Source organism: Enterococcus mundtii, assembly GCF_002947535.1.
GTDB classification, from domain to species: domain Bacteria; phylum Bacillota; class Bacilli; order Lactobacillales; family Enterococcaceae; genus Enterococcus_B; species Enterococcus_B mundtii_B.
On the sequence record NZ_PUAP01000020.1, the window covers coordinates 1 to 57,671 of the forward strand.

A 57,671-nucleotide genomic window follows, 5' to 3' on the forward strand; every position below is an offset into this window, starting at 1 on the left:
TAAACTAATGGACTTGTTTTTTATTATATAAAGAGGCACATTAATTTTGAGGTAGGCATTGTTTCCTCTACTATGATAGGATAACTATGATTTTTTTGATAATAAATAAGCGGAATCGTTTGCTTCGTCGTAGAGTGACAGGTCATTGTAAGAAAATGTAAGGTAAAAGCCATACTGATCTCTAACAATCAATTTTTCGGAGGTTACTTCGACTAATAGTGTTCCTAAAGAACGGTCATCAAGCCAAAAAGAATAGTCAGAATGAATAGTTAATTCATGGTGCGTCTCGTTGGCATCCATAAATGACCAGGTCCCACAGTATTTGTTTAAATGATCGACCTGTGCTTCTTTCTTTTTATGATCGAGTACTTTCTTTCCAGCGAGTGTCGCGAGACCGGCAAGTAGGATATAGAGGATTCTTTTTTTCATTTTTTTCACTCCTTTGTCTTCATTTATGTTGAAAGCGTATTTTGCTTGTTATCCCTTTTCTTATAGTTTACTAAAGAAAGTGCATGATTTCTCTAAGACTTTCGACTGGTTTTTCAAGTGTTTTTAGTAAAAATATGGTAGGATACAGTAGTAGGGAGACAGGTGATGACTATTGGACTACCAAGATGTTGAAATTGCTTACTTCATTGAACGACCAAATCGCTTTATTGCTTTTTGTTTGAACAAAAAAGGAGAAGTAGTCAAAACTCATGTTAAAAATACAGGTAGAGGCAAAGAGTTATTGCTTCCTGGTGCAGAGGTGGCGTTAGTACACATTCCTGGAACAAAACGTAAAACAGCGTATGATCTGATTGCCGTTAAAAAAGAGCAGCACTGGTTCAATATCGATAGTCAGTTACCAAACCGACTGGCGATTGATGGAATTTTAGATCGGACGATCCAATTACCAAATTTAAATGGTGATATTGTGTCCTACAAACGTGAAGTGACCTTTGGAAAGTCTAAATTCGATATTTATTTAGAAACAAGTTGCGGTCAAAAAGCATTTGTAGAAGTCAAAGGGATGACCCTGGAAAACAAAGCAATAGGTGCTTTTCCGGATGCACCGACTATTCGTGGACTTAAACACGTCAATGAATTGATCCACGCCCATCAAGAAGGCTATGAGGCCTATATTCTTTTTATTGCACAATTCGAACACTTACATCAAGCAACGATCCATGAGCAGATGCAACCAGAATTAGTTACTGCTTTTCGTTTTGCTCAGCAAGCAGGTGTTCAAGTAATCGTATATAATTGTCAAGTAACAGAAAAACAAGTGGTATTGAAACAAGCAATCCCATTTGATCTAAATACAATTTTTGAAGATCCTAATTTATAGAAAGAAGGCGTAAAGATGATCCATTTAGGTATAATCGGCACAAATTGGATTACCCATCAATTTGTTCAAGCAGCATTAGCGACACGTAAGTATGAATTGACAGCTGTTTATTCAAGACATTTAGAAAAGGCGCAACAATTTGGCGCAGAATATGAAGGAGATATCGCATTTGCGACAGATTTAACTGTCTTTTTTGACTTAGAACATATGGATACGGTCTATATTGCTTCGCCAAATAGTTTGCATTTTCAGCATGCGAAGCAAGCGATTTTGGCAGGGAAAAATGTGATCGTAGAGAAACCGGCATTTAGTACGCCAAAAGAAATGGAAGAGATCATTCATTTAGCAAACCAAGAGAAAGTCTTTTTCTTTGAAGCCGCGCGAAATATCCATGAAGCTGGATTTAAAAAAATTGCAGAATTTTTACCTTTGAAAGATGAGATCATTGGCGCGAATTTCAGCTATATGAAATATTCTTCTCGTTATGATCAAGTGTTAGATGGGGAAGAACCGAATATTTTCTCTCCGCGTTTTTCAGGTGGAGCAATGATGGATCTCGGCGTTTACCTCGTTTATGCAGCTGTAGGTTGGTTTGGCAAGCCACAAGAAGTCCATTATTTCCCTAGAAAAATAGCTACCGGCGTTGATGGATTAGGTTGGGGGATTTTAAGATATGCTACTTTTGATGTGGCGATCCAACCGGGCAAGATCGGTGATTCATATCTACCTTCCGAGATTTATTTTGACAGTGGAACAGTGATCATGAATGGCGTCAATGCAATTGAGCAAGCAGAATACCATGATCGTAACCATGAACAAATTGAAAAATTAGAGATCGTTGCTTCTGAGAATCCAATGAGTGAAGAGGCAGAAGATTTTGCAAATGTGATCATGAATCCAAAAGACCCACAATGGGGATTACAGTATGAAGAATGGGTCGAACTTGCACGAAACGTGAATCAAGTCGTTTATGATTTGCGAATCAGTGGTGGGATCGAATTCGATGCAGATAAAGAGGGAACTGAGTAATGACTGATTTTGTAAAACATTTTCCAACTAATTGGCAAAGCAAATGGGAAGAAAAAGGGTTCACTGTCCCATCGTCTATCCAACAAGAAGTATTCACCGACTTAAAAGAAGGCAAAAGCTTGATTGCTGTTTCTCCAACCGGTTCTGGTAAGACCTTAGCTTATCTATGGCCTTTACTATTGAATGTGAAAAAAGGAGAGGCAAGTACCTTATTGATCCTTGCTTCTTCGCAAGAATTGGCGATCCAAGTAGCAGAAGTCACCCGAGAATGGGCAAAAGATTTAGCGATCTCTGTCCAATCTGTGGTTGGTGGCGCAAATGTCAAACGACAGATCGAAGGACTAAAAAAGAAACCGGAAGTTTTGGTAGGGACGCCAGGTCGTGTATTAGAGTTGATGAAACAAAAAAAAATAAAGGCGCATCAGATCAAAACAATCGTATTTGACGAAGCGGATCAGCTTTTTGATGAAGGAAATCGACCATTTATCGATCAAATCGTGCATCAAGCGCCGACGGACTATCAGTTAGCCTTCTTTTCAGCAACAGCGGATCGTTCGATCCAGCAAATCGAATCATTGACAAAACAATCACTGAAAGTAGTCGACGTTACTAAAATGGATGATTCAAGAAAAGGACTTAGCCACTACTTCATCCGTGTTCCAGCTCGAAAAACCGAGGACTACTTAAGAAGATTAGCTCATGTGGAAGGTTTTCAAGGTCTCGTTTTTTTCAATCAGTTGAGCGAGTTAGGTATGATGGAAGAAAAAATGAGTTATCGAGGCATTCTCGTGGCCAGTTTAGCATCTGACCAAAACAAGCTGTTACGAAAAGCGGCATTGAGTCAATTCAAAGAAGGCAAAATCAGCATGTTGTTATCAACGGATGTAGCTGCTCGTGGGCTAGATATCGCGGAACTTCCTTATGTTGTCAATGTCGACGTTCCAATGACAGAAGAAACATACTTGCATCGTGCAGGTAGAACTGGTCGAATGGGGCAACAAGGACAAGTCATTACCTTCGTGAATGAGCACACACTAAGAGACTTAAAAAAAATTGCCCGACAAACAGAAACAGAACTCACTGAATTATTTATTTATGGGGGAGGCTTACAGACAGAAGCCCCTGAAAAAGCTCCAACAAAAATGCTCCCGAAAAAGAAAGAATCAGGAAAAAAAGAAGCAAGTGAAATAGTAACAAAAAAAGCTGCTGCTTCTCCTAAAACTAAACGCAAAAACAAGCAGAAAAAAGATAAAAATAAAGGAGCAAGGCGCAAATAAGCGCCTTTTTGTGTTATTATATTGAAAATGGAAACAGGTCGTTTGGATAAAGGAGAGTTAGCATGAACGAAAGACAGGAAGAAATCTTGGATTTACTTACGGAAAATCATAAAGGATTGACAGCAACAGATGTTGCGAAGCAATTAGAGATTGATCGTAGTAATGCAAGTCGTTATCTAAGTGATTTATATAAAGCGCATTACATCGTGAAAAGCACTGGCAGACCTGTAGTTTATTCTATGCCTCCCAAAAAAACAGCTTCAGATAAAGTTCATGTGGACGCTTCTACACAAGTTACTTTTGAAACCTTAGTAGGGGAAAATGAATCACTGAAAGTAAGTATCCAACAGGCTAAAGCAGCGATTTTATATCCGCCAAGAGGGCTACATACGATTATTTTTGGGGAGACAGGAACAGGAAAATCGATGTTTGCTGAATGTATGTATCATTTTGCAATCGATTCGGAAATGCTTTCTCCAGATGCCCCATTTATTTCATTTAATTGTGCGGATTATGCGCAAAATCCACAGTTGCTGTTTGGGCATATTTTTGGCATAAAAAAAGGTGCTTATACAGGTGCAACACAAGATAGCCAAGGTTTGATGGCTAAAGCAGATGGGGGCATCTTATTTTTAGATGAGATCCATCGCTTACCTCCAGAAGGGCAAGAGATGCTTTTCACGTTTATCGACAAAGGCGTTTATCGTCCATTAGGTGAGAGCGCGCAAGTCCATGAGGCGTCGGTTCAGATCATCGGAGCAACGACAGAATCATCTGAAAGCTTTTTGACGACATTTAACCGCAGGATACCGATGGCGATCACTTTACCAAATCTAGCCTCACGTTCATTAGATGAGCGGTATGAAATCATTTCTTTATTTATCAAGCAAGAAGCCAATCGCTTGAATCAGCGGATCGATATTGAAAAAGAAGCGATTTTAGCTTTTATGCTATACGACGCCGAGGGAAATATCGGACAAGTAAAACGTGACTTAAAATTAGTCTGTGCGAAGTCTTTTCTTCATTATCGGATGCACCAAGAAGAAAAACTGGTCATTCGAAAAGAAGAGTTATCCCTACAAGTCCAAAAAGGATTATTACGAATCAAGGAAGTTCCTGAACGATTAGATCGCTTTATGGATAGTAAGAGTCAATATTTGACGTTTGAACCAGGATTTGCTGATGTCGTTTGGTCTCGAGATCCAGAAAGAAACATGCAAGTGTACAATGATATTGAAGAAAAGGTGATGTCACTTTCTGAATCGGGTAGCGAAAATATTGATCTTGAGGCGTTGATCTCGAAAGATGTTGATGCCTATTTTCAAACGTATGTCAAAGAATTGACGAAAAGTACGATCCCTAAAGATTTACTTCCAGAAGACATCTGGCGCCTGACAAATGAGCTATATGATCTCGCTGAGAAACGACTTGATCGGATCTATAACCAAAAAGCACGCTTTGCCTTTGCCTTACATTTGCAAAGTACATTGGATCGTGTCAAAGATGGGCATATGATCGTTCATCCAGACTTAAATAATATACGAAAGAAATTCAAAAAAGAATTTCAAGTTGCGATCGATTTTTCTACCATCATTGAAGAAGATCAACAAGTAGAGATCCCATTTGATGAAATTGGTTTTATCAGTATGTTTCTATCGATCAACTTAGGAGAAAGTGAACCAGTCAAAGAAAACAAAGTGGATGTGTTAGTCTTGATGCATGGTCGACAAACAGCTTCAAGTATGTTGGAAATGGCGCAAGCTTTACTCGGAACAACGATTGGTCAAGCGTTCAATATGCCACTAGAGATGGAAGTTCAAGCCATGTATGAAGAAGTATTGAAATATGTAAAGAATCGTCAAAGCAATTTAACAAATGGGTTGATCTTACTAACTGATATGGGTTCACTGAATACATTCAGCGATTTGATCTATGAAGAGACGGGGATACGCACAAAAGCAATCACGATGACGAGTACCATGATCGTTATCGAAGCCATCCGGATGGCGAATGTTGGTAGAAGCTTAGAAGATATCTATCAAAGTATCCAAATGTCTTTTGAATCGATCGTCAAGGATCAGTTTAAAATCGAAAACCAGGAATTGAACGAACGGAAAAAAGCAGTGATCGTGACTTGTTTTACTGGAGAAGGTGTGGCAGCAAAACTGTATCAACGAATTGTGCCGGTTATCAATCAAGATAAAGTTGAAGTGATCCAAATGCAGTTTTTGGAACGTGAATCATTTAAACGACACATTGATGCGTTATTGGAAGAATATGAGATCAAAGCGATTGCTGGAACTGTTGAAGTAGATTATCAAAATATTCCATTCTTCTCTGCCTATGACGTATTCGATGATGAAAAACTCAACACTTTGAAGCGCATTGCAGATGACGAAGTTCCGACAGCAAAAATCGTCGCTTCGTTAAAAGATTCATTGAATGCGATATCATCTGTTGAACGTTTGATCCAAGCTTTGCAAAAAGCGATCCAACAAATCCAAACAGATTTATCGATCATCGTTGAACCAGGAGTTGATACGGGAATCGTGATCCATGTCGCTTTTTTGATTGATGGTCTGATCAAACATGAAAAATTGCGTACATTTGATGATTTCCCCATTTTTGCAAAAATGTATCGCTTAGAAATGGATATTATTCGAACGAATTTGATAGGGATCGAACGTAAATATGGTGTAAAAATTCCGGAACATGAGATTGCTTTTATCACACAAATGTTTATAGAAAATAAAATAAAAAAATGAATCAAGTTGCACAGTGTGCACACTGAACGATAGTGTGTGCACTGTGTTTGTTTAATTAGTGTTATGAAAACGCTATTTTGACTATTTAGTGTTTGGCATGCTTCTTGCATTATAGTTATAGTGTAAAACCAAATTTAAAGGAGTGGAAAAAATGGAGAAAAAAACAATCATGTTAGTATGTTCTGCAGGAATGAGTACAAGTTTATTAGTGACAAAAATGCAAAAAGCAGCAGAAGAAAAAGGAATGGAAGCAGATATCTTCGCGGTTTCAGCTTCAGATGCTGACAATAACCTTGAATCAAAAAATGTAGATGTTCTATTATTAGGTCCACAAGTTCGCTTTATGAAAGCACAATTTGAACAAAAACTAGCACCAAAAGGAATTCCATTGGATGTTATCAACATGCAAGATTATGGCATGATGAACGGTGCGAAAGTGCTTGAGCAAGCTGAAAAATTAATGAAGTAAAACAATCGTGAAGCTGGAGGTAGAATAGTGGAAGATCAACAGAATCTAGAAGCCATCATGGGATTGATCATGTATGGTGGAAATGCAAAAAGCGATGCAATGGAAGCGATTTCTGCGGCAAAAAAAGGAGACTTTGATTTAGCGGAGCAAAAAATCCGTGATGCCGAAGCCTCTCTGGTAGAAGCACATCATTCACAAACTCAAATGCTCACACAAGAAGCACAAGGGAATCATATGCAAGTAACGCTGTTGACTGTGCATAGTCAAGATCACTTGATGACATCGATCGCATTTACAGACCTTGCAAAAGAGATCATTGATTTATATCGTAGAACTTACGTTGAATAACCGAAACACTTCTTTTTTGAACGGAAGAAGAAAAAAATTTTTGAACGGATTTTTTTAATTTGATATAAAGAGTCATTCTTTATATAAAAACTTATAGGAGGAAGTAATAATGAATGGATTAACAAGTTGGATGGAAAAATACATCCTTCCAGTTGCCGGCAGAATCGGCGCGCAAAAGCACTTAGTGGCATTGCGTGACGCTTTTATCGGTACGATGCCTGCAACAATGGCTGGATCAGTAGCTGTAATGATCAATGCAATTATTCGTGATTTACCACAGCAATTTATTAGTACGTATGCTGACAGCTTAGCAGCAGACAAAGGTTTTTTTGCCGTATTGAATGTGATCATCGGCATCAATGGGTTCGTCTGGAACGGTACATTAGCAATCGCCGGACTGATCTTTGCCTTTTCATGGGGATATAATTTAGCCCGTGCATATGGCGTAAATGACTTAGCAGGAGGGATCGTTGGTTTAGCAACGCTGATCCAAGGAATCGCTTTTGGCCCGTCATTATCAGCTGCATTGAATGTCAATGTTCCACAAAATGTGGCAGATGCGATCAATGGCTCGGAAATTGGGGCAACGATAGCTGATGGCACTCTATCAGTTGGTTTGTGGGGTTGGTTGAAACTTGATCATTTAAATGGTAACGCCTACTTTACAGTAATGATCATGGGTGCGATCTCTGTTATCATTTTCTGTAAATTGATGCTTGCTAATATCACGATCAAAATGCCTGATTCAGTACCACCGGCAGTTTCTAAAGCATTTGCAGCAATCCTGCCAGCAACGATTTCATTATATGTCATCGCTATCATTAATTATGTTGTTGGACGTGTGGCAGATGGTCAATTGATCATTGATTTAGTACAAAAATATATTGCAGAACCTTTCTTGGGTCTCTCCCAAGGTATCGGCGCCGTATTGATCGTTACGATCTTCGTTCAGATTTTCTGGTTCTTTGGTATCCATGGTCCGAACGTATTAGCACCAGTATTAGAAGGTATTTGGGGTCAAGCACAATTGATCAACATCGATATCTTCCAAAAAGGTTACAATGGTAAAACAGGAACACCTGCAGTATTAGATGCGATTGAAGATGGTAAAGCGTACATGTGGGTACGTGGCTCATTTGATGCTTTTGCATGGTTTGGTGGGTCAGGTGGAACAATCGTTCTATTGATTGCTATCTTACTATTATCAAAACGTGCTGACTACTTGACTGTAGCAAAACTATCGATTGGACCTGGTATCTTTAATATCAACGAACCAGTCATGTTTGGTTTACCAATCGTCTTGAATGCAATCATGTTTATTCCATTCTTAGTCGCACCAGTTGTTGCGACAACGATTGGCTGGGTGGCAACTTATCTAGGATTAGTCGCACCGGTATCTCAACAAGTGACATGGGTCGTTCCACCGTTCTTGCTATCGTTCCTTGCAACAGGAGCAGACTGGCGGGCACCGATCGTTACATTAGTATGTATGGTCGTGACCTTCCTGATTTGGGCACCATTTGTGATGTCAGCAAATAAAATGGACCCAGCAGCAGGCGAACCGAAATAATCAGTTGGAGTAGGGGCTATGGGCGATGACGATCCGTCAAATCCCTAGCCCTCGCTTCATTCGAGCAAATCCATTAAAAAATAAATAAATTAGGTGAACTAAAAGTTATCAATAGAAAAAGAAAAGAGGAAAACAAATGATTTCAATCGCTAGTGCTATGCAACAAGATGCAATCAAAGAATTATTAGAAGGATACAATGAAGAAGGCATGACCTTTACATTCAAAGAAAAACAAGGAATCAAATTATTCTTTGAAACAAGTGCAGAAGATAAAGAAGCAGCTGCTAAAACAGCAAAAGAATTGATCAAAGCCCAACCATGGGGTACGGTATTATATTTCCAAGCAGCAGCAGTCTAAGAAACAAGATAAGGGTGGTTCAAATGATAAAAAATGGATTGTTTTTGTGTAGTATTGGTTCACTGATCATACTATATAGTTTAAATCCGGGAACGCAACAATATGACATTTATAGTATGGTCACTGGATTGTTTTTTGCAGGACTAGGGATTTACTTCTTTTTAAAAGGTAAGAAAAAAGAAGAAGCAAAGGAGAAAAAGAACTAATGGAAATAATTAAAACACTAAATATTCCGGCATCGTTTTTCTATGATAAAGTGATGGATTCTGTTCTTTTCGATGTCCGCAAAGCCACTGGTAAATCAGTGACGCGCAAACAATTAAAGAATCTTGAATACGTCAAGCAGTTCTCTCAAAATAATCGTGCACGCATTATCATTGAGGAAGTCATTGATAACCAATCTTATAAATTTCGTACCTCAACGACTAAAAATGATTTTGTCGTTCATTATCAAATCAAACCAATTGATGAAAAATCCTGTGAAGTCCACTATACGGAACAGATGGAATCACATGGTATGTTGCAGAAAATGAATGATATGATCTTAGGAACGATGTTGATGTATTTTAAAAAGAGACGTTTTAAAAAGATGCTAGGAATGATTGAAGAATCCTATTAAAAGAGGATGGTCAATCAAACCGTCAATCCAAGAGGATAACTGATGATCAAAATGAGAATAAGTTGTGGAAACAACGTTTGGATCAAAAAAACGAAGCGCTAGAAACCAAAATCGTCTGTTCTATTTTGGCTTTTTAGCGCTATTTTTTTAAATCATTTTTGGAGGCACACTGCTTTGCGAAAGCAATGAAGGTCCGCTTGCTATTATTATATAGAAAAAAATAGTACAATTGGTATAGATATTTAAGGGGAGAAGGGGAAGTATGACGAATGTTATAAAAGAATTGGGGAACCAAGCGCTAGAAGAGATGTATGCTTTAGCAACCTATGCTTTTAATTCACAAGATACAGACGAACGACGTGAACGATTTAAAATGATTGTTGATAATTCATGGAACTACGGATTTTTAGATCCAGAGGGACATTTGACAAGTCAAGTAATGGCCACACCTTTTTCAGTGGATTTCTATGGACAAAACTACTTGATGGCTGGTATCGGCTACGTTGCTTCCTATCCTGAAGCACGAGGACAAGGTGGTATCAATCGGATCATGGAAAAAATCCTTGAAGACTGCCGAGAAAGAAATGTCACGCTGTCTTATCTAGCACCATTTTCTTATCCTTTTTATCGTCGCTATGGCTACGAACAATTATTTGATCGGATCAGCTATGAACTGGCTAGTCGTGATTTTCCAGCAGTAAAAAAAACAACTGGCTATATGAAACGGACAAGTTTTGAAGAATCGGTGGATGCCATACGATCCATTTATACAAATATGCCGGAGAGTACGCGAGGCGGTTTAGTACGAGAAGAATGGTGGTATTCTTACAAGTTCAAGCAACGAAAAGAGAATCATTATGCACTGTATTACGACCGTGAGGGAAATGCTACAGGATATGTCGTTTATAAATTAGCCGCACCTACATTTGTAGTCGTTGAAATGGGTTATCTGAACCATGAAGCTTTGAAAGGATTGATGCGTTTTATTGGTTCACATAGTGGTGCATTTGATTCGTTTGAATACACATGTGGTTTTTCAGGGTATAGTAAAAATTATTTATTGGATAATCCATTTGCTAAAACAACGATCACGCCTTATATGATGGGGAGAATCGTAGATATTGAGAAATTTATGCAGACTTATCCATTCCGCCATGCAATCAATTTTTCTATCCAAGTGACGGAAGATCCGTATGCAAAATGGAACGAAGGATTTTTTGATATTTCTTATGTCGATAGAGTACTTGAAGTAAAGAAAGTCCAACAGACGGAACTACCTGTGGTCAGCGGAACGATTCAAAGTATGACACAATTATTGTTAGGATATCAAACCGTTGAAGAACTTGATTTCCATGAAAAAATCAAAGTAGAAGCCGCATTGGTGGCTGAACTTAGTCAAGCATTGCCTAACCAACAACCAATTCTCAATGATTATTTCTGATTGAAGCTACTAGAGAGAGAGGAGGACTATAGAAATGGAAGCAATGACGTATTGTCAAAGTTGTGGTATGCCACTTGATTCAGTTGGGGTGTTAGGGACAAATAAAAACAACAGTAAGAATGAAGAGTATTGCATTTACTGCTTCAAAGAAGGAGCATTTTTAACTGATTGTACAATGGAAGAAATGATTGAAGAGAGTGTCAAACACATGAGTGAATCAGGCATGCTGAAAGAACAAGGCAAGACAAAAGAAGAAGCACGTGAATTCATGCATCAGTTTTTCCCAGATTTAAAAAGGTGGAAGCATCAATAAAGTTTATGCCAATAGCAAAAATACCTACCACCTCATTATCAAATAAATGATTTCGCAGAATGTATTCGGTGATAAGGTGAAAAATTAGATTTTACTTTTGTGATATTTTTTGCAAAAGAGCAGAAATATAATAGGAAATTGTGACCTGAATCATCTCATGATTTCTAAAACTGAATAATCAGTGTTCATAAGAAATAAGCCCGACCCACAAAATGTAAGAACAAATTTCTGGGGAGCGGGCTTATTTCTCGTAACTGAACATCTCTGTCATAATCTCTTGATAAGTTCTAGACGTTCCTGACTGGAATCGAACCAGCGACCTATCGCTTAGGAGGCGATCGCTCTATCCTACTGAGCTACAGGAACAAGCATCAATACTATTATTTTAGCGCTTTGAAGGCACACATGCAAGCTGATTTTTAGAGCAAAACGTTTCCAATAAAGGAATCTTGAGTGGTAGAATGAGGGTGTTAAAGGGGGTTTTGATTATGTCTGATAAACCAAAAGAAGAAGTAATTGCAGAACGTTTAGATGAAGCAAAAAAAGAACGTGAAGAAATTACGAAAGAGGCAATACAAAAACACGAAGAAGAAAAACCTGTAGAAAAAGAAAGTCGCAAATTTACGTTTACTAAAAAAGAAGATTTATTATAAGTATATCTGTGGAACATCAAAAAAGATCTGGGAATCCCAGATCTTTTTTGGTTTTTCATTACGCCCAATCGCCATTTCTGAAAATCGGCACGCGTGAGCCATCTTCGCGGATACCATCAATATCCATTTTATCTGAACCAACCATGAAATCCACATGCGTCTGGCTTCGATTCAAACCAGCAGCTGCCAATTCTTCGTCGGTCATTTCTGTACCGCCTTGTACACTAAACGCATAAGCAGAGCCAAGTGCTAAATGGTTTGAAGCATTTTCATCGAATAATGTGTTATAGAAGATGATACCAGATTGTGAAATCGGTGAAGGATCAGGAACTAGAGCAACTTCGCCTAAACGACGTGCACCTTCATCGGTATCTAATAGGTTTGCTAAGACTTCTTGTCCTTGTTCCGCTGAAAAATCAACGACTTTGCCTTCTTTAAATGTAAATTTCATTCCAGTAATAGTCGTTCCTGCATAACTTAAAGGTTTTGTACTTGAGATATACCCATCAACGCGATGACTATCAGGTGCGGTGAAGACTTCTTCGGTTGGCATGTTTGCCATGAATTTTTCATCACGAGCATTATAGCTTCCAGCACCTTCCCACAAGTGATTTTTCGGCAAGCCAATCACGATATCTGTCCCTGGGGCAGTGTAATGCAAAGCTGTAAATTGTTCCTTGTTCAATTCTGCTGCTTTTGTTGCTAGCTTTTCATCGTGATTTTTCCAAGCAATCACAGGGTCTGTTTCATAAATACGAGTCGTTTTGAAAATCTCATCCCATAACGCGTCGACTTGTTCTTCCTCTGGTAGATCAGGGAATACTTTTGCTGCCCACTGTTTTCCAGCAGCTGCGACAACTGTCCAACTTACTTTGTTTGATTGTGTCGCTTTTCGTAGATTCATCAATGCTTTTCCAACTGCTGATTGATAAGTGGCTACACGGTCATTATCGACTCCTGCGAATGCGTCAGGGTCAGAAGAAACAACACTGATTCTGCTCGCACCTTTTTCGATCCAATCATCTGCTTGATCGATTTTATATTGTGGAACTGTAGTAATTCGATCATCTGCTGCGTGAGTCAAGAATTCTTTTTGAATGATGTCATCTGTCCATTGAACGATCACCTCATTTGCTCCTAATTGGTAAGCCTCTTTTGTGATCAATCGGGCTAATTCCGCTTGTTCTACATTGATTTGTAAGACTACTGTGTGCCCTTTCGATACATTGACCCCTGTTTCTGCAATTAAACGGGCGTATTTTTTTAAATTAACATTAAAATCAGTTAACATAATTAAATTCCTCCTCATCATATTTTTTGTAATTCCTCATTGTATGATAACATTTTATTAGAAGTGAAACAAATAAACATCTGATAAAATAATCATTTGTTTTTAATTAGAAAACACAAAAAAGCGTTGATATCCGAGTATAATGACAGAAATATTTGCAAAAAATAAAAAAACAAGTTTTGCTTATTGAAAAAAAATGGTACAATAGTATTAATCAATGGTGGAAGCGTTATAAAAAATTTCAAGGAGATTAGAAAATTATGGCAAGAAAAAAAACGATAACAAAGGAGCAGATTTTGGCAGCCGCCTATGAAGTTGCTGCCAATGAAGGATTTTCAAAATTCACTGCGAGAAACATTGCAAATAAAATGAACTGTTCTACTCAACCAATCTATCTAGAGTTTAAAAATATGGATGATTTGAAACACGCGCTATTTGAGCAAATCTACGATTATCTAAAATACGAAGTCTTTCCTGTAGAACATACCGGCAATACGATTGTCGATCTAGCGTTGAATTACATCCATTTCGCAAATCGTGAAAAGAAATTATATAGTTCACTTTACTTGGAAGAGTACGGCGGCGGAAGAGAGATGCAGAATTTCTCCTATAATTACTTTATGGACGTAGTGAAAGAAGATCCAAAATACATGGACTTGTCAGATGATAAACTAGTCTCGCTTCACAATGGGACTTGGATCATTGCAACAGGTATCGCAGCTTTGATGTCATCAAATATCATCCATCCGACGGATACACAAATCGAAAAGATGATCCAAGACAGCATCAATGCCATTTTAAGCTTAAAAGATCCGATTGAAGTAGACTGATCTGCTTATTTGAAAAAATGATCGACCCCATTTGATAGTAATGCCTTGATTTACAAAACGTAATGCTTCTAAAAAAAAAGAAGGATGTGATAAACACATCCTTCTTTTTGTGATTAAGATAACATGGATACAAGAGATTTGGCGAACGCTTCAAGGTTTTCAATGTCTTCTTCTTCGGCGTTCAAATCAACTTTCACACTTTCGGCACCCTTAACAGCACCAGTTTTTGCAAAGGCAGCATCAAAATCGTCCACTGACTTACAAAACTCATCATAGAAAGTATCTCCAGAGCCACACACACCGTAGATTTTTCCAGGTAATTCAAGTTCTTGTAAATCTTCATAAAAATCAACGATTTCGTCCGGTAGATCACCGTCATCGTATGTATAAGTAGCAACTACGCAAATATCTGCTTCTTGAAAGTCTTCTGCATCTACTTGTGTGCATTCATTGATTTCAACATCAATATCCATATTTTCCAGAGCCTCTGCAACAATATCGGCGATTTCTTCCGTGTTACCAGTCATACTTGCATAAACGATTTTTGCTAAAGCCATAAGGCGCCTCCTAAATTTTAATGAATAGCATTTCAACAACTACCAATTATACCAAAAGTTTGAGAAAAAGGAAGTGAGATTTATAAAGGTACTATGGGATTTGGCTAAATACTTCCTACTATGTTAAAATAAAAAGGATTTGTAAAAAGGAGACGAGAATAGATGATAACATTAAAATCAGCACGTGAGATCGAAGCAATGGCAGAGTCTGGTGCATTATTAGCAGATGTCCATAAAAATCTGCGAGACTTCATTAAACCAGGAGTAACTAGTTGGGATATCGAAGTCTTTGTACGTGATTATATCGAAAGTCACGGCGGAGTCGCTGCCCAAATTGGATTTGAAGGATATGAATATGCGACATGTATCAGTATCAATGATGAGATCTGTCATGGTTTTCCCCGAAAAAAACCACTTAAAAGTGGCGACTTAGTGAAAGTGGATATGTGTATTGACTTAAAAGGCGGAATCTCTGATTCTTGCTGGGCATATGTGGTCGGTGAATCCACACCTGAAATTGATCGTTTGATGGAAGTGACAAAAAAAGCATTATATATCGGCATTGAGCAAGCGCAAGTTGGTAATCGTATTGGGGATATCGGCCATGCGATCCAAACGTACGTCGAAGGAGAAAATCTAGGAATCGTACGAGACTTTGTTGGACATGGGGTAGGACCAACGATCCATGAAGAACCAACTATTCCTCACTATGGTGAACCAGGCAAAGGATTACGTTTAAAAGAAGGTATGGTCATTACGATCGAGCCAATGGTCAATACAGGAACATGGAAAATGAAAATGGATCCAAATGGTTGGACAGCTTATACCAGAGATGGTGGATTATCTTGCCAATATGAACACACATTGGCTATCACCAAAGATGGTCCAAGAATCTTGACTTCTCAAGGTGAGGAAGGAACTTATTAAGTTCTTCTTTCAACGAACAGTTTTCAAACTGTTTAATATTAAATGGAGAAAGTTGTTGATGACCTTCTTCTTCAAATAATGGATAAAAGTTGTAGGTAAGCTAGTAACTAAGATAGTAGGGTGGCAATTGGAAAAATATGTCTATTATTTTCTGGATTGCCACCCTTTTCCTCAGTGTTATTAGCTTCTTTCACAACCTAGATAAACGGTGTTCGAAAAGCTGACCTTCAACACTAAGCTAAAAAATCAAAAAATATGGGGAGCTATTTTCTGATTTTCTATCTTACTGCTCAGGTCAAAGCACTTTTCTCACAACCTATGATAAACGGTGTTCAAAAGCCAACTCCTACGATATTAAGAGCAACATCGAAAAAATATGAGAAGCTATTTTCTCAATGTTGCTCTTAATACTTGGAGCTAAGCGGCTTTTTCACAACCTTGAACAGGAGATTACTATGAATATTTTGAATAAAATAAAACAACATAAGAATTTAATGCGTTTTATTGAGACGACGCAAAAGAGGACCGTTGATTCTGAAATGGGGACGACTTCAGTAGTTGTAGCTTATTATTTACTCTTATCTTTGTTTCCATTGATTATTGCGCTTGGAAATATTCTACCGTATCTTCAAATCGATCAAGAAACTGTATTGACTTATATTCGCCAAGTGATTCCTGAAACGATCTATCAGTTTATTGGACCGGCGGTAAAAAATTTGTTGACACAAAGTTCTGGTAGTTTGTTGTCAGTGTCAGCTATTGCAGCTTTATGGTCAGCTAGTCAGAGTATCAATGCATTACAGATTGCCATGAATAAAGCGTATGGAGTTGAAAATAGAGAAAATTTCATCATTGTCCGTTTCTTTTCCTTAATAGTCATCATCTTGTTTATGATTGCGATTAGTGGTGTCACTTTAGTACTCGGATTAGGACAAATGATTTTAGAGGCGATTCAACCGATTTTTAAAATACCTGTAAACTTTATTGACCAATTCCAAACATTGAAATGGCCGATTACGTTGGTTGCTTTATTTGTGATCATGTTTATGATTTATTGGATTGTACCAAATGCGCAATTGAAATTTAAAGCAGTGATTCCTGGTGCTGTATTTGCAACGACTGGTTGGATGTTGCTGTCACAAGTTTTTGGAATTTATGCTCGTTATTTCGCAACGCGTGTGAGCGGTTATCAAATCATAGGAAGTTTTATCGTTTTGATGCTTTGGTTGAATTTTGCTGCGACGATCATTATTCTTGGTGGAATCATCAATGCTGTTGTGCAAGAATACATAACAGGAAACGAAATAAAAGAACGAAGAAGCATCACATCAACATGGCTTGGTAAACTAAAAAATAAATTTTCTCAAAAAAAGAATTAGAAACACGAGTTCTTATTGTAAAATAGCGACAGTGTTTTATAATTATTAATGACTCTTTAAATAAAGTAGGTGCCCGTATGCTGGTTTCTTTTAGTATGGTAATAAGGATTTTTTTGACAATTTTATTGTCTTTGATATTGACCCCCATTTTTAAAATAATTTCAGTCCAAACTGGAATGGTCGATAAACCGAATGAACGACGAATAAACAAAGTGCCGATGCCTTCAGCTGGTGGCTTACCTATCTTTGTTTCCTTCGTGATATCTAGTTTGTTTTTGTTCAAAGATATCATCCCTAAATTTTATATTCTACCTATATTATTGGCTGCATCCGTCATCGTGTTGACCGGATTACTTGATGACAAATATGAACTTTCACCTAAGCAAAAAAGTATTGGGATTTTATTAGCGGCTTTGATCGTCTATTTCATCGCTGATATCAGGATCGATTCTTTTACCTTACCATTCTTAGGATATATCCAATTAGGTTGGCTTAGTTTTCCTGTTACCATTTTTTGGATTTTTGGGATCACTAATGCAGTCAATTTGATTGATGGTTTAGATGGCTTAGCAGCAGGGATATCTTTGATTGGCTTGATGACCATTGGTATTATTGGTTACTTTTTTTTACATGCCTCAACAGTATATATACCTATAGTTATTTTTTGCTTAGTCGCAAGTATTATTGGATTTTTTCCTTACAACTTTTATCCAGCCAAAATTTATTTAGGGGATACAGGTGCACTTTTCTTAGGCTTTATGATGGCGGTTTTATCTTTACAAGGATTAAAGAATGTTACGTTTGTTTCATCAATTTCTTTGTTGATCATCATGGGGGTACCTGTTACAGATACTTTTTTTGCAATCATTCGTAGAAAAGCAAATCGTGTGTCATTTTCTACGGCAGATAAGAAGCATTTGCATCATCGATTGCTCGCTTTAGGCTTTACCCATAAAGGAGCTGTTTTGACGATCTACTCCATTGCTTTGATGTTTTCATTTACTGCGATGATCATGAATTATACGGGAAGCCTTGGGACGATCGCTTTGTTCTTAGTGATGCTATTTGCTGCTATTCTATTGTTCGAATTGATCGGATTGATCAATGAAAAATACCAGTTTATTCTAAAAACATTACGGTTTTTGGGGAATAAAGAATACCGTACACAAGTGATGCAGAAATACTTTAAGAAATGGAAAAGACCTTAATGGAGAACAATAAAAAAAAGCCGATTTTAATTAGCATTGTTACAGCAAATAGTAAAAAAATATTCCAGACATTAGATACGATCATTGCGACGATCGGTGAAGAACCGGCAATTGAATTTCAAATTTTTGATAATAACTCGACACCTGAATACCAAGACCGATTACGCGAATATTTAAACTATCCGTTCATGAATATTTATTTCAATAATGAAAACCGAGGCTTTGGATATGGTCACAACCATACCTTGCTCCAAAGCGCTGCACAATATGCGGTGATTTTTAATCCAGATATTTTAGTTGATGAGCAGACGGTGATCGACCTGGTTGCGCTCTTAGAAACGCATCCTGAATGTGCGATGTTGGCACCTAAAATCTTGAATGAAGATGGGACGACTCAATACTTGATTAGACAGCGTTTAGCTCTATTCGACTATGTACTACGTTTCATTCCTTTCAAATTTGTCAAAAAAATGTTTGATCGACGATTGAATCGCTTTGAATGTCGTGATTTACCGGAGGATCGCGATTCTTATGTTCGCATGATTTCTGGTAGTTTTATGGTAGTAGATGTTGCGAAATTTAAATCAATCAATGGGTTTGATACTCGCTACTTTATGTATTTTGAAGATAATGATCTTTGTTTAAGTTTTGAAAAAGCAAACGAAAAAATCCTTTATACGCCACGTTACAGTGCCATCCATCTATATGGAAAAGGAGCACATCGTAATTTTAAGCTTTTTCGAATCTTTTTAAATTCAATGATGAAATTCTTCCATAAGTGGGGGTGGACTTTCTTCTAATGACACCAGAAATAGCAGTAGTGATCGTATTGTATCACCAAAAAATCAGCCAATCGCCTTCTTATGATTATTTAAAAGTAGCTACCCAAGCTGGGACAGTGGAGTTAGTTATTTTTGATAATAGTCCTGTTGCACATGCTGATGTGCTTTATTCAGAAAAGAATGTCCATTATCATCATGATCCAGCAAATCCAGGCCTAGCAGTTGCTTACAATTATGCAATTAATCACGTTTCTGATACGGTACAGACACTTATAACATTAGATCAGGACACTCAGTTAGGTACTGATTATTTAAAAAACGTAGCTGAACTCAGTTGGACAAAGGAGCGAGTAGTTGCGGTTCCCTTAGTATTTTCTGGTACAAAACAAATCTCTCCGGTGTGGGCAGACCACTATATCAATCGCCACTTCGAAGTGATCGAAGAGCCAGTGGTAACACGTCAACGTATGATGGCAATCAATTCTGGGGCGGCATTCTCGCTCGCATTTTTAAGAGAGATCAATGGCTATAATACAGTGTTTCCACTCGATTTTTTAGATCATTGGCTTTTTTGGCAAATCAAACAATTAAACAAAGAAATTGTAGTTTTAGCCACTAGAATAACTCATGATCTCTCAGTATTGGATTATAAAAAAGTCAACGTAACACGCTATCAGTCGATATTGGCTGCTGAGTCGATCTTTTACCAAGAATACGACCGTCAGCATTTGGCGCAACATCGGAAGCAGTTAGTATTAAGAATGACAAAGCAATTTTTGACTGTCAAGAATCGTCAAATCTGGCGAATGACTTTACGTTCGTTTGTTGATAATTGGAAGGTGTGAAATGATGCGATCGGTTTGTATAGCAACCTTTAATGGTGGCGCGTATTTAAAAGAACAATTGGATAGTATCTTAAAGCAACTTTCTCCAGAAGATGAAGTGATTATCTCGGATGATGGTTCAGTCGATGATACTTGGTCGATCTTAATGGATTATGCAAATAATGACCCACGTATCAAACTTTTTGAAGGTCCTAAACAAGGATTGATCAAAAATTTTGGCTTTGCGATTGAACAAGCTCAGGGTGAACTGATATTTTTAGCAGATCAAGATGATGTGTGGTTAGATGGGAAAGTAGAGAAAATCACACAATACTTTAGTCTTCATCCTAAACAATTAGTAGTTATTTCAGATTTAGTGATCGTAGATAGCCAGTTGAATGAGATCCATTCCTCATACTTTACTTTTAGAAGATCCAAAGAAGGTTGGTTGACGAATTTGATTCGTAGTAACTATATCGGTGCGGGTATGGCTTTTCGCTCTTCATTAAAAGAGACGATCTTACCGATACCTGACAATGTACCGATGCATGACATGTGGATTGGATTGCTTGCTGGGAATCATGCAAGTTTTATTCGAGAACCGTTGACCCTTTATCGGAGACACGATTTTAATGCAAGTGAAATTGAAACGAAGAGTAGTTGGCGTCAGAAAATTGCTTGGCGGATTCATTTGATCCAAGCACTCATTCAGCGGAAATGGAAAAAATATCCCTAAAAGATATTGTTAAATTCTCAAGAAATCCATGACAAATAGTAGGATTGATGAGATAATAACGAAAGTGAAAATTTAAAGAAAAAGGAGCGCTTATATTCATGAAAGGAATCATCCTTGCGGGAGGAAGCGGAACACGCTTGTATCCACTAACAAAGGCAACCTCGAAACAGTTGATGCCAGTCTACGATAAACCAATGATCTATTATCCAATGTCTATTTTGATGTTGGCAGGTATTAAGGAGATATTGATTATTTCAACCCCTCAAGATACCCCACGCTTTAAAGAACTATTTGGAAATGGTCATGATCTAGGTATCCATCTTGAATATGCGGTTCAAGAGAGTCCCGATGGCTTAGCTCAAGCTTTTATCATTGGGGAAGAATTTATTGGCGATGATAGTGTTTGTCTTGTTTTAGGAGATAATATCTACTATGGTGGCGGACTATCAAAAATGTTACAACGTGCTGCCTCAAGAGAAAGTGGAGCGACCGTTTTCGGGTATCATGTCAATGATCCGGAACGTTTTGGTGTGGTCGAATTTGATGAAAATATGCAAGCTCTCTCTATTGAAGAGAAACCAACAGAACCAAAATCAAATTATGCTGTCACAGGACTTTATTTCTACGACAACGATGTGATTTCAATTGCAAAAGAAATCAAACCATCTGAGCGTGGTGAATTAGAAATCACTGACGTCAATAAAGCATATTTAGAAAGAGGCAAACTTTCTGTAGAGATCATGGGGCGTGGTTTTGCTTGGTTAGACACAGGCACGCATGAATCTTTACTTGAAGCTTCTACATTTATTGAAACGATTGAAAAGCGTCAAAACTTAAAAGTTGCATGCTTAGAAGAGGTTGCTTATCGAATGGGTTATATCGACAAACAACAATTAGCTGTTTTGGCAGAACCACTGAAAAAAAATCAATATGGTCAATACTTATTAAGATTGGCTGCTGAATAAGGAGTTTTTAGTGATGAAAGTGACGGATACTAAATTAACAGATGTTAAAATTATCGAAATGGATGTTTTTGGGGACCATCGTGGTTTCTTTACAGAAAGCTATTCAAAAGCAAAATTCGCGGAACATGGATTAGATTTTGATTTTGTCCAAGACAATCACTCTCTATCTGCTGAAGCAGGAGTGATTCGTGGTTTGCATTTTCAAAAAGGGGCATCCGCTCAAACAAAATTGATCCGTGTCACTTCAGGAGCAGTCTTAGATGTGATCGTCGATATTCGTAAAGGTAGTCCGACCTATGGACAGTGGGAAAGTTATATCTTATCTGAACACAATCATCGTCAATTACTTGTTCCAAAGGGATACGCACATGGTTTTGTGACGTTGACACCAAATGTGAATTTCCTTTATAAATGCGATAATTATTATGATGCCGCAGCAGACGGTGGAATCGCATTTGATGATCCAGAGTTAGCGATTGATTGGCCGATCGATCTTTCAAAAGCAATCATGTCTGAAAAAGATCATAATCATCCTACACTGAAAGAATTTGAAGCGGAAAACCCATTTGTTTATGGTGAAATCTAACATTTGATGAGGAGAAATATTAAATGAAAAATATCATTGTTACTGGTGGAGCAGGCTTCATTGGATCAAATTTTGTACATTATGTTGTACAAAACCACCCAGAAGTACATGTGACAGTCTTAGATAAATTAACTTATGCAGGAAACAAAGAAAATCTAGCAGGATTGCCAACTGATCGTGTCGAGCTAGTTGTCGGAGATATCGCAGATGCAGAATTAGTCGATCGATTAGTGGAAAAAGCAGATGCAGTGGTTCATTATGCTGCTGAATCACATAATGATAATTCACTTAAAGATCCGTTTCCATTTGTACACACGAACATCATTGGTACGTATACATTGCTAGAAGCTTGCCGTAAGTACGATGTTCGTTACCATCATGTTTCTACGGATGAAGTCTACGGTGACCTACCATTACGTGAGGATCTACCAGGTCATGGCGAAGGTGAAGGTGAGAAGTTCACTGCGGAAACACCTTATAACCCGTCCAGCCCGTATTCTTCAACAAAAGCTGGTTCTGATCTGTTAGTGAAAGCTTGGGTCCGTTCATTTGGACTAAAGGCGACAATCTCAAATTGTTCCAACAACTACGGACCTTATCAACACATTGAAAAATTCATTCCACGTCAAATCACAAATATTTTAAGTGGTATCCGACCTAAGTTATATGGTGAAGGGAAAAATGTTCGTGATTGGATCCATACGAATGATCACTCTTCAGCCGTATGGTTGATCCTAACCAAAGGAAATATTGGAGAAACCTATTTGATTGGTGCTGATGGCGAGGAAGATAACAAAACTGTGATGGAAATGATCTTAGAAATGATGGGTCAGCCAAAAGATGCCTATGAACATGTCAAAGATCGTGCCGGGCATGATTTGCGTTATGCAATCGACTCAACCAAACTTCGTCAAGAGCTTGGTTGGCAACCAGAATTCACTAATTTCCGTGATGGTTTAGCAGAAACAATCAAGTGGTACGAAGAAAACCAAGAATGGTGGCAAAAAGAAAAAGAAGCAGTTGAAGCAGCTTACGCTAAAAATGGACAATAAGAGACGAGAAAACAAACTCCCTCGGACAAGCTGCGTAGATAAGAGCAAGGGATTGTCTCTTATCAGATGTTTTTCTTGCTTGAATAGATAGCTTGAAAGACTCAACCTCTTTTAAATAGTCATTGAAGGGGCACTGCGTTTAACTGACGCTGCCCCTTTTTTCATGGAAATGTTTTTAAGAGTACCTGATGGATGCACATTCTCTCGAAAAGCGAGAACCGATATGGTAGAATAAGCTTGGTTCTTAGAACGTGGTTAGAACATGGTTAGAACATAACTGTTCTGCCGTTGTTTTGGGATAAGGGGAGAAAAAGATACCGTTATTTTTTTCCGCTACTCCGAACAAACAGTTGAATGAATCGGCTTCAAAAGATAAAGCGTTCATTAAATACAACAAGATAGCTAATGATATTTTTACAAAACACTTTAAAAAAATAAATAAATCAAGGAGCGATTGCGTTATGTTTTTATTAACAGGTGGAAATGGTCAACTTGGTACCGAGTTACGTCATTTATTAGATGAGAAAGGGTTAGATTATGTTTCGACTGATGCCCAAGAACTGGATATCACGGATGCAGAAAAAACAATGACTTATATCACAGACTTAAAACCTGAAGTCATCTTCCATTGTGCAGCCTATACCGCTGTCGATAAAGCAGAAGACGAAGGAAAAGAACTAGATGAAAAAATCAATGTAGACGGAACGAGAAATGTTGCATTGGCAGCGAAAGCAGTGAATGCGAAATTGATTTATATCAGTACCGATTATGTCTTTGATGGTAAAAAAGAAAATGAAGAATATCTAGAAGATGATGCAACGAATCCATTGAATGAATATGGTCGTACAAAATTACTAGGTGAACAAGCAGTGCAGGAAATTTTAGAAGATTATTATATTATTCGTACGTCATGGGTATTTGGCATATATGGTCATAACTTTGTTTATACGATGCAACGTTTGGCACAAACCCATGATCGTTTAACTGTAGTCAATGACCAATTTGGACGTCCGACATGGACACGCACATTGGCTGAATTTATGGTCTATGTAATTGAACAAAAAGTACCATATGGTGTTTATCATCTATCAAATGAGAATAGCTGTTCATGGTATGAATTCGCAAAAGAGATCTTAAAAGATACAGCAGTAGAAGTAGCTCCTGTTACTTCAGCCGAATATCCACAAAAAGCGACACGTCCGCAGTATTCAGTGATGAGCCTGAAAAAAACGGAAGATCTTGGTTTTGTTATCCCAACGTGGCAAGAAGCACTTGAACAAATGTTACAAGCTTCTGAAAAATTAAACAAATAAGGTTTTTCCTTAGAAAAAAGAAACAACGAAGAAATTGGAGAATTTTATGGAAAAACAAACAAGAAGTGCAAGGCGAGATAAATCACGAGAACCGGAGACAGAACAGACGAATCTATTTTTAGATATCCTATTGAAATTGCGTTATGTGATCGGCTTACTGGTGATCGTTATCGTTGTGACCTTCAACTTGAATGGTAGCTCGATTGGCAGTTGGGATAACTATGTGTCCCAAAGAGATGATGGGAAAAAGACGGATGTGATTTTTGGTCAAAATCGAGAAGTTCGCTCAGATGAATGGCTGGTACAAACGCCTTTTTACTTCTCTCAAGCAGAATCGGGTTATCCGGTCATCAACGAAGATTATTCACTGAATGGTCAAAATATGATCATTGCCTACAATTCACCAGTGAAAGATATCACTGTTATCGGTAAACCATTTAACTGGGGATTCTTCTTTTTAGGAAGGGATCGAGGGTTATCTTTTTATTGGGCAATGAAACTGGTAGTCATGGTTTTGTTAGGATTTGAACTCCTGATGATCTTGACGAAACGAAACAAGCCACTTTCGTTGATTGGTTCATTTGCATTGACCTTCTCACCAGCTGTTCAATGGTGGTTCATGCAACACGTTGGCGATTTGATTTTCTTTACGATTGGTTTAATGGTCGCCTTTTATCATTATTTTTATCAACATGAAAAAAAGTGGCTGCGCGCATTGATGATGTTACTAGTAGTCATATTCGGTCTCGGATTTATCTTAGTCATCTATCCGGCCCATCAAGTGATGCTCGCCTATCTATTAGTTTTTTATTTTATCGGGTTACTGATCTATTACCGCAAAAAAATACAATGGGATTGGTTTGATGCGGTGTTGATTACTGCCGCCTTACTATTTATTGGCATTGTCATGTGGCATTTTTGGTCAATCTCTAAAGATGCTTTGCTCGCCTCTTTAAATACGTTATATCCTGGGAATCGAGTAAGTACAGGTGGAAAATGGAAACTAAGTGAATTTTTCTATTTCTTAACGAACTGGAAAATCCCATTCGAGGATATCAGTTTCTCAAATAATTCAGAAGTAGCACTATTTTACCATTTCTTCCCAACGGTATTCTTAGCAAGTCCATTTGTCTTGTTTGGGAAAAAAGACGACGATCAAAAAATCATTGGTCGAATCTTAATGATTTTTTGTCTCTTCGCGATTTTTTGGATCACCGTTGGCTTGTCTAGAACGATGGCTCAATTGACGTTGTTATCATTTGTCCCGCCGTTTCGTGCAATCTTGACTTTTAGTTTTGCGGCCTTTCTGCTATCGATTTGGTTTATCGCATATATTTGGAAACACGATGTCATCCCTACATGGTATAAATTCGTCTTATTGATTGCTAATGCAGGAATCTATTACTATGCGTTACAAGGTTCCAAGATGGAAGGGTATTTCTCAGACTTTGAGCTGATCAGTGTGATTGTGTTGGGAACACTCCTTTTAGCATTTGTACTGTTTCGACAACGCGTACTTTTCTACCTTTCATTTAGTGCATTGATCATTGCTTCTGGTTTCTTTGTGAATCCAGTTGTCCAAGGAACAGGCGCGATTTTTGAAAAAACGTTAGCCAAAGAAATCCAAAAAATCGATCAACAAGATCCAGGTCAAGTATGGTTAACGGAAGATGAGCTCTATAATTTCACACCAGCCCTAGGAGTGAAGGCGTTCAATACGGTTCGCTTTTATCCCGACAAAGCTGCATGGCAGTTGATTGATCCAGAAGGCGAGTATGAGCGATTCTATAATCGCTATGCTCATACTAGAGCCTTTATTGCCAAAGAAGATACAGCCTTCAAATTAGATCGTCCAGATATGTTCTCAGTGACATTGAATTTTGATGATGCTGAAAAGTTAGGCATTAAATATGTGGTAACCAAACGTCCTTTAGATGACTATAACCAGCGCAATGAAGCACAGTTCACTAAATTATATGGACCAGACGACGATGGGCACATGATTTATGAAGTTACCTATCCAAATTATGCTATTTGGCAAACACAATCAACAGGTCAATAAAAAATGTGTAGTTTGAAAAAGATGTGTGCTAAAAAAATGGAGATATTGGATCAGTCAGAAAAATTCTTGGTAACGCTGATCCAATGATCCGTTTAAAAAATGTATTGTTTAGCAGAGGAGGTGGAAAACATTCAAACATTTGTAGAAAAATTCGTAAATAAAATGAGTACTGGAATCTTGTTACTGATGCTGATCGCCCTTTTTTCTGTCTGGACGATCGGTATAGGAACACCAACTACTTTATTTTTATATGAGCATAGCGCACAATTCGTCACGTTTGGTGTCTTTGTTTTAACAGGACTGAATATCTATAAAGCAAGAGGATTTGACTTTTTTTATCTAGGAGCAGCAGTTGTCATCTTCTGTTTCTATACGTATTTCAGTGGAATACGAGAAGGTTCTTTGGCAGGTAATCTGTTGATCCCGATCTTGATTCTGATTGGATTGAGTGTAAAGTGGATCGAATTCGACAAAGTCGATCGGGGAATTTATTTGCTTGTCTTCTCATTTTTCCTTGCTGTTACGGTATATCGAGTCTTTACAGAGATTCAAGTACCTGAAGGACAAAGTATATGGAACCAAGATAATAAATTATCCGATATTTGGATCAATACGAATACGATCGGTAGCTCGTTGATGATGCTTGGACTACTGATCAGTGGTTTCGCCAGTTCATTTGAACGTTGGTATATTCGGATTCTTGGAGTACCAGCAATCATTGCTGCATTTTTAGGAATCTGGGTATGTCAATCACGCTCAGCATTGATTGCGATCATCATTTTTGCTTTATTGGATATCTGGCCTAAAAGATTCTTTAAATTTATTCGGGCACCTTTTATCGGCTATTTAGCTATTTTTAGTCTAGCACTACCGATTTCCTATTTAGCTGCCACTTCTGAAGAGATCAATCTCTTCACTGGTAGAGAGGGTATATGGTTAAAATTTTATCAAACGATTTCCGAGAGTACGGAGCAACTACTGGTTGGAATGAAACCTTTTCTATATTTTCGTGGGGATGAGGTTTTAGGTAATCACAATAGTTATAACTCTATTTTGAATTTATATGGATTGATAGGAATCGCAATTGTAGGGATTTTATTACTTGTTTTTGTTGGAAGACTAACACTGAAAGCTGATTTTTCGAATGGTCAGCTTACGTTTTTGTGGGCATTCATGGCAGTGATGATCCAATCGTTTATGGAAGATACATTGACTTCTTTCCCTTGGGTACCTATCGGCTACTTGTTGTTAGCGATGGCAAGTCATCGTTACGATCAGCTACCAGGTAAGCGAATCAAAATACAAGAGGAAGAACAACTGTCAACTTCAAGACTTGCACGTTATCACTAAATTTGAAAAATAAGGGTGTGCGCCAAAAGTGTCCATTACTTTTGACTGTCACCTTAGAATCGAATAAATGGTGTGAACAGAAGCAACCTCTTCTGACATAAGGCTCAACACTTCTGTTCTTACCTCAATCAATAAAATGAAAACGTGGGTAAGCCATTTTAGGCAGACCCACGTTTTTTGCTTCATTGCATTTAAGTATCATCTTTTGTAAAATAGTAACGTTGACAAAAAGTTTGCTTAATAGAAAATTAAGAAACAACGAATATCGCAGTCCTTAGCTCAAAATGTGGTAAAATGGCTGTTGACTGTAATTAATTGAAACTGCTTGGAGGAACACAAATGTTTAAAGATTTGTTTTTATTTATGAAGGATATCTATCAAAATCGAAAGTTATTACTTCAATTCTCGTTAAATGATTTTAAATCACGTTTTGCGGGTTCATTTTTAGGGATTTTATGGGCGTTCATCAATCCTGTGTTTACGGTTCTCATTTACTGGTTAGTCTTTGGCTTTGGCTTGAAAGCAGCGATGACTGATGGGAAGTATCCGTTTATCGTCTATCTGATCACAGGGATGGTTCCATGGTTCTTTTTCTCAGATGCGTTTACCTCTACAACACTTGTTTTCCGGGAATACACCTATTTAGTAAAAAAAGTAGTATTCAATATCCGTATCTTACCAACAACTAAAATCCTTTCAAACTTGTACTCACATATGTTCTTTATTTTGATTGGATTAGTCGTAACAATGGGACATGGTATTTTTCCAACGGTCATGTCTTTACAATTGATTTATTACCTATTTTGCATGGTCGCTTTTTTGACTGGTTTGACGTGGTTGACGGCATCGATCCAACCTTTTATACCAGATATCATGCAATTTATCACGATTTTGTTACAGCTGATTATGTGGACCTTGCCGATTCTTTGGAGTCCAAGTCAATTTAATCCAGCAATCATACAGATTCTAAAACTAAACCCCTTGTATTATGTTGTCCAAGGTTATCGTGAATCCTTCCTAAGTCAAGCTTGGTTCTGGGAACATGGCACTTATACAATCTATTTTTGGGTAGTTACATTAATCATGTTCGTAATCGGTTCCTTAGTGTTCCGTAGATTGAAACCACATTTTTCAGATGTGCTGTAAGGAGTATAGTTATGACAGAATACGCAATTAAATTAAACAACATCACTAAATCATATAATATGTATGCGAAACCGACGGATCGTTTTAGAGAAGCTTTGAATCCGTTCAAGAAATCGTACCATGATGTTTTTTATGCATTGAAAAATATTGATGTAGAGATCAAAAAAGGTGAAATGATTGGTTTTGTCGGTGAAAATGGTTCCGGTAAATCAACGATGCTCAAAATCATTACAGGCGTTTTGACTCCAACAAGTGGAACCATGGAGATCGAAGGAAAGATTTCTGCCTTACTTGAATTGGGTTCAGGTTTTAATCCAGAATATTCTGGGTATGAAAATATTTATTTAAATGGAATGGTTCTTGGCTTTTCCCGTGAAGAAGTCGATGCGATGGTGGATGACATCATTGATTTCGCAGATATCGGAGACCACGTTTATCAACCAGTCAAAACTTACTCAAGTGGGATGTTCGTTCGCTTAGCTTTTGCGGTAGCGATCAACGTCAATCCAGATATTCTGATCGTTGATGAAGCACTTGCAGTTGGAGACTTAGAGTTCCAATTGAAATGTATGGAAAAATTTACAGAAATCAAAAATTCTGGGAAGACGATTTTATTTGTTTCCCATGATATCAGCTCGATCCGTCGTTTCTGTGATCGCTCTTACTGGCTAAAAAATGGTGAAGTCGTAGAATTTGGTGACACGATGGATGTGACAACCAATTACGAAAACTTCTTAAAGAAAAAATCAGTAAAAACAGTGGATCGTAACAAAAATCAAGTGGAGCGTTTTGCTGCCCCAGATATCGTCGATGTGTTAAGCGCTGAATTACTAGATGAAAACAAGCAACCGATCGATATGTTAGAACAAGGAGAAGATCTTTATGTAAAGGTCACCTATGAAGTAAAAGATGATACCATCAAGAAACCTGTGTTAGGGATTGCTCTGCGAACGGTCGATAATTTCTATGTCTGTGGCTTGAATACTCTATTGGACGATATCACGATTCCTTGGGAAAAAGGAAAAAATGTCTTTTATCTCAAGTATAAGAAGTTAGGATTACTTGCTGGTGAATACTATTTCGATGTGGCGGTTTTTGAAGAAAATGCCACTGTTCCATTAGTTTATAAGACGAAGTATATGAACTTATTTGTGACAGGTTCTTATATTGGTGAAGGGATCGTGGTCTTGGATCACCAGTGGAAAGAAGGAGATCAAAACAATGAAGTATGATTTCGAGATGGACTTAGATGAACAAAGTAGCGTAGGTAAGATTGTCGGACAAATCAAACCAGGAAGTAAAGTCTTGGAATTTGGTCCAGGCAATGGACGCATGACGAAACATTTGATCGGTGCAAAAAACTGTGAAGTAAGCATTGTTGAACTGGACAAAGAACTATTTGATTACGTCAATGAAATCGCCCAAGATGGTTTTTATGGGGATATCGAAAGTTTTGAATGGGCAAAATATTATGCTGGTCAAACGTTTGATTATATATTATTTGCAGATGTGTTGGAACATTTAGTTGATCCTTTGAAGACATTAAAAAAAGTCAGAGAGTTTCTAAATGAAGAAGGCGAGATTTTGATTACTTTTCCTAATCTCGTGCATAACTCTGTATTGATTCACCTCTTTAATAACGAATTGCCGTGGGCTTCTTTTGGGCTACTGGATGAAACACATAATTCATTTTATACCCACGAAGGCTTTCAAAAAGTATTTGCAAAAGCTGATCTGCACATCAACATTGAAGATTATTTATATCTAGCAGTAGGGGATACTGAATTAAAGTCAGCTTATACTGACTTACCAGAAGCAGTTCGTTATGATTTCAAAATGCGTCCATTTGGCGAAGTGTATCAGTATTTCTTTTCATTGAAAAAACACCCAAATGTGGAAGCTAAAATCAATACACCGCAAAATTCAAATTATGTCAAAATGATGGAAATCATCAAAAAGAGTACGCAAGAAGAAATATTAAAGATTCCGTTCAATAATCATACGGGGGAAAACCAAGAATTGACTTTCCCACTGACAGAAGAACCGACCAGTTTTACTTTTCAATTTGAAAAGCAACCAAGTTATCTTGAGTTCAGTGTGGAAGTAGACGGAGTAAAACTTGAATTTATCGCATCGAATGCAGTCATCAAAACAGCGACAGACTGCTATATCTTTGATGGATCAGAAGCACCAAGATTGGAACTGACCAATATCAGTGGCGAGACGATCAAAATCTCTTGCCATTATCGATTCATTGGTGAATTACCAGCAACGATGGCTGAAGTCCTTAGAGAAATCAAACCTATGGCTGCTGTTCAAAAAGAATTGTCTGCCGAAAATGAGAGACTGACGAAAGAAAACCAACGATTACAAGCAGAGAATAAAGAACTGACGAAAGTCTTGAAGACTACGACTGATCGATATTTTGACTTGTTGCAGCCTAACAATTGGGCAATAAAACCAAAAGGACGATTGGTGAAACCAAAAGAAACGGCGAAAAAAATCCAAGCCAAAGAACTTTCTCTTTGTATCGACGAAAAAAGTTGGGATCCAGAAACAAAATTACTCAAAATCATTGGATGGGGAATTTCTAATGCGGAACGTAAACCTTTATCTTACAAACTATCTGTAGATCAATCACCATTCTTCGAGGTTCAACAGATCGAGCGAGTCGAAGTGAATGAAGCCGAAAAACTTCCTCCCCACACAAAAGCTGGTTTTGAGATCCAGATAGCGTGTGAACAAGAAAAATCATTTTTATTCGAATTGATTGCAGAAAATGGGCAGTCTTGGCTAGTTGAAATGTAAATAACTTATTAGGTAAAGGAGTACCAAACCAGTGCAAAAAAAAGAAATTGCTGTATTTATCGATAAGATCACTCGTGAGCGGGCGACTGGCGATTTATTGATCGTTGGTTGGGCAATCGATGAAGTAACGAAAGAAATTCCGACGATCCAAGTCGAAAAAGAAAATATTATAGCAAAAAATACGCCAGTCGTACGTTTGGATATCAATCATCTTTATGAATTGGATGTAAAAACTCAAAGTGGTTTTAATCTTCGATTATCTGGAAAGATGAAGGGAAAAGCGATTTTAGATTTTCAAACGAAAGATCATCAAAATGGGATATCGGTCAAATTGAATGGGCGCTATCCTTATGATGATGGCATTGAGTCTAGTTTAGAAAAGAAAAAAAGATTACTAAAAAAAGGGTTGAACTATGCTCGGACCCATGGCCTGAAAAAGGCTGTACGTCGCGTGAAAATGGAATTGAAGCCAGGTTCGATCGACTATGCACAATGGATTGCTAAACATGAACAAATCGATGTAGCGGCACAAAAGACAAAAGCGCAAGCCTTTGCCTACCGCCCATTGATTTCTGTCGTGATGCCAGTTTATAACGTAGAAATCAAATGGTTAGAAAAATGTATCGATTCTGTGATTGCTCAGACATATGATCATTGGGAATTATGTATCAGCGATGATGCCTCTACCGATCCCAAAATCCATAAATGCTTAGAACGTTATCAGCAAAAAGACTCACGAATCAAAGTTGTCTTTCGTGAAGAAAACGGACATATTAGTTTAGCTACGAATTCTGCACTTGAGATCGCAGAAGGGGAATTCATGGCATTACTTGATAACGACGATGAACTTCCTATTAATGCGTTGTTTGAAGTAGTCAATGTGTTGAATGAACGACCAGAACTTGATTTGATCTATAGTGATGAAGATAAGATCGACGCGGATGGCAATCGCTTCGACCCTCATTTTAAAGCAGACTGGTCACCTAATACGTTGATGGGAAATAACTATATTTCTCATTTAGGGGTCTATCGATTAAGTATTGTCAAAGAGCTAGGTGGCTTCCGTAAAGGCTATGAAGGCTCACAAGATTATGACTTAGTTCTCCGTTTTACCGAAAAGATCCCAGCAGAACATATTTATCATATCGACCGCGTGCTTTATCATTGGCGCACGATTCCAGGATCAACAGCCAGCAGTGGCGAAGCTAAAAGCTATATTTACGATTCTGGTGTGAAAGCTTTGACGGATGCGTTGGCTCGTAGAAATATCAAAGGGCAAGTGCGACCAGGTAGAATCTCAGGATTTTATGAGATCAACTATGACGTCTTACAAGAGGAGCTAGTCAGCGTCATCATCCCAACCAAAAATGGGTATGACGATTTGAAAATGTGTATTGATTCAATCATCGAAAAAACAACCTATCCTAATTACGAGATCATCGTAGCCGATAACGGTAGTACTGATCCGAACATGCAGAATCTTTTTGACTCCTATAAGGAACAACTGAAAGAACGATTTATTGTTGAGTTGATCGATATTCCCTTCAACTATTCTCGTATCAACAATCTTGCGGCAGAAAAAGCAAGTGGAAAGTATTATTTGTTCTTGAACAATGATACGGAAGTGATCGCACCTAATTGGATGACGACAATGGTCTCATACGCTCAGTTTGATTCGATTGGCTGTGTTGGTGCAAAACTTTATTATCCAGATGATACGACACAACATGCGGGTGTACTAGTTGGCATCGGCGGCGTCGCTGGTCATGCATTGAATAATTATGATCGCACACATTGTGGTTATTTTGGTCGCTTAGTGATCGACGTCGATTATTTAGCAGTGACCGCCGCTTGTATGATGGTCAAAGCAGATGATTTCAAAGCGGTGGGTGGCTTCGATGAGACATTACAAGTTGCCTTCAATGATGTAGACTTATGTCTTAAAGTCTATGAACTTGGCAGAAACAATGTGTATGCTCATCAGGTTGAACTATATCACTTTGAGTCAAAATCTCGCGGGTACGAAGATACGCCAGAAAAGCAGAAACGCTTTGCGGGTGAAATCAAAAAAATGCAAGACAAATGGCCAAAATATATCGCACACGATCCTTTCTATAATGACAATTTGACAAAGCAAGGAATTGGCGATTTTTCGTTGAGACCAGAATAATTCTTGCATATTATGCTATGCCTCCAACAGAACTTGATACCTCATCAAGTCTTGTTGGAGGCATGTTTTATGGGGACTGTTTTTGACACAACAGTGTTGCTAAAGCTACCAAGAGAAACTTTGAAATTAGGTTACAATTTGGTTATTCACTATGTTTTTAAAGTGTGCTATGGTAAGATGATAGAGGTATTATTTTGTGGTTAGGAGTGTATACATGAATAAAAATGGAGAATGGAATGCTGCTCGTCGGATATTCATTATCATGATGGATGTTTTGGTTTACAATGCAGCAATATATATAAGTTTCTTATTGAAATTTCAAGGAGAAATTCCCTCACGGAATTTTGAGACCTTTCAACATTCTGCAGTCTTTATATCTATTATCTTTATCGTCTTGAATATTTTGTTAGGGGCATACGTCTTTTACAATCGGATGATCAGTGACATTATATTTGTGACTGTCATTGGGCAAGTATTGATGTCTTTAGGCGTAATGGTGGTGACTTTCGCTGGTCGTTGGTTTGCCTTTCCGCGAGCAGTCATTCTTTTATCTTTTGTGGTAGGAACAGTTTTGCTGAGTTTATACCGCATTTTGGTCTACAAATTATATTTAAAAGTTAGTAGAGATAAAAAAGTAGTGATCGTTGGGCTTGAAAAAGATGTTGCTCCAGCAATCCAAAATTTTCAATCTAAAAAAAATAATAAACATAAAGTTGAAGCTGTCGTTATCGATAACTATTATGAGAACATCAATAAGATGATCGATACGATCGATATCGTCTACTTGTCTTCACATATTGAAGAAAATGAAAAAATCAAGATCTATCAATTGATTACTAAAAAAGAAAAGAAATTATTCTTGAATACGACTTTTGAGAATTTAACAATGATCAATCCAAATATCATGAATTTTGAAGATGAAAGTATCATTGAAGCATCTGGTTTCAGGATACAACCAGAAGATGAATTGTTCAAACGCTTATTCGATATTATCATCTCGTTCGTCTTATTGGTTCTTGCATCACCTTTCATGTTGCTGACAGCAATTCTAGTCAAAGTGACTTCGCCCGGGCCTGTCATTTATAAACAAGTCCGTATCACTAAAAATCAAAAAGAATTTTCAATCTATAAATTCCGGTCAATGACAGCGACAGCGGAAGCAAAATCTGGGCCTGTCTTAGCGAAAAGTAATGATGCTCGAGTAACACCAGTTGGTAAATTTATCCGTGCCGTACGCTTTGATGAATTGCCACAGATTTTTAATGTATTGAAAGGTGATATGTCGATTGTCGGTCCACGCCCAGAAAGACCATTTTTTGTGGATCAATTCAATGCAGAAAATCCTTATTATTATTTAAGACATAATGTCCGAGCGGGCATTACCGGCTATGCACAGGTCTATGGGAAATATGTTTCTGACTATAACAGCAAGTTACGCTTTGATTTGTTGTATATCAAAAAGTATTCTTTAATGATGGATCTAAAGATCTTATTGCAAACGATCAAGATCCTCTTTGATAAAATGTCTTCTCAAGGTTTAGAAGAGGATGAAAATGCCAGCTCATTAAAAGAAATAGATTTTCCCCAAGAAAAAATTTACAGTTGAGTTGGAGGAGCTGAAAAATGAAAAAACCGATTTTCAGTATTATCGTTCCTGTCTATAATGCCGAAGATACGATTGAGCGTTCGATTGATAGATTACAATCTTTAGAATTTAATGATTATGAAGTGATTTTAGTGAATGATGGCTCGACGGATAAAACAGAACAGTTGATCCATCAATTAGTTGACAAAAATCCTAAGTTTCAATGGGTGACAACTAAAAACCAAGGACCAGGATTTGCCCGTAATGAGGGGCTCAATCGTGCGCGGGGGGACTACATCCTCTTTTTTGACGCAGATGACACTCCGAATCGAGCAGTATTGAAAGAATATGAACAACTTTTGAAGAAACAACCGAATGCTGATTTGATTGTGAGTTCCTTCGTATTTAGAACTATAGATGATGAAAAAGTGATCTCTGAGAAGATAAACCAGGTCACCGAACATCTATACACGAAGCGAGAAGATTTTATGGAAGACATGTACACATTGATGAATCAGCAACTGATGTATGTTGTTTGGAATAAATGCTATCGCAAAGACTTGTTAGAAAAACATAGAGTTCGATTCAAAAATTATAGTAGTTGTGAAGATCGTATTTTTAATTTAGATTATTTCGAATACTGTGATGAGGTCCTAATGAATCCTGGTATTGTTTATACCTATGAATTTCAAGGTGGCAAAGGGATAACAAATAAATACAATGCAAATAAGTTTCAAACATTTGAAGAATTTTATTTGCGAGCAAATGAAGTGACAAATAATAATAATAAAGCAGGAATGGCTTCCCTTTTATTAAAAGGAACAACGTCAGTTCTTTTATCAATTGCTGAAACGCATCAGTTAACTAATACTGAAAAGAGATATGCAATAAAAGAAATTTTAAACAGTGATGTAATAAAAGAAGCGCGTTCGATTGCGTGTACTGATTCGATCATTAAAAAATTGACAAAGTTTTATTTCAACTTACCAATTATAATCGCTTATCATACTATTATTTTAGCAAATAAGATCCAGCGAATTAGCCCTCGATTAATCGCTTTATTAAAAAGAAAATATTAAGTTCTTACAGTTAGTTAAGATCACGAAAAGGAGAAAATCATTTTATGAATATTGCTTTATTAACTGCTTCAGGTACTGGAACTAGAACAGGTCAAGATATTCCAAAGCAATTCATCCATGTGAATAATATTCCAATCCTAGTTTATACACTGAAAGCTTTTGAAGAACATCCAGAGATTGATGAAATTTGTGTGGTTATTTTAAAGGGTTGGGAAGAAATGCTGACTGCTTATGCAAAGCAATTCAATATCACAAAACTAAAGTATATTGTTGAAGGCGGTAATTCTGGCCAAGAATCAATTTATAATGGATTGAAAGAAATCTACAAAAAAAGAGCTAAAGATGATGTTGTATTGATTCATGATGGCAATCGACCAATGGTCAGTGAAAAAATCATCAGCGAGAGTATTGCAGTTTATAAAGAAAATGGAAATGCTGTAGCTGTTATTCCTTGTACAGAAGTTGTTTTCACGTTAGAACAAAAAGGGGAGACAAGTTCAGTAAATTCTTTGAATCGCGATCTTTTAGTTCGTACACAAACACCGCACACGTATCAATTGGGTGAAATTATAGAGACATACCAATTAGCAGAAGAAAAAGGAATTAATGATATGGCAGCTTCATGTCAGTTGATGCAAGTTTTAGGAAAAAAATCTTACTTTTCACCTGGATCAGAGAAAAACTTGAAAATCACTACTCTAGAAGATTTAGAAATTTTTAAAGCATTATTGAATTCAACAAATGATGACTGGATCAAGTAAGGCAGGTAAGAAAATGAATCTATTAGAAAACGAAAATTATCTTTCAAATTTAAAAATGTGTGTCCAGGAAACTACTGATATATTCCAAAAATTTAAAGATAAATCTGTTATGATCACAGGAGCAAATGGGTTGATTTGTTCTGCCGTTGTCGATTTATTGATTATCGCTAATCAAGAACTTGATTTGAAGTTGACGATATATACCCTAGGAAGGAATATCGAAAGATTAAAAACACGTTTTTCTACTTATTTGGCGAGTGAATGCATTGTGCCAGTATTGTATGATGCGACGAAAAAGTTCACTTTTACTAATAAGGTAGATTATATTATTCATGGTGCGAGCCATGCGAGTCCTGAACTTTATTCAGAAAAACCTGTAGAAACAATGCAAGGCAATATTTTTGGGCTAAATTCATTATTGGAGTTCTCAAAGAAAGAACAAGTTGATAGACTGTTATATGTATCATCAAGTGAAGTCTATGGAGAATTTAGTACAGGTAGACCTTTACTTGAATCTGATTATGGTTATATTGATCTGTTGAATCCACGTTCTTCTTATTCTATGGGGAAACGTGCAGCTGAGACATTATGTGTTAGTTACTTAAAAGAATATTCAGTAAAGAGTGTCATTGTTCGTCCGGGACATATTTATGGCCCTTCAGCAAAACAAGAAGATAAACGTGTTTCTTCAGCATTTGTTTTAGATGCTTTGAAAGGTAAAAAAATCATTATGAAAAGCACAGGTAGCCAAATAAGATCTTATACTTATAGTCTAGATTGTGCTACTGCCATGCTATATGCTCTTGTTAAAGGAAATCCTGGAGAAGCCTACAATATATCCAATCCACATTCCATTATCAGTATTGCAGAGATGGCTAAAACGATTGCGGAAATCGGGAATGTTGATTTGGAGTTTGATTTGCCTACTGAAGGTGAAACAAAACAATTCAATCCTATGAATAACTCCAGTTTGAATAGCGAAAAGCTAAGTGCTTTAGGATGGAAAGCTTTTTTTGATGCAAAAGATGGATTTAAGAATACTTTGGATATCTTATCAGAAAGTATCTTATAGAGATTCGATACTTTTTAACCGTTATAGAGTAATAAATATAGAAAAATAGGTGATCAAGTGAACAAAGTGAAAAGAGTGTTGCATTTTCAAGGGAGAATGGGCAAAGGTGGAGCTGAATCTTTCATGATGAATCTATACAGAAGAATCGACCGTCACAAAGTGCAGTTCGATTTTTTGATTTATGATGATTATGCACACGTGACAGATTATCATGAAGAGATTAAAAAAATGGGTGGAAGAATATTTGTAGTGACTAATCCCAAAAAAAATATCATAAAGTATTGGATTGAGGTTAGAAAACTTTTAGCAGAACATCATTTCGATATCGTCCATAATGAAGTGTATTTTGGTGGAGGAATCAACCTGTTATTAGCTAGAAAACGAGGAATAAAGCAACGAATAGCACATAGTCATGCCACTAGCGATGGAAAATCGTCTAATTTTTTTATGAATTTATTAAGGAAATATTTACATCATTTACTTATTAAAGAAGCAACTGATTTTTTAGCTGTTAGTAAAGAAGCTGGAGATAGCTTATTCCAAGGTCATCCTTATGAGATTATTCATAATGGTATTGATTTATCATTGTACAAGACGGATGAACATGTACGTACCGAGAAACGAGCAGAGCTTGGACTTTTCCCGACTGATTTTGTTATAGGGAATATTGGTCGCCTCGAAAAGCAAAAAAATCAAGCCTATCTCATTGATATCGTTAGCGAACTATTAAAAAAGAAAACAGATGCTAAATTGTTAATTGTTGGAGCTGGTTCGTTGCAAAAAAGTTTAGAGAAACAAATAACTGAATTGAACTTATCAAAAAATGTATACCTCTTAGGTGAAAGAAATGACATCCCAGAGTTGTTTCAAGCTATGGATGTATTTTGTATGACATCTTTGTACGAAGGTCTTCCAATGGTCGGCTTAGAGGCTCAGGCAAGTAGAAAAAAACTCGTATTATCGAGTACGATTTCTCCAGACACGAAAGTAACTCCAAACGTTACCTTTATTGGGCTTGATGAAACTAAATCAACTTGGTGTGAAGCAATTTTAAGTCAGCCTTGGAATAATGAAATAACACAAGAATTAGTGGAATATGATGTTAGCCATACATTACAACAAATGTTAAAGGTATATAAGGTTTATTAGAGGGAGTAGACAATGTCTGACTATTTAAGCACAAAAGAAATTCATGAAGGTTTGCTAGATTTATTAAAATTTTTTGATCAGTTTTGTCAAGAACATGATATGACATATTTTTTAGCTGGTGGAACCTTATTAGGGGCCATTAGACATAAAGGTTTTATTCCATGGGATGATGATGCAGACATCATTATGCCTAGAAAAGATTACAATAAACTTATTAGCTTAGCACAGAAGTTGCCTGATTTTCTAGAATTAAAAGCTTTAGAAATAGATAACAAATGGGAATATGCTTTTACAAAAATAAATGATACACGAACGTATATCGATGATGATTATCGAGTTGCTCAGCATGGATTATTTTTAGATATTTTCCCAATTGATTCTGTACCAGAAAAAACTTTTAGCCAAAAGTTTTTAGTGAAAAGAATGAAGTTATTAGATGTTTTTAGAGGTGCAGAGAGTAAGAAAAAGTTTAAACCGGAAGAGAAATTTATTTTTATCAAAAAAATGATTGCTAATTATGCTAGACGTAAGGGTGCGAATCACTTTGCTAGGAAGATGAATCAACTGGCTAAAAGTACGAATGAGCGACAGATTGATTCTAGTTTAAAAGGAGTAAGTGTATCAACAATTTATGGAGTGAGGGAATTCTTACCATCTAGTACTTTTGCTGAAGGTGTTTATGTAGAGTTTGAAGACACGAAGTTATCTATCCCCAAAAATTACAAAGTATATTTAGAGAGTCTATATGGAGATTACATGCAATTGCCACCTTTAGAAAAGCAAAAAGGAGATCACTATAAAATCAAAAGACATAAGAAAGAAAAGTAGGTAGTGTAAATATGAGAGATAAATCTTTTACAGTTTCAGTGATTATGCCGACTTATAATGGTGAAAAAAATATCATTGAACAATTAGAATCAATCAAAAATCAAGAACGAATGCCTGATGAAGTATTATTATGTGATGATGGCTCAACCGATCATACTGTTGAGATCGTAACTAATTTTATAGAAGAAAACCAATTATCTGGATGGCAGCTGTTGATCAATGAGGTAAACATCGGTTGGAGAGAAAATTTCATCCGCTTGATTCACCAAGCAAAGGGGGATGTGATTTTTTTTAGTGACCAAGATGATATTTGGTACCCGCACAAAATTAAACATATGTCTGAAAAGATAATGTCCGACCCGGAAAATATAAAAGTACTAGTTTCTAATTATGATGAGCTACTTGAAGAAAATGGTGTCTCTTATCCATGTGAAAAGAGAAAGATACCGACAAAACAACCGAATGATTATATTTATTTTTCTAAAAAAAATGTATTTTTAAATCGACCAGGCTGGGTTTATGCTTTTCAAAAAGACTTTATTCCGACTTTCGATGAGTTTCTCGAAACATCACTTTATCCAGTGCATGATATGGCGATGTGGTCTACAGGTGTTTTAACAGACAAGCTTTATCTACTAGATGAGAAAACAGGATTATGGCGAAAACATGGAAGTAGTGCCATGCAAATCGAAAACGAAGAAACAGAAAAATCTGCAGAAACTAAGAAGAATATACGATTAGGAAAACTGGAATTATTGAAAATTCTAACAGAATCAAATTTGAATTTTGTCCAACGAGTTGATGTACCTAATAAAGAGTATAAAATAAAAACATTGAAAGCTTTATTGAAGGAATTAGAAACAAGATTAAAGATTATCGAAGAAGATAAACCAATGGCTGTATTGACATCTTGGAACTCTTATACAGTTTTACATTCTTTTCTAGCTGATATCTTATACTTTACAAAAAGCAGAGTGAATAAAAAATACCGGTAACAAATGGAGGGAAATAAATGTCCAATAATAGTCTGTCACCTAAAGATATATATTCTTTTTTTAGAGATCATTTAAAAGTATATATTGTTTCATTTATAATAAGTTTGCTTCTTGTAGGTGGATTATTCTTCTATTCAAATTATTCTCAAAGTAAGATTGAAAATACTAATCAAATAAATCGTCCATTATTCTCATTTATTTTAGAAAATAGTCAAGGCAATATCGTGACTGCTTCAGGGGCTGTAAAACAAGTATTTTTAACTAGTTTACAGGAAAAAAATCAGTTTTCAGATGAGACACTTGAAAAACTAAGTGTAGGATACAATGATATTCAAAATACGATTGATGTTCAGTTTACAGATGATGTACCTGAGCAAGAACAAAAACAAATATCTGAATTATTGCAAAAAGAAATGACTAATAACGAGTTACCTTTTTTTGATAATAAAACGTTCTATTATATCAATAAAGATATCCAATTTAATAAATCATTGCCAGTACAAGTGAGTGAAGGAATTAGTATTAAAAAAATAATTTTATTAGTATTAGTAATGATAGTTATTACAGTGGGTCTAGGAACTCTTTTAGTAAGTTGGAAAGAGTACAGAACCAAAGTTATCACGCAAAAATTCACACTTGGAAATGATGTTCAAGCGATTGATATCAATTCCTTAGACTTATCAACTGTGGAAGAAAAACTAAATATTATCAATTCACTATTGAATGGTACATCTAAAAATAAATTTTTGGTTTTAGAAGAAAACAATATCATTGATAGAAATCAAATTTCCAAACAAAATAATACAAATATTTTTTCAAATTTGAATCATATTATTGAGCCAGTGTCGTTTAAACCAGATGAAATTTTAATTGTTTGTTTTAAGAAAAATACGACTAAAAAATGGTATAGAGAACAATTAGAGATTGCAAAAGCTTTAACTAATATCATTAAAATAATCTATATATAAGGAGAACAGCATTGTACATTTATGTAGGAACATTCGCACTGCTAGCTTTATTTTCAGTTTTAGAATATTTTACTAGAAAAAAAATATATTTTTATGCTGGTATCGTATTTTTAATGTGTTTAGCAGGTTTTAGATTTTCTACGGGATATGATTTTTCTTCCTATAACAATTTTTTTGATAGGTTAATTAATTGGGATAAAATATTCGATGGTAGTATTGATGCAGAACCTGGATATCTTTTATTAAATTATATCGTTCGTGAGCTAGGAATGAATTTTTCAACTTTTGTCTTATTATTCTCAATAATAAGTATGTTATTGCTTGCGTATGCACTTAATAATTATTTTCCGGTTCCATCAATTGCACTACTCTATTACTACTCTAGATTTTTTCTAGTACGTGATATGGGGCAAATAAGATCTTCTATTGTGGCTATCATATTCTTATTGGCTTTACCAGCGTTCAAAAAAAGAAATTTAAGAAATATTATTCTACTATCATTAGTAGGTTCATTATTTCATATTGTTTCTATTTTTATTATTCCTGCGTATCTTTTCGTACAGATTGTTAAAGAGATCAACGTCCCTAAAGAAATATTACTGATTTCATCTAGCGCATTTGTAGGAATCATTTTCTTTTTCCCAAATTTATTTAGGTTTATGATTCCAGACCGTTACTATGGATACTTATCTGGGTACTATGCACAAGGCAATTGGATTTTTAATCCCGTATTCATTATGCAATTAGTTATACTGATTGGCGCAACTATTTTCGTGAAAAACAATAACACAGTTTTTACAGAAAACTTCAATATAATATTATCTTTATATTGCTTATCAACGATTCTGTTAGTTTGTTTCGGACCTTTAGCAACAATTGGTGGAAGAATTAGTACAATATTTTCAACAGTAGAGATTTTTATCGTACCCATTGTATTAGAGAAACTCTTTAAAAATAAATTTTTATTCTTAATAACTTTTATTTTGTTCAGCTTCTTTATATTTATTTTGATTTTTATTGTTTCTGGAGCGTACAATTCTTATGTCCCATATAATACGATATTCTTTAAGTAATTAATAGTATATAATAGGTTAGCTTAAATAATACTAAGGTTGATTTGTAAGAAATATAGAGGCACAAGCACTATATATAAGATGGTTTGATTAAATAGTATGACAAAGTAGGTATTAATAATGAATGATAAAGCAAGAAACGTAATGAGAAATTTATACTATACTGTAGCTGCAAATTTTGCTACTTTAGGAATATCAGTGCTATTAAATCTATTTGTGCCAAAACTTTTAGGTGTTACTGAATATAGTTATTGGCAACTTTATGTTTTTTACTCGTCTTATGTAGGTTTTCTACATTTTGGTTGGATTGATGGCATCTACTTAAAAATCGGCGGAGAAGAATATGATCAGTTGAATAAACGAGATTTGGGTACACAATTTTGGTATCTAATGATCTTTGAACTATTCTTATCTTTCTTTGTAGCTATATGGGCCTGGTTGTTTCTTCCTCATTCTGAGCAATCAGTCATACTTATCTTGACAGCAATAGTATCAGTCGTGACGATTATCAAAACATTTGTTTTATATATTTTTCAATCAACGAATCGAATCAAAGAGTATGCACAACTGTCAAGAAATGATCGATATCTATATGTTTTATTTATCGCTATTTACTTTTCTTTAGGTGGTAGAAACTTCTTCTGGTTGATTTTATTAGATATCCTTTCTAAATTGTTGGTAACATTATGGGGAATGTCTTTGATTAAAGATATGTTAAATGTCAAATTAATCAATTTACGAGTTTTATTCCCTGAAATACTAGATAATATCAATATCGGCAGTAAATTAATGATTAGTAATATTGCGAGTATGCTGATTATTGGAACAATCCGTTTTTTTGTGCAACAAAAATGGACAATCGAAACCTTTGGTAAGTTATCATTTACACTAAGCCTTTCAAATATGTTTTTGACATTCATCAATGCCATTGGCATTGTTATGTTTCCACTATTAAGAAGGACGAATAAAGAGAGATTGCCTGAATTGTTCCGTATTCTTAGAGGATTATTTGTTCCACTAACTTACGGCTTACTAATATTTTATGTTCCTGCAAAAATCATTTTAAGTTTATGGTTACCGGAATACGCAGAAAGTCTAAGGTTTATGGGAATTTTATTCCCAATTGTCATTTATGAAGGAAGAATGTCATTACTGATCAATACGTATCTAAAAACTTTGAGAAAAGAAAAAACGATTTTATTAGTAAATATCATTACGTTAGGAGTAACGTTACTTGCGTCTTTATTTGTGATTTTCATTGTTGGAAATTTAGATTTGACTGTTTTACTCATTTTAATTAGTTTGGCCCTACGTTGTAATCTGGCTGAATTTTTCTTATACAAAGATTTGCGATTAGTGATAGGTTGGAAGCATGTTATTGAAACATTATTAACTGTGCTATTTATTTTAAGTAACGTATTATTCAATGCATCTTTTACAAGCATGGTTATATACATCGTTATTTATATTGTATATCTTGCTTTTATACATCGATCAATTATTGCTAGCTATAAAGATTTTCGTATTTTACTAAAAGAACGTTAAACTAAACTACTGTATAAATTCTTTCATAAAAACGTCTCGTAAAAAATATTTTATTTTCTACGAGACGTTTTCGATTACACTGCATAGTGTTCAATATCTTATCATGGTAAAATAGATTTATATTTTTTAATAAATAATTGGAGTGAATAAAGTGGATAAAATATTAATTACCGGTGGAGCCGGCTTCATCGGTTCAACATTGGCAAATCATCTAGGAGATCAGAACGATATTGTAGTTATTGATGATTTATCAATGGGGAATCGAGAGAATTTAGACCAAACAAAAAAAATCACTTTTATTGAAGGGGATGTCAGTGACAAGCAAAAAATGGAAAAGATTTTGCAATCACACAGATTTGACTATATCTTCCATTTAGCTGCTATAGCTAGTGTTGCGGATTCTGTTGAACGTCCGCTGGAAACTCATCGAGTGAATTTTGATAGTGTCTTGATGTTACTTGAGTTGATTCGTAAGTATCAGCCAAATTTAAAGCGTATCGTATTTAGCTCTTCTGCAGCTGTTTATGGAGATGAACCAACACTACCTAAAAAAGAAGAGTCAATTATACGACCGTTGACGCCTTATGCTATCGATAAATTTGCTGCTGAACAATATGTACTTGATTATTGTCATTTGTATGATGTGCCAGGAACTGCGGTACGTTTCTTCAACGTATACGGTCCAAATCAAAATCCAAATTCGCCGTATAGCGGGGTGATCTCGATTTTAGTGGATCGCTATAAAAAGCAACTTGCTGGTGAAAAAGCGTCATTTACTTTATTCGGTGATGGCAGTCAATCAAGAGATTTTGTCTATGTTGAGGATGTCGTACAAGCTTTATTGCTTGTTTCGAAAGAAGAAAAAGCATTAGGGCAACAATTCAATGTTGGAACGGGAAATAGTACAACTTTACTTGAGTTGATCCAGACGATCAATCAGATTCTTGAAGTTGAATTACTGTTGGATTACCAAGAGGAGAGAGCTGGAGATATCCATGACTCTTTAGCTGATGTCACTAAGCTTTCAGCACTAGGTTATCAACCTAAGCACAGCATACTTGATGGCATGAGAAAATATTTAGCAACAGAAATAAATACGACACAATCATAAAGTTTCTATATCTAGGAAACAACTGAGAAAACCTTGTATCAAGCCAAAATGCTTATACAAGGTTTTCTTCATTCTTGTTCAATTATCACAGATGGAAGGTAAACAAATTGCTTATTCATCATTTCCCATCAATTTATAAATCTGATCTCTAAGATCGGTGGCTGTTGTTTTATATTTTTTATCAGCTTGGATATTACTTTCCAACACAACTGCATCAGAAGTATCTTTTTTCATTGCTAATACTGCATGAAACCGATTGATGTTTCCTTGAGCAAATATTGTATCTCTCCCACTGTAGACCCCGCCGTTATATGGACGTCCACTCAAATTCTTTCCCCAAAGAGAAAAAAGTAAATCTTGTGGAATCAATTTTCCTTTTAATACTTTTGTAAAAAATTCGTTCAAGTCATACACGGACATACTGATATTTCCAGTTCCTAATTCATTGCGTATATCTGTTTCAGATTCAGTCAAAGCTTGATGATAATCATCGTCTGGACTCATTTGATAGGAGACTGCGTGTTCTGAAGTGTTTTTGACTTGATCATAGAAGGTCGTCTGTTTTAACTGTAACGGAGTGATGATTTGATCATACACCAATTTTTCGTATGGTTGATAGGTCAATTTCATTAAAATACCTGTCAATAATGTGAAATTCAATGGCTCATATTTGTAACTTTGATCATTGGTATATTCGAGATGATCAAGCGCAAATTGGATCACCTCTTGATCATTCATCGGTACGGTCGGAGAAGCTGTTTTTTTCAATCCTGATCGCATATATAGTAAATCTTTGATCGTGATTTTGTTGCTGCCGTTGATTTGGGGATAAAATTTAGCCAGTTTAGTATCTAAAGAAAGTTTCCCTAGATCAACTTGTTTGAGTATCAGTAGCGCAGTCATTGCTTTTTGGATCGAACCGATTTGATAATACAAAGATGGAGTGTTTGGTTGCTGTGCCTCTTCGTTAGCGTATCCGTAGCCCTTTTCAAGGATCACTCGACCATTTTTACGAATATAGACAGATCCAACATAATCATTTTTTTGTAACAATTGATCGATCTGATCGGCAAGGGCTTGTTCATCTTCGGTCAAGTCTAAGGAATCATTTGCTACTTGAATCGAAGCGGATACTCTTGACTGGGCCATTTCATAGGTAGACCATGTGATAATCCCAATAGTTACGACTAAAATAAATAAGCAGAGTTTTTGAGAAAAAGAAAAACGGGAAGCTGGTTTTCTTTTCAAATGTTTACTTTTGTTCATGTCTATCAATCCTTCCTGTCTAGGAGCTTAGTGATTAAAATAAGCAGATTATTGTTATTTAGTAAATAAGAATCATTTTATTTTCTATTTTAAGCCGAAGAGAATCGATTTACTACTTACAATTTTGACATAAGAATTGTTAAAAATAATTCACCTCCGCCTGAATTTCATGTATAATGAATAAAGTTATGAAGTTGATAGTAAGGAGGAGTTGTTTTGTCAGAAAACAAACAACATCCAGATGAGAAGAGACGACGACAAAAGAATACAACTGATTCGACAGATGTAGTCAGTAAGCGAAAAGACCTACGTAAAAAAGAAGATAAAATCGTAGGAAAAATTATTTTAGTGATTGCGCTTACGTTGCTAATTATTGGATGTGTATTTGGTTTTACGGTCTATCGCTATATTGATAGTGGTTTAAAACCTTTAGACCCAGAGAATGAACAATTGGTTTCGATCGAAATACCTAGTGGCTCTTCAAATAAGCAAATCGGAGAGATTTTAGAACAAGACCATATCATCAAGAGCGGTATCGTATTTAATTATTATACAAAATTTAAAAATATGACTGGTTTTCAGGCTGGTTTCTATCAATTAGCCCCTAACATGACGTTAGATGAAATCGGTAAAGAGCTCCAAGAAGGTGGCACCTCAGAACCTACAGAAGTGGCAGATGGGAAGATCACGATACCAGAGGGATTTGATGCAGAGCAGATTGCAGAACGAGTAGCAAAAATCACTGGGAAAGATAAGCAGGAATTTTTAGATCTACTAAAAAATGAAGCCTTTTTCACTGAGTTGACTCAAAAATACCCTGATTTATTAGAAAGTGCAGCTAAGGCAGAAAACACCAAGTATCGCTTAGAAGGTTATTTATTCCCAGCGACTTATGATTACTATAAAGATATGTCACTTAAAGATCTGATCATTCAGATGGTCGAAAAAACGAATACCGTGTTACAACCTTATTTTTCTACGATCAAGCAGCAAAATCATACGGTTCAAGAAGTCATGACACTTGCTTCATTGATCGAAAAAGAAGGGGTATCTGAATCAGATCGTAAAAATATTGCCAGAGTTTTCTATAATCGCATTGACATAGGAATGCCATTACAATCAGATATTTCTATTTTATATGCGTTAGGCGAACACAAAGAATTTGTCTCTTATGAAGATACAGCAGTAGATTCACCTTATAACCTTTATACAAATAAAGGATATGGGCCAGGACCATTCAACAGTCCAAGTGAAGCAGCTATCCAAGCTGTGATTGAACCGGCAGATAATGATTATTACTATTTTGTCGCAGATATCACTACAGGTGAGGTTTATTTTGCAAAAACATATGAGGAGCATATGGAATTAGTACAAAAATACGTAAATAACTAAAATTGAACGTTATCTACATCTTGATTTATTTTTAGAAAAACATTTACATTTTAGAAAAAGCATGGTAATCTTTTTTGGACTGTAGTCCGTAAAAGATTACCTTTTGCGGTATTCGATAGAAAAAGGAGAAGAGTTATACATGGTAGAAAAAGTATATCCTATGACGCTTGAAGGAAAAGCAAAATTAGAGCAAGAATTAGAAGAATTAAAAACAGTTAAACGGGGAGAAATCATTGAACGAATCAAAATTGCCCGTGGCTTTGGTGATTTATCTGAGAACTCAGAATATGAAGCAGCTAAAGATGAACAAGCTTTTGTAGAGGGGCGCATCACTACAATCGAGAATATGATCCGTTTCGCACAGATCATTGACAACGATGGGGTTGATTCGGATGAAGTGTCTATTGGTAAAACAGTGACTTTCATTGAGTTACCAGACGGAGAAGAAGAAGAATACACGATCGTAGGAAGTGCTGAGGCAGATCCGTTCTCTGGAAAAATTTCCAATGATTCACCGATTGCACAAGCTTTGATCGGTAAGTATAAAAATGATGAGGTAACGATTTCAACACCTGGTGGCGACATGCAAGTAAAAATCGTCAAGGTTGCACAAGCATAAGTTGAAATTTAGACATAGGTAATTAATTATTAGTTTGTCTATGCAAAAGGTCTGGGACCATGACACAAAGTCCCAGGCCTTTTGCTGTAGAAATCGATAGTTACATCTAAAGTCCTATAGCATCTCGAAACAAAAATAGGTATGATAAAAAAGAGAATGAAAAGGGAAGGAGAATAGCGATGAATAGCTCTTGGCGCTTTTTTATAGTAGTAGAAGCATTACTATTGATCTTTGCAGTTTGGCAAATCGTAAATAATGTTGAATTATTACTATTAGTTTTATTTGGTATTTTTAATATCTATCTTGCATTGCGAAAATCACCGAGATCGGGATTTCAAAATTTTCAATTTGTACTAGGTGGATTAGTTATTTTCTTCAGTTTGATCAATAGTCCAGCGCTATGGGTAATGGCAGTCTTTGCTGTCTTGTTCATTGGTCTTAAAGGTGTAGAGATTTCTGGGATCGATCTAACCAAAAATGCTTTTTGGCGAAAAAAACAAATCATTATGGTTCAAACAGAGCAAGTGAAGTCCCACAACAATGAACGAAAAAAACAACAATTATTCGGTAACCAGCGAATTGGTAATGATGTGTATGAATGGGACGATATCAATATCGCACTTCTTTCAGGAGATACGATCATTGATTTAGGAAACACCTTGTTACCTAAAGATGATAATATCGTTATCGTCAGAAAAGGTATTGGTAGAACACGGATCTTAGTTCCTTTAGGGATTGCAATCAGTCTCGAGCACGCAACGTTAGTAGGGAATGTACAATTTGAAGAAGAACAATTCTCATTGAAGAATGAGTCAATCAAAATCTATAGCAATGATTACGATGAAAATCCACGTCGTTTAAAAATCATTACGAACACATTGATTGGAGATATTGAGGTGATTCGAGCATGATAGAGAAACTTTCTCGACCGATGCTAGCTATCTATGCTTCGATCGCCTCATTTATCGTCATTTTATTTTCTTTTTTTACTTATTTTTACGCAAGCAACCAAACTCATTTTTGGCGTACTTTATTAAGTGCCAGAATTTTATATGTGCCTTTGATCTTTCACTTACTAGCGATTTCGTCAGGTGTGGGCCTGATTGTTTTTTTGATTGTCTCTCTTTTACAAAAAGCACGTTATGGGAAAATCGAAGAACAATTACGAGCAATTTCTTCCGGCAATTATGAAGCAAAAGTTTTAAATGATTCCTTACCAAGCGCTTCTGACGATATATACGTGAAAGAAATTGAAAAAGAAATAACCAAAATCAAAGAAAAAATGGTTGAAGTCTCAAGTGAACTTCAAATATTGACGAGTCGACCTCAATATGTGGATGGACAAACAAAAGAAGAAATCTTAGAATTAGAAAGACATCGTTTAGCACGTGAGCTCCATGATTCAGTTTCCCAGCAATTATTTGCAGCGATGATGATGATGTCTGCTCTGACGGAACAAGCAGAAAAAAGTGATACACCTGAAATGTTTCGTAAACAACTAAGGATGGTAGCGGATATCATCAATGCTTCACAATCTGAAATGCGTGCGTTGCTACTACATTTGCGACCAGTCAATCTTGAAGAAAAAAGTTTGAAACAAGGGATCGAGCAATTATTAAAAGAATTAAAAAACAAGATACAAATTGCACTGAAATGGGATATTGAAGATATCACTTTATCTGATTCGATTGAAGATCATCTCTTCCGGATCGTTCAAGAACTACTTTCAAACACGTTGCGCCATGCAAAAGCCAATGAATTAGAAGTGTATCTGCATAAAATAGATAATAATCTTTTATTACGAGTAATCGATGACGGTACTGGCTTCAATATGAATGAAACAAAAACCGGTAGCTACGGACTAAATAATATCAGAGAACGTGTAGCAGGTATTGGTGGAACAGTAAAAATCATTAGTTTCAAAGGACAAGGAACAAGTGTGGAAATCAAAGTTCCTTTAATAAAGGAGGCGGAAAAATGATAAAAGTATTACTAGTCGATGATCATGAAATGGTACGTTTAGGGGTTTCATCCTATTTATCGATCCAAGAAGATATCGAAGTGATCGGAGAAGCTGAGGATGGGCGGCAAGGCTATGAGAAAGCCATGGCACTTCGTCCGGACGTGATTTTAATGGATTTAGTCATGGAAGAAATGGACGGGATCGAATCTACAAAAGCAATCCTCAAAGATTGGCCAGAAGCAAAAATCATTATCGTCACGAGTTTTATTGATGATGAGAAAGTATATCCAGCTATTGAAGCTGGCGCAACAGGCTACTTACTTAAAACATCGACAGCCCATGAGATCGCCGATGCGATTCGAGCGACTCAAAGAGGCGAACGTGTACTTGAACCCGAAGTAACTTCAAAAATGATGGAGAAAATGAGTCGTCGCAATGAGCCGATCTTGCACGATGACTTAACGAATCGAGAAAATGAGATTCTTATGTTGATCTCTGAAGGAAAAAGCAATCAGGAAATCGCAGATGAATTGTTTATTACATTGAAAACAGTCAAAACGCACGTTTCTAATATTTTAGCGAAGCTAGAAGTGGAAGATCGTACGCAAGCTGCCATATATGCATTCAAACATGGATTAGTGAAGTAAGTAGACTTATGACTTATCATCTAAACAGTAAGCACATTTTTACTAATTATAAATTGGAACATAAATTATAAAGTATCCCTGTTTTCACATTGATAAGGGAAAACAGTACCCTGATCCAAAGCAAAATGTTATTACTTTTGCTTTGGATTTATTTGTGTTTGCTAATTCCAAATTACATTGTTTGTTATTTTGAATTCTTTGTTATCATGTTCTTTTCATTTGGGTCTTTTTATAGTTTAATATATTATAGGACAAAATAAGTTTGATTTAAAAAATAAAGGAGAATGTCATGAGAAAAAAATGGATAGGCATGTTATTAAGTTTCTTACTACTGTCAGGCTCGATCACGCCAAGTGTCTACGCAGTATCGATAAATGATACAACAAATACGTCACAAAGTACTTCGCAAACAAACGAAACTAAAGCTACATCATCTAATGCCCCTTTGATAGAAAGTACTAATTCCACCACAGAGGAGACCACAGGAACAACAGAAAACTCTTCAGAAAATTCATCTAAAGATATTCCTGTTGATGAAGTTCATTTCCCAGATCAAAATTTCCGTCAATTATTGATTGAAATGATGGAGGAGAATCATAGTAACGTATTATCTGATGAATTGTTGGCTACAACTGAGTTGGATCTTAGTGGTAGAAATATCAAATCATTGGATGGTATCGAATATTTCAAACAGCTAAAAAAACTGGAAGTTCAAAATAATGAGTTAGAAAAAGTAGATGTCTCGGCTCTTTCAGAGTTAACTTACCTTGATGTTTCTAAAAATAAACTGCCAACAATTGATTTGTCGATGAATGATCATTTGACTTATTTTAACGGGAAAGAACAATTGATTAATGCAGAAGCATCAAAAGATGATCGTGAATGGGTGATCAATCAAGACAATCTAAAACCGGAATTAAATAAGATCGATATTAACTCAACTAATTGGGAATACAATGGATCCGTTTTTACTACTGTGGAACCTTCGGCACTAAATTATAGTTACCAAGTAGAGTTTTCACAAAAAGCAATTTTAGAAGAAACATCTAATCGCTCACTAGATATCACTGTAGACGTGAAATATTTAGAACAAAATAGCGTTGAATCAATTATTCCAAAAGAAGAAAAAATAGAAATGGTCCAAGGTGAAACGAAGAGACTTGAGTATTCGCTTGTACCGGAAAATGCTGAGATTGTTTATCCAATTTGGGAATCAGCAGACAATAATGTTGTCGAAGTGGATGAAAAAGGTCTGGTGACGGCAAAAGCAATCGGTGAAACAGAAGTCTTGTTAAAAGATGGCGAGAGAACATTAGGCAAGTTCAACATTCAAGTAGAAAAAAATAACAACGATTCAATAACCCAAGATAATCGTCAAGAACAAACGGTTAGCAATCGTGCAGCAGATTCCAAACCATCCGTTAGTTATCAAACACATGTGCAAACTTATGGTTGGCAAAGTACCGTAGCTGATGGTGCTACTGCAGGTACGATTGGTCAAGGGAAAAGAATTGAAGCCATAAAAATTCAATTGCCAAATAATTCATTGAATGGTGATATTGAGTACAGTAGTCATGTACGTACGATTGGTTGGCAAAATTATGTAAAAAATGGTGCGATGTCAGGAACAACAGACCGTTCTTTACGGACAGAAGCAATTAGGATTCGATTGACCGGGGAGATAAGTCAACAATATAGTGTCTATTATCGTGTACACTCCGCTTATTTTGGTTGGCTAGGTTGGGCCAAAGATGGTGAAGATGCAGGTAGTTCAGGGTTTGGCTATCAGATGGAAGCTATCCAGATCCAACTAGTCAAAAAAGGAGAAGTCGCCCCAACTCAGACCACAGCTTTCTATGACAAAGATAAACTACCTAATCCTAATGTCAATTACCAAACCCACAGTCAGTCAGTCGGGTGGCAACCTTATCAGTCAAATGGTTCAACTGCTGGAACGATGAATCGTGGTTTAAGATTAGAGGCTGTAAGAATAAATGTTTCAAATACACCAATCCCGGGGTCTATTGAATATTCTAGTCATGTACGTACGATTGGTTGGCAAAATTATGTGCGAGACGACGCGATTTCCGGGACCACTGATCGTAAGCTTCGAACAGAAGCAATTCGGATACGTTTAACTGGTCAATTAGCCGAACACTATGATGTTTATTATCGAGTGCACTCCGCTTATTTTGGTTGGTTAGGTTGGACAAAAAACAATGGCAATGCGGGAAGTGCAGGATTTGGCTATCAGATGGAAGCTATGGAAGTAAGGTTAGTAGCAAAAGGACAATCTGGGCCAGCAGCTAGTACTGCATTTTATGATAAGGATACAATAAAAAATCCTAATGTTAATTACCAAACGCATAGTCAATCGATTGGTTGGCAAGGTTATCAAATGAATGGAGCAACCGCTGGAACAGTGGGACGTGGTTTCAGATTAGAAGCTTTACGAATGAATATCTCAAGCACCCCTATTCCTGGAACAATAGAATATAGTACACACGTTCAATCAATTGGTTGGCAAAACTATGTGAATAATAATGCTCTCTCTGGAACAGAGGGTAGAAAATTGCGAGCAGAAGCAATACGGGTGAGATTAACAGGGCAATTAAATCAACATTACGATGTTTATTATCGAGTTCACTCTGCGCAACTTGGTTGGTTAGATTGGGCCAAAAATGGTCAGAATGCTGGGACTTCGAATGTAGCATTACAAATGGAAGCTATCCAAGTTGTACTGGTCAAAAAAGGAGCACCAGCCCCAGGACCCACTTCAAACCCTTACCAAACCTCAATCAATCATCTATTTGTAATGGGACATGGTGCAGGAGATCCAGGGGCTTCGTATAACGGTATCAACGAACGGGACTTTACAAGAAATGAACTGATGCCATATTTACAAAAATGGACAAGCCGATTGAAGAGAAACCGTATCACTTATTATGATACAAATGCGGATATGTTCCAAGATAGTCGCAGAATGCAAGGCGCTTATACAATCAGCAACTCGTTTTCTTCTGTCACAGAATTCCATTTAGATGCAGGGGCGATTGAAATCAGTACAGGGGGACATGTGATTGCACATCGCAATGGGAACTCGTACACAACACAAAATTATGCCATCGGTAGTGTGATCCGTACGAATGTAGGTTTGTGGGGATCTGTCCAGAACACTGGTGGGATCAATTTAAGAAGTGATTTATTGAACTTGAATGTGTTACATTCCAGAGGAATTCCTTATCGTTTGGCAGAATTAGGATTTATTACTAATTCTCGTGATGTAGCAAACATTCGTAGGAATATGGATCAAATTGCTAAAGGGATTGTAGAAGGAGTGACGGGAGAAAGATTGTAAAATAGTCATATCTATTTTATCGAATTTTTATCAAATACTCATCCTCTTATTGACAAAAACCAATTTTACCTGTAGGGTTTAATTATAAAAACTTGTTAGGTGAGGCTCCTAAAAGAACACAGGCTACTGCCCTCAAACGTCGAGAGACGCCACAGGGTATAACAGGCAACGTCGGCTTAAGGCGTGCTTAACGTAGCTATCTGGATCATATTTCCAGAATTACGTCTTTTAGTGCTAAAGCTCAGACGAGAAGTTCGTTCAGGTAAACACTGGTACCATTTTGATGGGATCTTATGAGACGGCTTCTTTTGGAGGCCGTCTTTTTTATGTACTTCCTGTTTTTCTAAACGAATCCATCCAACAAGTTTATATCGAAAAAACGATGTAACAAAGGAGAATACGAGATGAGAACATTAAATGATACAAATAACCTAGAAACGCAACTGACGATTCTTAACTATCTTGAGCAAAAAAAGCTTGAAGAATTGAAGAACTATTTAGCAACGATCGAGAAAGTGGAATTGCTCCAACTGTTTGTTACGCTACCTTCAGATAAGCAAGTTCTTGTCTTTCGATTATTATCAAAAGACAAAGCTCTCGAAATCTTTGAAACATTTGAACCAGCTGTCCAACAAGACTTGCTTCGCTCGTTTACGGATGAGGGAGTGATTGAATTTGTGAATGAGATGGCTCCAGATGATCGGGTAAGGTTGTTTTACGAACTACCAGCGAGTGTGACTAAAAAACTATTGGCAGAGCTTTCCGAAGAAGAGCGTGCAACGACGAATCGCTTGATGGGCTATGAACACGAGACGGCTGGACGGATCATGACGACTGAATTTATTTCAATAAAGAAAGAAATGACTGTTGAAGAAGCACTGCATAAAATCAGAAAATTAGCCAAAGAAATGGAAACAATCTATATTTTGTATGTGACAGATATGGCGAAAAAAATTGAAGGGGTCCTATCATTAAAGGATTTAGTCATTGCAGAAAGTGATCAACGCATTGAAGAAATCATGATCAAGCATGTTGCTTATGTAACCACAGACACAGACCAGGAAGAAACCGCACGATTGTTACAAGAGTTAGATTTGATCGCTATTCCCGTCGTGGATAAAGAAACACGACTAGTCGGCATTGTGACAGTGGATGACGCTATCGATGTCTTAGAGCAAGAAACAACCGAGGATATGTTCAATGCCGCTGGTTTAGCAGATGTCGCCTCTGTAGAAGCTGATCGTAGTACAGTACTGATCAACGGCAGTCTTTGGCAAATCTGGAAAGTCAGGTTGCCTTTCTTAGCCATCACATTGGTCGCAGGGATGTTAGCTGGTCTAGTGATCGATGAGTTTGAACAAACGTTAGAATCAGTGGCCGCTGTTGCTATTTTTATTCCTTTGATCATGGATATGGGTGGGAATGTAGGGACGCAGTCATCGACGGTTTTTGTTCGCGGATTATCTTTAGGACATATTGATCTAAACACATTTATTAAGCACTTTTTGAAGGAAACAGGGATTGGCTTAAGCTTAGGGATTGTTGTAGGGATCGTATCTGGAATAGTCGCTTCTGTATGGCAAGGGATTCCATTGTTAGGTGTAGCTGTGGGAATCTCCTTGGTCTTTGCAATGACCTTAGCTGCAGCCTTGGGTTTTTTGATTCCTTTTATCTTATTGAAATTGAATATTGATCAAGCTGCTGGATCTGCACCGATCATTACCTCGATCAAAGATATTGCTGGGTTATTTATTTACTTTGTTTCAGTTAACGTATTCTTAGGTTACTTATTGTAGGAATAATTAGTATATATATAGGCATACCTTTTTAGTAGAAACATCAAAGAATATTCTATGGTCTACCATAGTAGTCCTTCTCTTGATCCTCCATTAAAATTAGGGTTTTCCGTAAAGAAAAGCAGGGTTACTTTTGTTTTTAGAGTGGCTTTGCTATACTTGAAATGGAATGGAAAAAGGAGGAGAAAAGTGAAACAGAATTTTGCAATCGTAGGACTTGGACGTTTTGGCGGTAGTATCTGTCGGACATTAGTCGAAGCTGGACAAGAAGTTTTAGCCATTGATAGCAGTGAAGATCGCGTGAAT

At 36.5% G+C, this 57,671-nt stretch carries 53 protein-coding genes, 1 tRNA gene and 1 riboswitch (1 of these 55 running past the window's edge); of the genes, 49 read left to right on the forward strand and 5 right to left on the reverse strand.

The window, feature by feature from the left end; genetic code table 11:
• Nucleotides 1–84: 84 nt before the first annotated feature.
• Entirely contained in the window at nucleotides 85–429 is a 345-nt protein-coding gene (locus tag CUS89_RS06105) for a DUF4828 domain-containing protein (protein WP_104871457.1), read from the reverse strand.
• Between the two features lie 172 nt (nucleotides 430–601).
• Here CUS89_RS06105 and sfsA point away from each other — a divergent pair, with 172 nt between their 5' ends.
• From sfsA to CUS89_RS06165, 12 genes are all read left to right on the forward strand, one after another.
• Entirely contained in the window at nucleotides 602–1,330 is a 729-nt protein-coding gene (gene sfsA / locus CUS89_RS06110; RefSeq protein WP_104871458.1) for a DNA/RNA nuclease SfsA, read from the forward strand.
• 15 nt (nucleotides 1,331–1,345) lie between these two features.
• Entirely contained in the window at nucleotides 1,346–2,359 is a 1,014-nt protein-coding gene (locus tag CUS89_RS06115) for a Gfo/Idh/MocA family protein (RefSeq protein WP_104871459.1), read from the forward strand.
• Complete coding sequence (locus CUS89_RS06120) at nucleotides 2,359–3,636, forward strand: DEAD/DEAH box helicase (RefSeq protein WP_104871460.1); 1,278 nt, start codon at nucleotides 2,359–2,361, stop codon at nucleotides 3,634–3,636. Before CUS89_RS06115 ends, CUS89_RS06120 begins: the two co-directional genes overlap by 1 nt.
• Nucleotides 3,637–3,698: 62 nt before the next feature.
• Nucleotides 3,699–6,401: a sigma 54-interacting transcriptional regulator gene (locus tag CUS89_RS06125; RefSeq protein WP_104871461.1), complete on the forward strand. Its 2,703-nt coding sequence runs from the start codon at nucleotides 3,699–3,701 to the stop codon at nucleotides 6,399–6,401.
• Nucleotides 6,402–6,552: 151 nt separating this feature from the next.
• Nucleotides 6,553–6,870, forward strand: coding sequence for a PTS sugar transporter subunit IIB (locus tag CUS89_RS06130; protein WP_010735963.1), 318 nt, complete (start codon nucleotides 6,553–6,555; stop codon nucleotides 6,868–6,870).
• 27 nt (nucleotides 6,871–6,897) lie between these two features.
• Nucleotides 6,898–7,218 carry a PTS lactose/cellobiose transporter subunit IIA gene (locus CUS89_RS06135; protein ID WP_010735962.1) on the forward strand — a complete coding sequence of 107 codons (321 nt, stop codon included), beginning with the start codon at nucleotides 6,898–6,900 and terminating at the stop codon, nucleotides 7,216–7,218.
• A 109-nt stretch (nucleotides 7,219–7,327) separates the two neighbouring features.
• Nucleotides 7,328–8,788 carry a PTS sugar transporter subunit IIC gene (locus CUS89_RS06140; RefSeq protein ID WP_010735961.1) on the forward strand — a complete coding sequence of 487 codons (1,461 nt, stop codon included), beginning with the start codon at nucleotides 7,328–7,330 and terminating at the stop codon, nucleotides 8,786–8,788.
• Between the two features lie 136 nt (nucleotides 8,789–8,924).
• Entirely contained in the window at nucleotides 8,925–9,146 is a 222-nt protein-coding gene (locus tag CUS89_RS06145) for a hypothetical protein (protein WP_010735960.1), read from the forward strand.
• 23 nt (nucleotides 9,147–9,169) lie between these two features.
• Complete coding sequence (locus tag CUS89_RS06150) at nucleotides 9,170–9,352, forward strand: DUF3188 domain-containing protein (protein WP_010735959.1); 183 nt, start codon at nucleotides 9,170–9,172, stop codon at nucleotides 9,350–9,352.
• Nucleotides 9,352–9,765 carry a DUF3284 domain-containing protein gene (locus tag CUS89_RS06155; protein ID WP_010735958.1) on the forward strand — a complete coding sequence of 138 codons (414 nt, stop codon included), beginning with the start codon at nucleotides 9,352–9,354 and terminating at the stop codon, nucleotides 9,763–9,765. The genes CUS89_RS06150 and CUS89_RS06155 overlap by 1 nt, the downstream gene beginning before the upstream one ends.
• A gap of 262 nt (nucleotides 9,766–10,027) precedes the next feature.
• Nucleotides 10,028–11,206, forward strand: a complete 1,179-nt coding sequence (locus CUS89_RS06160; RefSeq protein WP_104871462.1) for a GNAT family N-acetyltransferase — start codon at nucleotides 10,028–10,030, stop codon at nucleotides 11,204–11,206.
• 34 nt (nucleotides 11,207–11,240) lie between these two features.
• Nucleotides 11,241–11,519: a zinc ribbon domain-containing protein gene (locus tag CUS89_RS06165; RefSeq protein WP_104871463.1), complete on the forward strand. Its 279-nt coding sequence runs from the start codon at nucleotides 11,241–11,243 to the stop codon at nucleotides 11,517–11,519.
• A gap of 292 nt (nucleotides 11,520–11,811) precedes the next feature.
• Here the strand turns inward: CUS89_RS06165 and CUS89_RS06170 are convergent.
• A tRNA-Arg gene (locus CUS89_RS06170) sits at nucleotides 11,812–11,885 on the reverse strand.
• Between the two features lie 122 nt (nucleotides 11,886–12,007).
• On the opposite strand from CUS89_RS06170, the gene CUS89_RS16065 reads away from it, so the two are divergent.
• Nucleotides 12,008–12,172, forward strand: a complete 165-nt coding sequence (locus CUS89_RS16065) for a hypothetical protein (protein ID WP_181055323.1) — start codon at nucleotides 12,008–12,010, stop codon at nucleotides 12,170–12,172.
• Between the two features lie 58 nt (nucleotides 12,173–12,230).
• Here CUS89_RS16065 and CUS89_RS06175 read toward each other — a convergent pair whose 3' ends face one another.
• On the reverse strand, nucleotides 12,231–13,463 hold the full coding sequence (locus CUS89_RS06175) for an aminopeptidase (protein WP_104871464.1): 1,233 nt from the start codon (nucleotides 13,461–13,463) through the stop codon (nucleotides 12,231–12,233).
• A gap of 260 nt (nucleotides 13,464–13,723) precedes the next feature.
• Here CUS89_RS06175 and CUS89_RS06180 point away from each other — a divergent pair, with 260 nt between their 5' ends.
• On the forward strand, nucleotides 13,724–14,293 hold the full coding sequence (locus tag CUS89_RS06180) for a TetR/AcrR family transcriptional regulator (RefSeq protein ID WP_010735953.1): 570 nt from the start codon (nucleotides 13,724–13,726) through the stop codon (nucleotides 14,291–14,293).
• Nucleotides 14,294–14,406: 113 nt separating this feature from the next.
• On the opposite strand, the gene CUS89_RS06185 is transcribed toward CUS89_RS06180, so the two are convergent.
• On the reverse strand, nucleotides 14,407–14,850 hold the full coding sequence (locus CUS89_RS06185; RefSeq protein WP_010735952.1) for a flavodoxin: 444 nt from the start codon (nucleotides 14,848–14,850) through the stop codon (nucleotides 14,407–14,409).
• Between the two features lie 162 nt (nucleotides 14,851–15,012).
• Here CUS89_RS06185 and map point away from each other — a divergent pair, with 162 nt between their 5' ends.
• From map to CUS89_RS06320, 27 genes are all read left to right on the forward strand, one after another.
• The gene (gene map / locus CUS89_RS06190) at nucleotides 15,013–15,777 is read left to right on the forward strand and encodes a type I methionyl aminopeptidase (RefSeq protein ID WP_104871465.1); all 765 of its coding nucleotides are present in this window, start codon (nucleotides 15,013–15,015) and stop codon (nucleotides 15,775–15,777) included.
• 455 nt (nucleotides 15,778–16,232) lie between these two features.
• Entirely contained in the window at nucleotides 16,233–17,156 is a 924-nt protein-coding gene (locus CUS89_RS06195) for a YihY/virulence factor BrkB family protein (protein ID WP_104871466.1), read from the forward strand.
• Nucleotides 17,157–17,233: 77 nt separating this feature from the next.
• Nucleotides 17,234–18,364, forward strand: a complete 1,131-nt coding sequence (locus tag CUS89_RS06200; protein WP_071865949.1) for an MraY family glycosyltransferase — start codon at nucleotides 17,234–17,236, stop codon at nucleotides 18,362–18,364.
• Nucleotides 18,364–19,164, forward strand: coding sequence for a glycosyltransferase (locus tag CUS89_RS06205; protein ID WP_104871467.1), 801 nt, complete (start codon nucleotides 18,364–18,366; stop codon nucleotides 19,162–19,164). Before CUS89_RS06200 ends, CUS89_RS06205 begins: the two co-directional genes overlap by 1 nt.
• On the forward strand, nucleotides 19,164–19,991 hold the full coding sequence (locus CUS89_RS06210; RefSeq protein ID WP_104871468.1) for a glycosyltransferase: 828 nt from the start codon (nucleotides 19,164–19,166) through the stop codon (nucleotides 19,989–19,991). Before CUS89_RS06205 ends, CUS89_RS06210 begins: the two co-directional genes overlap by 1 nt.
• Before the next feature lie 4 nt (nucleotides 19,992–19,995).
• On the forward strand, nucleotides 19,996–20,706 hold the full coding sequence (locus CUS89_RS06215) for a glycosyltransferase family 2 protein (protein ID WP_181055325.1): 711 nt from the start codon (nucleotides 19,996–19,998) through the stop codon (nucleotides 20,704–20,706).
• A 98-nt stretch (nucleotides 20,707–20,804) separates the two neighbouring features.
• Entirely contained in the window at nucleotides 20,805–21,671 is an 867-nt protein-coding gene (gene rfbA, locus CUS89_RS06220; RefSeq protein ID WP_010735945.1) for a glucose-1-phosphate thymidylyltransferase RfbA, read from the forward strand.
• Between the two features lie 13 nt (nucleotides 21,672–21,684).
• The gene (gene rfbC / locus CUS89_RS06225) at nucleotides 21,685–22,257 is read left to right on the forward strand and encodes a dTDP-4-dehydrorhamnose 3,5-epimerase (RefSeq protein WP_010735944.1); all 573 of its coding nucleotides are present in this window, start codon (nucleotides 21,685–21,687) and stop codon (nucleotides 22,255–22,257) included.
• Between the two features lie 23 nt (nucleotides 22,258–22,280).
• Nucleotides 22,281–23,309 carry a dTDP-glucose 4,6-dehydratase gene (rfbB, locus tag CUS89_RS06230; protein WP_019722601.1) on the forward strand — a complete coding sequence of 343 codons (1,029 nt, stop codon included), beginning with the start codon at nucleotides 22,281–22,283 and terminating at the stop codon, nucleotides 23,307–23,309.
• Nucleotides 23,310–23,770: 461 nt separating this feature from the next.
• Nucleotides 23,771–24,622, forward strand: coding sequence for a dTDP-4-dehydrorhamnose reductase (rfbD, locus tag CUS89_RS06235; RefSeq protein ID WP_104871470.1), 852 nt, complete (start codon nucleotides 23,771–23,773; stop codon nucleotides 24,620–24,622).
• Nucleotides 24,623–24,668: 46 nt separating this feature from the next.
• Nucleotides 24,669–26,684: a DUF7657 domain-containing protein gene (locus CUS89_RS06240; RefSeq protein WP_104871471.1), complete on the forward strand. Its 2,016-nt coding sequence runs from the start codon at nucleotides 24,669–24,671 to the stop codon at nucleotides 26,682–26,684.
• Nucleotides 26,685–26,804: 120 nt separating this feature from the next.
• Nucleotides 26,805–28,034: an EpaQ family protein gene (locus CUS89_RS06245; RefSeq protein ID WP_181055324.1), complete on the forward strand. Its 1,230-nt coding sequence runs from the start codon at nucleotides 26,805–26,807 to the stop codon at nucleotides 28,032–28,034.
• 339 nt (nucleotides 28,035–28,373) lie between these two features.
• Entirely contained in the window at nucleotides 28,374–29,180 is an 807-nt protein-coding gene (locus CUS89_RS06250) for an ABC transporter permease (RefSeq protein WP_104871472.1), read from the forward strand.
• A gap of 11 nt (nucleotides 29,181–29,191) precedes the next feature.
• Nucleotides 29,192–30,412 carry an ABC transporter ATP-binding protein gene (locus CUS89_RS06255; protein ID WP_010735938.1) on the forward strand — a complete coding sequence of 407 codons (1,221 nt, stop codon included), beginning with the start codon at nucleotides 29,192–29,194 and terminating at the stop codon, nucleotides 30,410–30,412.
• Nucleotides 30,402–31,988 (forward strand): class I SAM-dependent methyltransferase, encoded by a 1,587-nt coding sequence (locus CUS89_RS06260; protein WP_104871473.1) that lies wholly within the window; start codon nucleotides 30,402–30,404, stop codon nucleotides 31,986–31,988. The genes CUS89_RS06255 and CUS89_RS06260 overlap by 11 nt, the downstream gene beginning before the upstream one ends.
• Before the next feature lie 31 nt (nucleotides 31,989–32,019).
• Complete coding sequence (locus tag CUS89_RS06265; RefSeq protein WP_104871474.1) at nucleotides 32,020–34,158, forward strand: glycosyltransferase family 2 protein; 2,139 nt, start codon at nucleotides 32,020–32,022, stop codon at nucleotides 34,156–34,158.
• A gap of 214 nt (nucleotides 34,159–34,372) precedes the next feature.
• Nucleotides 34,373–35,764, forward strand: coding sequence for a sugar transferase (locus CUS89_RS06270; protein ID WP_104871475.1), 1,392 nt, complete (start codon nucleotides 34,373–34,375; stop codon nucleotides 35,762–35,764).
• A 17-nt stretch (nucleotides 35,765–35,781) separates the two neighbouring features.
• Nucleotides 35,782–36,822, forward strand: coding sequence for a glycosyltransferase family 2 protein (locus CUS89_RS06275; RefSeq protein WP_104871476.1), 1,041 nt, complete (start codon nucleotides 35,782–35,784; stop codon nucleotides 36,820–36,822).
• Between the two features lie 44 nt (nucleotides 36,823–36,866).
• Nucleotides 36,867–37,583 (forward strand): IspD/TarI family cytidylyltransferase, encoded by a 717-nt coding sequence (locus tag CUS89_RS06280; protein WP_104871477.1) that lies wholly within the window; start codon nucleotides 36,867–36,869, stop codon nucleotides 37,581–37,583.
• Nucleotides 37,584–37,596: 13 nt separating this feature from the next.
• On the forward strand, nucleotides 37,597–38,655 hold the full coding sequence (locus tag CUS89_RS06285; protein ID WP_104871478.1) for an NAD-dependent epimerase/dehydratase family protein: 1,059 nt from the start codon (nucleotides 37,597–37,599) through the stop codon (nucleotides 38,653–38,655).
• A 66-nt stretch (nucleotides 38,656–38,721) separates the two neighbouring features.
• Nucleotides 38,722–39,804 carry a glycosyltransferase family 1 protein gene (locus CUS89_RS06290; RefSeq protein WP_181055326.1) on the forward strand — a complete coding sequence of 361 codons (1,083 nt, stop codon included), beginning with the start codon at nucleotides 38,722–38,724 and terminating at the stop codon, nucleotides 39,802–39,804.
• Nucleotides 39,805–39,816: 12 nt separating this feature from the next.
• The gene (locus CUS89_RS06295) at nucleotides 39,817–40,632 is read left to right on the forward strand and encodes a LicD family protein (RefSeq protein ID WP_104871479.1); all 816 of its coding nucleotides are present in this window, start codon (nucleotides 39,817–39,819) and stop codon (nucleotides 40,630–40,632) included.
• Between the two features lie 11 nt (nucleotides 40,633–40,643).
• On the forward strand, nucleotides 40,644–41,627 hold the full coding sequence (locus CUS89_RS06300) for a glycosyltransferase (protein WP_104871480.1): 984 nt from the start codon (nucleotides 40,644–40,646) through the stop codon (nucleotides 41,625–41,627).
• 17 nt (nucleotides 41,628–41,644) lie between these two features.
• Nucleotides 41,645–42,595, forward strand: coding sequence for a hypothetical protein (locus CUS89_RS06305; protein WP_104871481.1), 951 nt, complete (start codon nucleotides 41,645–41,647; stop codon nucleotides 42,593–42,595).
• Nucleotides 42,596–42,606: 11 nt separating this feature from the next.
• Nucleotides 42,607–43,668, forward strand: a complete 1,062-nt coding sequence (locus CUS89_RS06310; RefSeq protein WP_104871482.1) for an EpsG family protein — start codon at nucleotides 42,607–42,609, stop codon at nucleotides 43,666–43,668.
• 120 nt (nucleotides 43,669–43,788) lie between these two features.
• On the forward strand, nucleotides 43,789–45,213 hold the full coding sequence (locus tag CUS89_RS06315) for a lipopolysaccharide biosynthesis protein (RefSeq protein WP_104871483.1): 1,425 nt from the start codon (nucleotides 43,789–43,791) through the stop codon (nucleotides 45,211–45,213).
• 151 nt (nucleotides 45,214–45,364) lie between these two features.
• A complete protein-coding gene (locus CUS89_RS06320) occupies nucleotides 45,365–46,324 on the forward strand; it encodes an NAD-dependent epimerase/dehydratase family protein (protein ID WP_104871484.1) in 960 nt (319 codons plus the stop codon).
• Nucleotides 46,325–46,435: 111 nt separating this feature from the next.
• Here CUS89_RS06320 and CUS89_RS06325 read toward each other — a convergent pair whose 3' ends face one another.
• Nucleotides 46,436–47,590 (reverse strand): serine hydrolase domain-containing protein, encoded by a 1,155-nt coding sequence (locus CUS89_RS06325; protein WP_104871485.1) that lies wholly within the window; start codon nucleotides 47,588–47,590, stop codon nucleotides 46,436–46,438.
• A gap of 216 nt (nucleotides 47,591–47,806) precedes the next feature.
• On the opposite strand from CUS89_RS06325, the gene mltG reads away from it, so the two are divergent.
• From mltG to CUS89_RS06365, 8 genes are all read left to right on the forward strand, one after another.
• Nucleotides 47,807–48,982, forward strand: coding sequence for an endolytic transglycosylase MltG (gene mltG / locus CUS89_RS06330; RefSeq protein ID WP_104871486.1), 1,176 nt, complete (start codon nucleotides 47,807–47,809; stop codon nucleotides 48,980–48,982).
• 139 nt (nucleotides 48,983–49,121) lie between these two features.
• Nucleotides 49,122–49,601: a transcription elongation factor GreA gene (greA, locus tag CUS89_RS06335; protein ID WP_010735922.1), complete on the forward strand. Its 480-nt coding sequence runs from the start codon at nucleotides 49,122–49,124 to the stop codon at nucleotides 49,599–49,601.
• A gap of 179 nt (nucleotides 49,602–49,780) precedes the next feature.
• Complete coding sequence (liaF, locus tag CUS89_RS06340) at nucleotides 49,781–50,512, forward strand: cell wall-active antibiotics response protein LiaF (protein WP_104871487.1); 732 nt, start codon at nucleotides 49,781–49,783, stop codon at nucleotides 50,510–50,512.
• Nucleotides 50,509–51,582, forward strand: coding sequence for a two-component system sensor histidine kinase LiaS (liaS, locus tag CUS89_RS06345; protein ID WP_104871488.1), 1,074 nt, complete (start codon nucleotides 50,509–50,511; stop codon nucleotides 51,580–51,582). Before liaF ends, liaS begins: the two co-directional genes overlap by 4 nt.
• Nucleotides 51,579–52,211: a response regulator transcription factor gene (locus CUS89_RS06350; RefSeq protein WP_104871489.1), complete on the forward strand. Its 633-nt coding sequence runs from the start codon at nucleotides 51,579–51,581 to the stop codon at nucleotides 52,209–52,211. Before liaS ends, CUS89_RS06350 begins: the two co-directional genes overlap by 4 nt.
• Nucleotides 52,212–52,500: 289 nt before the next feature.
• A complete protein-coding gene (locus CUS89_RS06355) occupies nucleotides 52,501–55,569 on the forward strand; it encodes an N-acetylmuramoyl-L-alanine amidase (RefSeq protein WP_104871490.1) in 3,069 nt (1,022 codons plus the stop codon).
• Nucleotides 55,570–55,653: 84 nt separating this feature from the next.
• A riboswitch (M-box (ykoK) riboswitch) is annotated at nucleotides 55,654–55,829 on the forward strand.
• A gap of 144 nt (nucleotides 55,830–55,973) precedes the next feature.
• Entirely contained in the window at nucleotides 55,974–57,365 is a 1,392-nt protein-coding gene (mgtE, locus tag CUS89_RS06360) for a magnesium transporter (RefSeq protein ID WP_104871491.1), read from the forward strand.
• A gap of 189 nt (nucleotides 57,366–57,554) precedes the next feature.
• Nucleotides 57,555–57,671 carry the beginning of a potassium channel family protein gene (locus CUS89_RS06365; RefSeq protein ID WP_010735916.1) on the forward strand. The gene runs 549 nt beyond the window's last position, so only the first 117 of its 666 coding nucleotides appear in the window; it begins with the start codon at nucleotides 57,555–57,557; its stop codon lies beyond the right edge, outside the window.

Coding starts and splice junctions, on each gene's coding strand:
- CUS89_RS06105 (WP_104871457.1), bottom strand. CDS start 429: ATGAAAAAAAGAATCCTCTATATCCTACTTGCCGGTCTCGCGACACTC.
- CUS89_RS06115 (WP_104871459.1), top strand. CDS start 1,346: ATGATCCATTTAGGTATAATCGGCACAAATTGGATTACCCATCAATTT.
- CUS89_RS06120 (WP_104871460.1), top strand. CDS start 2,359: ATGACTGATTTTGTAAAACATTTTCCAACTAATTGGCAAAGCAAATGG.
- CUS89_RS06125 (WP_104871461.1), top strand. CDS start 3,699: ATGAACGAAAGACAGGAAGAAATCTTGGATTTACTTACGGAAAATCAT.
- CUS89_RS06130 (WP_010735963.1), top strand. CDS start 6,553: ATGGAGAAAAAAACAATCATGTTAGTATGTTCTGCAGGAATGAGTACA.
- CUS89_RS06140 (WP_010735961.1), top strand. CDS start 7,328: ATGAATGGATTAACAAGTTGGATGGAAAAATACATCCTTCCAGTTGCC.
- CUS89_RS06145 (WP_010735960.1), top strand. CDS start 8,925: ATGATTTCAATCGCTAGTGCTATGCAACAAGATGCAATCAAAGAATTA.
- CUS89_RS06150 (WP_010735959.1), top strand. CDS start 9,170: ATGATAAAAAATGGATTGTTTTTGTGTAGTATTGGTTCACTGATCATA.
- CUS89_RS06155 (WP_010735958.1), top strand. CDS start 9,352: ATGGAAATAATTAAAACACTAAATATTCCGGCATCGTTTTTCTATGAT.
- CUS89_RS06160 (WP_104871462.1), top strand. CDS start 10,028: ATGACGAATGTTATAAAAGAATTGGGGAACCAAGCGCTAGAAGAGATG.
- CUS89_RS06165 (WP_104871463.1), top strand. CDS start 11,241: ATGGAAGCAATGACGTATTGTCAAAGTTGTGGTATGCCACTTGATTCA.
- CUS89_RS16065 (WP_181055323.1), top strand. CDS start 12,008: ATGTCTGATAAACCAAAAGAAGAAGTAATTGCAGAACGTTTAGATGAA.
- CUS89_RS06175 (WP_104871464.1), bottom strand. CDS start 13,463: ATGTTAACTGATTTTAATGTTAATTTAAAAAAATACGCCCGTTTAATT.
- CUS89_RS06180 (WP_010735953.1), top strand. CDS start 13,724: ATGGCAAGAAAAAAAACGATAACAAAGGAGCAGATTTTGGCAGCCGCC.
- CUS89_RS06185 (WP_010735952.1), bottom strand. CDS start 14,850: ATGGCTTTAGCAAAAATCGTTTATGCAAGTATGACTGGTAACACGGAA.
- map (WP_104871465.1), top strand. CDS start 15,013: ATGATAACATTAAAATCAGCACGTGAGATCGAAGCAATGGCAGAGTCT.
- CUS89_RS06195 (WP_104871466.1), top strand. CDS start 16,233: ATGAATATTTTGAATAAAATAAAACAACATAAGAATTTAATGCGTTTT.
- CUS89_RS06200 (WP_071865949.1), top strand. CDS start 17,234: ATGCTGGTTTCTTTTAGTATGGTAATAAGGATTTTTTTGACAATTTTA.
- CUS89_RS06205 (WP_104871467.1), top strand. CDS start 18,364: ATGGAGAACAATAAAAAAAAGCCGATTTTAATTAGCATTGTTACAGCA.
- CUS89_RS06210 (WP_104871468.1), top strand. CDS start 19,164: ATGACACCAGAAATAGCAGTAGTGATCGTATTGTATCACCAAAAAATC.
- CUS89_RS06215 (WP_181055325.1), top strand. CDS start 19,996: ATGCGATCGGTTTGTATAGCAACCTTTAATGGTGGCGCGTATTTAAAA.
- rfbA (WP_010735945.1), top strand. CDS start 20,805: ATGAAAGGAATCATCCTTGCGGGAGGAAGCGGAACACGCTTGTATCCA.
- rfbC (WP_010735944.1), top strand. CDS start 21,685: ATGAAAGTGACGGATACTAAATTAACAGATGTTAAAATTATCGAAATG.
- rfbB (WP_019722601.1), top strand. CDS start 22,281: ATGAAAAATATCATTGTTACTGGTGGAGCAGGCTTCATTGGATCAAAT.
- rfbD (WP_104871470.1), top strand. CDS start 23,771: ATGTTTTTATTAACAGGTGGAAATGGTCAACTTGGTACCGAGTTACGT.
- CUS89_RS06240 (WP_104871471.1), top strand. CDS start 24,669: ATGGAAAAACAAACAAGAAGTGCAAGGCGAGATAAATCACGAGAACCG.
- CUS89_RS06250 (WP_104871472.1), top strand. CDS start 28,374: ATGTTTAAAGATTTGTTTTTATTTATGAAGGATATCTATCAAAATCGA.
- CUS89_RS06255 (WP_010735938.1), top strand. CDS start 29,192: ATGACAGAATACGCAATTAAATTAAACAACATCACTAAATCATATAAT.
- CUS89_RS06260 (WP_104871473.1), top strand. CDS start 30,402: ATGAAGTATGATTTCGAGATGGACTTAGATGAACAAAGTAGCGTAGGT.
- CUS89_RS06270 (WP_104871475.1), top strand. CDS start 34,373: ATGAATAAAAATGGAGAATGGAATGCTGCTCGTCGGATATTCATTATC.
- CUS89_RS06275 (WP_104871476.1), top strand. CDS start 35,782: ATGAAAAAACCGATTTTCAGTATTATCGTTCCTGTCTATAATGCCGAA.
- CUS89_RS06280 (WP_104871477.1), top strand. CDS start 36,867: ATGAATATTGCTTTATTAACTGCTTCAGGTACTGGAACTAGAACAGGT.
- CUS89_RS06285 (WP_104871478.1), top strand. CDS start 37,597: ATGAATCTATTAGAAAACGAAAATTATCTTTCAAATTTAAAAATGTGT.
- CUS89_RS06295 (WP_104871479.1), top strand. CDS start 39,817: ATGTCTGACTATTTAAGCACAAAAGAAATTCATGAAGGTTTGCTAGAT.
- CUS89_RS06300 (WP_104871480.1), top strand. CDS start 40,644: ATGAGAGATAAATCTTTTACAGTTTCAGTGATTATGCCGACTTATAAT.
- CUS89_RS06305 (WP_104871481.1), top strand. CDS start 41,645: ATGTCCAATAATAGTCTGTCACCTAAAGATATATATTCTTTTTTTAGA.
- CUS89_RS06315 (WP_104871483.1), top strand. CDS start 43,789: ATGAATGATAAAGCAAGAAACGTAATGAGAAATTTATACTATACTGTA.
- CUS89_RS06325 (WP_104871485.1), bottom strand. CDS start 47,590: ATGAACAAAAGTAAACATTTGAAAAGAAAACCAGCTTCCCGTTTTTCT.
- greA (WP_010735922.1), top strand. CDS start 49,122: ATGGTAGAAAAAGTATATCCTATGACGCTTGAAGGAAAAGCAAAATTA.
- liaF (WP_104871487.1), top strand. CDS start 49,781: ATGAATAGCTCTTGGCGCTTTTTTATAGTAGTAGAAGCATTACTATTG.
- liaS (WP_104871488.1), top strand. CDS start 50,509: ATGATAGAGAAACTTTCTCGACCGATGCTAGCTATCTATGCTTCGATC.
- CUS89_RS06350 (WP_104871489.1), top strand. CDS start 51,579: ATGATAAAAGTATTACTAGTCGATGATCATGAAATGGTACGTTTAGGG.
- CUS89_RS06355 (WP_104871490.1), top strand. CDS start 52,501: ATGAGAAAAAAATGGATAGGCATGTTATTAAGTTTCTTACTACTGTCA.
- mgtE (WP_104871491.1), top strand. CDS start 55,974: ATGAGAACATTAAATGATACAAATAACCTAGAAACGCAACTGACGATT.